Below are 57441 nucleotides of genomic sequence, written 5' to 3'. Positions count from 1 at the left end.
CGTCGAGCCCCGTCGTCGCGAGCAGGGTGCCGGGTACGCGCGCCGCGCGCTCCCGCAGTTCCTCCGCCCGCCCGGTGCACGCGACGAGCACCGAGCGCTCGTCGGACTCCGAGCGTGCCCGGCGCACCAGGCCCGCCGCCTCCAGCCGCTTCAGCAGCGGCGACACCGTGCCGTAGTCGAGGCGGAGCATGCCGGCCAGCTCCTTCACCGTGGTCTCGCCCCGCTCCCACAGCACGAGCAGCACCAGGTACTGCGGGTAGGTGAGCCCGAGGTCGTCGAGGAGCGGACGGTAGGCGGCGGTCACGGCGCGCTGCGCGGCGTACAGCGCGAAGCACAGCTGGTCGTCCAGTCGTGGCGGTGCCGTGTCCTCTTGATGCGTCACCCGCCCATTGTCACGGAGGCGGGGACGCGCCGGACGGTCGTCACGCAAACGCGTCACGCACGGCCGCGGCCGGCTGTCGCCGCGCGCGGGTCGAAGCCGAAGGGCAGTTCCAGCCGGTGTGCCCGCATCAGGGTGTCGTCGGACAGGAGTTCACCGGTGGGGCCGTCGGCGGCGATCGTGCCGTCGCTCAGGATCAGGGACCGCGGGCACAGCTCCAGGGCGTAGGGCAGGTCGTGGGTGACCATGAGGACCGTGACGTCCAGGGAGCGCAGGATGTCGGCGAGTTCGCGGCGGGAGGCCGGGTCGAGGTTGGAGGAGGGCTCGTCGAGGACGAGGATCTCCGGTTCCATGGCGAGGACGGTGGCGACGGCGACCCGGCGGCGCTGGCCGAAGGAGAGGTGGTGCGGCGGCCGTTCGGCGAAGCCGGCCATGCCGACCCGTTCCAGGGCGGTACGCACGCGTGCTTCGAGCTCGGCGCCCTTGAGGCCGGCCGCGGCCGGCCCGAACGCCACGTCCTCGCGCACGGTCGGCATGAACAACTGGTCGTCCGGGTCCTGGAAGACGATCCCGACCCGGCGCCGGATCTCCGCCATGTGCCGCTTGCCGACCGGCAGTCCGGCCACGGTCACGGTGCCCGTGCCGCCGCTCAGGATGCCGTTGAGGTGCAGCACGAGGGTGGTCTTGCCGGCACCGTTCGGCCCGAGCAGCGCGACCCGTTCGCCGCGCGTGACGGCGAAGTCCACGCCGAACAGGGCCTGGTGCCCGTCGGGATAGGCGAAGGCGAGGCCGGAGACCTCCAGGGAGGCGGGAACGTCGGTCACAGGGCCCATCCCAACACACAGACGACAAGGGCGGACAGGGGCAGCGTGAGGGCGTGGGACCACTGCGCCCGGGACGCGGTCACCTCGTCGATGACCGGCATCGAGCCGGCGTACCCGCGGCTCACCATGGCCAGGTGGACGCGCTCCCCGCGCTCGTAGGAGCGGATGAACAGGGCGCCGGCGGACTTCGCGAGCACGCCCCAGTGGCGCACGCCCCGGGCCTCGAAGCCGCGCGACTCCCGCGCGATCCGCATCCGGCGCATCTCGTCGGTGATGACGTCGCCGTAGCGGATCATGAAGGAGGCGATCTGGACGAGCAGCGGGGGCAGCCTGAGCCGCTGGAGCCCGAGGAGCAGTTCGCGCAGCTCCGTGGTGGCCGCGAGCAGGACCGAGGCGGCGACGCCGAGGGTGCCCTTGGCGAGCACGTTCCAGGCGCCCCACAGGCCGTTCACACTGAGCGAGAGGCCGAGGACGTCGACCCGCTCGCCCTCGGCCACGAACGGCATCAGCACCGCGAAGGCGACGAAGGGCACCTCGATCAGCAGCCGGCGCAGGACGAAGGCGGCGGGCACGCGCGCGTGCCCCGCGACTCCCGCGAGGAGCACGGCGTACAGGGCGAACGCCCACATCGCCGTACGCGGTGTCGAGACCACGACGACCACGAAGGCGAAGGCGGCGGCGAGCTTGGTGTGCGGGGGAAGCGCGTGCACCGGGGAGTGCGCGTGCCGGTAGAGCCGGTGGGCGTGTCCCGCGCCCATGTCAGAGTGCCTCGGACGGCGTTTGTGCCGCCGCGCCCCGGCGCCTGCGCACCGCCCAGAACACCGCGCTGCCCGCGACGACGGTCACGCCGACGCCGATGACGCCCGCGAGGCCGCCGGAGAGCCGGGCGTCGGAGACGTCCTTGACGCCGTAGTCGGCGAGCGGCGAGCCGGCGGAGGCGTGCGCCTCGGCCTTCACGTCGATGCCCTTGTCATGGGCGACCTTCTCCAGGCCGTCCGGGTTCGCCGAGGCGTAGAAGCTGACGAACCCGGCGAGGACCAGCGAGGTGACGAGTCCCGTGATCCACAGCGTGCGCCGCGAGGTGCGCGCCGCCGCGGGCACGGGCCGCGCCGGGGGTGCGTCCACCAGCACGCCGTTCACGCGCAGCTTCAGCCCCTGCCGCAGCTCGCGCGCCCCGTGGACCAGGTCCGGACGCACGGCGACGACCGCACCGACCGTCAGCGCGGTGATCGCGGCCTCGCCGACGCCGATGAGGACGTGCACACCGATCATGGCGGTGGCCACCTTGCCGATGGACACGTCGGTGGTGCCGCCGATCGCGTAGATGAGGGTGAACGCGACGGAGGCGGCCGGGACGGAGAGCAGGGCGGCGACGAAGGAGGCGGCGGTCACCGAACGCCGGGTGCGCGGCAGGACCTTCAGCAGGCCCCGGAAGACGGCGTACGCGACGACGGTCGTCACGATCGCCATGTCGGTGATGTTCACGCCGAGTGCGGTCAGGCCGCCGTCCGCGAACAGGATGCCCTGCATCAGCAGCACCACGGACACGCACAGCACGCCGGTGTACGGGCCGACGAGTATCGCGGCCAGCGCGCCGCCCAGCAGATGGCCGCTTGTTCCGGCCGCGACGGGGAAGTTGAGCATCTGTACGGCGAAGATGAACGCCGCCACCAGGCCGGCGAGCGGCGCCGTGCGCTCGTCGAGTTCCCGGCGGGCGCCGCGCAGGCTCATGGCGAGCGCGCCGGCGGCGACCACCGCGGTGACCGCCGAGGTGGGGGCGTCGATGAATCCGTCAGGTACATGCACCGTTCGATTTTAATGTGTTGTTGCGAAGCTTTTGCAAGAGCGAGGGAGTCGTTTATCGCACATCGAGGCGGTCCCCGGCCCGGGCCCAGTGGCCCCACAAGCGCATTCTGTGAAATGTGGGACATTGGAGAGGAAGCGGATGCACAGCTTTCGCGAAGGTAACGGAGCGTAAAGGGCAATCCGATGTCTGTAGTCGAGCAGTACGCGCGAGTTCACATCGTCACGGACGAGGACGAGCGGGAGGACCCGGGCGCGGTGCCCGTCATCCTGCGCTACGACCCCGAGGACGATCCCCGGTCGGTGCGGGTGGACCTGCCCGGGACGGACGAGTGGACGTTCTCGCGCGCCCTGCTGGAGCAGGGGCTCAGGGCGCCGGCGGAGAGCGGTGACGTACGGGTGTGGCCGCTCGGGCGGGTGCAGGCCGTCGTGGAGTTCCACTCCGACCACGGCACGTCGGTGGTGCAGTTCGAGTCGAAGGCGCTGCTGCGCTTCCTCAGGCGCACCTACTTGGCCACGCCCGTGGCCGGCTAGCGCCGCCTACAGCGACGACCCCAGTTTCAGCAGCGCCGCCACGATCGGCCCGGCCGTGTCGCCGCCGTGGCCGCCCGCCTGGACCACGCCCGCGCCCACCAGATCGCCCTTGTACGCCGTGAACCAGCCGTTCGGCTTCTTCTGTCCGTCGACCTCCGCCGAGCCGGTCTTGGCGCCGTAGTCCGGCCCGAGACCGGCCATCGCCTTGGCGGCCGTGCCGTACGCCGCCGTGTACTGCATGACCTCCTTCAGCTCGGACTGCGTCTTGGCGGACATGGTGCGGGAGGCCTTGGCGAGGGTCCGGTTGTCGACCGTGGGGGAGACCAGGTAGGGCTGGTGGAAGGTGCCGGCCTCGACGGTGGACGCCACCGACGCCATGTTCAGCGGGTTCATGCGCACGCCGCCCTGCCCGATCAGCGAGGCGCCCATCTGCGCGCCGCTCTGCACCGGGACCGAGCCGTCGAAGGTCGGGACGCCGATGGCCCAGTTGTTCATGCCGAGGCCGTAGACCTGCTGCGCCTCGGTCGTCAGGTCGCTGTCGGACAGCTTGGGCGCGAAGTTGATGAAGGCGTTGTTGCAGGACGCCCCGAAGGCCATCTTGAACGTGCCCTTCTTGATCTCCGAGTCGTCGTCGTTGTGGAACGTCCACCCGGCCAGCTTGTACGTCTTGGGGCAGGGATGGGAGGCGCCCGGGGTGATGAGCCCCTTCTCGAACAGCATCGTCGAGGTGACGATCTTCATCGTGGAGCCGGGGGCCAGCGAACCCTGGAAGGCCACGTTGAAGCCGTGGCTGGAGTTGGCCACGGCGTAGATCTCGCCGGTCGAGGGGCGCATCACGACGACCGAAGCGTTCTTCTGCGTGGTCACCTGCTTCTCGGCGGCCGCCTGCAGGGTCGGGCTGAGCGTCGTCTTCACCGTCCCCGGCGTGCCCTTGCTGAGCTCCAGGACGGTCTTGTCGGACAGCTTCGCCTTCTCGGACGCCGCGCCGCGCACCACGCGCAGTTCGACGCCCGCCTTGCCGCCGGCCTTCTTGCCGAACTTCTCCCGCAGTCCGTCCAGGACCGTGCCCAGCGACGGGTACTTGGCGGTGGTGATCTCGCCGCCGTCGCGGTCCAGGGCCTTGATGGGCGGGGCGCCGGACTCGCCGGTGGCCAGGGTGTCGCCGTCCGCGAGGTCGGGGTGGACGACCGCCGCGTGCCAGTTCACCACCGGCTCGCCGTCGCCGGTGCGCCGGACGACGCTGAACGAGGAGTCGTACGACAGCGGCTTGCTGACGCCCTTGTACGACACGGTCGCCTTCACCGAGAACGGGACCTTGGCGCCGGTGCGCGTGCCCTCGGTGAGCTTGACGCCGGTGATGTGGGCGTCCTTGGCGTAACCGGTGAGCAGCCTGACGCAGGCCTTGGCGTCGTCCGTGACGGCGGCGGCCTGCGGGACCTTGCCCTGCTGCCAGGAGGTCAGGAAGGTACGCGCGGTCGTCTGCACCTCGGTCGCCGACAGCGGGCCGGTCTTGACGGGCTTGGAAGCGGCCTTCGACGCCGCGTCGGCCGCCCCGCCGCCGTACAGCGCGTAGCCGCCGAGGCCGACACCGCCGACGACGACGGCGATCACCCCGCCGATGACGGCGGGTCTCTTCTTCCGGCGTTCGACGACGCGCCTTCTCTTGCCCACAGTTCCGTTCCTCCGCGCACTTCCCCAGGGTCCCCGCCGCCCCGTAGCCCTCACGCACCCCAACGACTGCAACAGCCTAGAGTCCCGCACCGGGGGAGTGACGTCAGCCACCGATCCGTAGCACGCTTGCGACAATAGGCCCGGCCGCGTCGATACCGTGACCGCCGTCCTGCGTCATGGCCGCGGCCGCGACGTCGTCGCGGTAGCCGGCGAACCAGCTGTTCGACTTGGTCTGCCCGTCGACCTCCGCCGAGCCCGTCTTGGCGCCGATGCTGCCACGCAGCCCGCTCATCACCCCGGCCGCGGTGCCGCTGGTCGCGGTGCGGTTCATCATGGCGCGCAGCTGGCCGACCGTGTTCCCCGACAGGCCCTTCGCGGTGGCCAGCTCACGGTCGTCCAGCTTCTGCGAGACGAGCACCGGCTGCCGGAACGTTCCCGTCATCGCGGTCGCCGTCACCGACGCCATATTCAGCGGGCTCATCTGCACCTGGCCCTGGCCGATGAGGTTGGCCGCGGTGTCCGGGCCGCCGGAGGCGGGGACGCGACCGTCGAAGCTCGGGATGCCGACCTTCCAGTCGTTGCGCCCGAGTCCGAAACGGTCCTCGGCCTCCTTGGTGAGCGAGTCGACCTGGACGGAGTCCGCGTACTTCACGAACGCCGTGTTGCAGGACCGCGCGAAGCTGTCCGAGAGGCTGGCCTTCAGGTCCGGCTGGAGTCCCTTGAGGTTGCTGAAGGTCTGGCTCTGCCAGGTCGCGGTCGGCGGGCAGGGCGCCGGGCCGTTCATCGAGGTGATCCCGGTGTCGATGAGGGTGGCGGCGCTGATGATCTTCATGGTGGAGCCGGGCGCCAGCTCGCCGAGGAAGGCCGCGTTGAAGCCGTCCTCGCGGTGGTTGGCGACCGCGAGCACCTCGCCGGTGCTGGGCTTGACGGCCACCACCGACGACTCGGCGTACTTGGCCACCGCGGACTCGGCGGCGGCCTGCACGCGCGCGTCGAGCGTCGTGCGCAGCTTGCCCGCCCGGCCCGCCGCGAGGGTCAGCAGCGTGGTGTCGGCGGACTCCTGGGACGCGTGCTGGATGACCAGCTCCACGCCGGGGGTGCCGCCCGCCTTGTCGCCGTAGCGGCTGCGCAGCTCGTCCAGGATCGGGCCGAGGGAGGGGTACTTGTCCTTGCTGAGGACCGTGCCGTTGCGGTCGACGGCCTCGATCGGCGGGCTCGCCGCCTCACCGGTGGACAGGGTGTCCCCGCGCTTCAGATCCGGGTGCACCACGGACGGGTCCCAGTCGACGAGCGCGCGGTGGGTGGTCTCGCCGCGCACGATCTTCAACGTGCTCCGGTAGGCGAGCGGCTTGGACTTCCCGCCGTAGGACACCGTCCCCTTCACGCTGAACGGCACGGTGGCTCCGGTCGCCCTGCCGGCCGTGATGTGCACGTCCTTGATGTGCGCGACGTCGCTGAAGGAGGTCAGCACGGGTTCGGCGTCGGCTGCGTCGTTCGTGAGCGCCGCCGCCGAGGCCGGCCGGCCGTTCTCCCAGGCCGTGAAGAACTTCCGCGTGGTGTCCTCGACCTCGTCCGCGGTGGGCGGCCCGGTCCGTACGGCAGGTGTGTCGTCACCGTGCAACGCCGACAGCACGTTGTAGGCGCCGTATCCGGCCCCGCCCACCATCACGGTGCAGACGCTGCCGATGATGGCCGCCCTGACCCCCTTGCGCATGGTGCGAATCCCCTCCCCGTGAGCTTTTGCCGCATTTTGTGAACGCGTTCAAAAGCATGCCGTGAAGCGCACTGTAGGCGGTCGTGAGGGCCCTGTGGCACATGTTGACCCATTGTTGGCTGAACAGAGATCAGGGACGTGACTCACACCCCCGGATCGAGCCACATCCGTGAACGCCAGGAGTCGATCGGGATCGCCGTGCCGGTGTACAGAGGCCAGGAGGAGGTGAGGTCACCGCGTTGGGCGTCGTCAAGGCACCTGGGCACTTCACGCCGCGGGGCGCACGATCAGCGCTCCTCTGATCGGCTTGATCATTGCGCAGTCGGTCGGGCTAGGATCCGACGGCGCTTCCAGGGGTGGGGGCTCAGTCGCATGCCGGGGAGAGGCGAACGTGGAGCGAAGGCGGACTCTGGTCGCGGGCTGGGTGGTTGTGGTGTCGCTGTCCGCGATCATGACGGGTGTGACCCACTGGCCGTCCAAGCCGGCCAGGAGCGCGCTGTCGTTCGCATATCAGCGCGAGGGGGGCGACAACTACATCGGCCAGACATTGGCCATCAAGAACGCGAACAAGGAGTCGGTCGTCCCCGAACTGGCGTTCACCGCGCTCGACCAGAACGGCGACCCCCTGCCGAGGGTGCGTGTGCGAACCGTCTACGGCAGCGACAGCGGCCGTCTGGTGGTTCCGTACGGGGCGGGTCTCGGCATCCTGCGCTTCTCGGGCGCCGGTGAACACCAGGTCCACGACGTTCGCGTCACCGTCAAGCGTCTCGTCGCCGCCAAGAGCCGGGCCGCCGCGCACCCGGTGACCGTTCAGGAGCTGGACAGCGCTGGACGCACGGTGAGCAGGTTCACACGCTTCACCGCTGTGCGCGTGACGAACATCGACCCTTATCCGGTGACGGCACGTGTGGCCTACCTCGTTCACGACCAGCCGGCGGAGGGCGAGACGCAGCAGGCGGTGTCCGTCACTCCCATCGGAGGGCTGGTCGTCGTCCCGGGCGGCGGCAGCGCGGTCGTCAAGGTCACCGGTGCCGCCGCCACTGCCGTGGCCAGGTATTCCGGCGGTCCGGCCGTGAGCGTCAAGGCGTACGACTCCCAGTGATCCGGGTGGCGGCGGGCCGTTCCCGCCGCCACCCGGATCACCTGCTGCAGCTCATCCACAGCATTCCTCGAGCCCCTTCGGGGCAGGAGGTTCAGACGACCACGAGGGCGCAGCCGACTGCCGCGCCCTCGTGACGTTTCTGCCCGGCTGGGGCTAGACCCAGGTGTCCAGCCACATCCGCGAGCGCCAGCTGTCGATGGGGATCGCCGTGCCCGTGTACAGGGGCCAGAAGTAGATGAAGTTCCAGGCGATCAGCAGGACGAGGACGCCGGCTCCCGCCGCGCCGACCAGGCGGCGGGTGTCGCTGGAGCCCGGCGGGCCGATGATCGCGCCGGCCATCATCGCCACCGCCAGGCACAGGAACGGCACGAAGACGACGGCGTAGAAGAGGAAGATCGTGCGCTCCTGGTACATGAACCAGGGCAGGTAACCGGCCGCGATGCCGCAGGCGATGGCACCGGCCCGCCAGTCGCGGCGGAATGCCCAGCGCCACAGGACGTAGACGAGGGCGAAGCAGGCCGCCCACCACAGCAGCGGCGTGCCGATCGCCAGGACCTCGCGCGCGCACTTCTCCCCGGCGTCCGACGGGCAGCCGTCCGCACCGGGGGAGGGCGACTCGTAGAAGTACGACACCGGGCGGCCCAGCACCAGCCAGGACCACGGGTTGGACATGTAGGTGTGCGGCGACGACAGGCCCACGTGGAAGAGGTACACCTCGTGCTCGTAGTGCCACAGGCTGCGCAGCCAGTCCGGCAGGAACGTCCAGTCGCCGCCCTTGCCGTCGGTGGCCGCCCAGTTGCGGAAGTAGCCGCCGCTGCCGTCGGTGGGGGAGAGGATCCAGCCGATCCAGGACGTCAGGTAGACGGCGACCGCCACCGGGACCGTCGCCAGGAACGTGATTCCCGTGTCGTACTTCAGGACCGCCTTGTACGGGTGCCGGGCGCCGGCCACCTTGCGGGCGCCGACATCCCACAACACGGCCATCAGACAGAACGCGGCCAGAATGTAGAGGCCGTTCCACTTGGTGCCGATCGCCAGGCCCAGCAGCACACCCGCCGCCCAGCGCCACGGCCGCAGGCCGAAGCGGAAGGTGTCGGCCACGCGCGCGTCGGGGCGGATCCGGCCGTCCGCGTCGGGCGGCAGCGCGGCCGCGAGTTCTTCCCGCGACCGGTCCCGGTCGATGACCAGGCAGCCGAACGCCGCCAGCACGAAGAACATCAGAACGCCGTCGAGCAGCGAGGTGCGGCTCATCACGAAGTGCAGCCCGTCCACCGCCATCAGGCCGCCCGCCAGGCAGCCGAGGAAGGTGGAACGGAACATCCGGCGCCCGATCCGGCACAGCAGCAGCACGCTCAGCGTGCCGAGCAGCGCCGTCATGAAGCGCCAGCCGAACGGGTCGAAGCCGAAGACCAGCTCCCCGAGCCCGATGACGTACTTGCCGACCGGCGGATGCACGACGTACGCCGCGTCCGCCGGGACCGTGACGTGGCCGTTCGCCTGGAGGATCAGATCGTTGGCGTTCTTCTCCCAGTTGACCTCGAAACCGCGGTGGACGAGCGCCCACGCGTCCTTCGCGTAGTACGTCTCGTCGAATATCACCGCCTTCGGGCTGCCCAGGTTCCAGAACCGCAGCACACCCGCCACCAGCGTCACCAGGAGCGGGCCGCCCCAGGCCGACCACCGCGTGATCCGCTCGGCGAGCACCGCGGGCACGCCCAGGCTCAGCCACAGCCGGGGGTTGGGCTCGGCGTACGGCGGGACCAGACGGTCAACGACATCGGCGGGCGCGCCGGCGCTTCTGCCACCGCCGGCCTGCGCCGGGCTCGCCGGGTAGCCGAATCGGCGCAGCCGCTGCTGCCACGCCGGCCGCTCGTCGAGCGCTGCCTGGCCCTGCCGGGTGTCCGTGGAGGACGCGGTACTGGTCACCGCGCCATCGTAGGGAACCGTTCTGTGTGAGTCCCGTGCAATGGGGCTTAGCGGTGGGTTCCTTTGCGATCGGCTGCCGCGCCTCCCGCGGGGACGGCACTGTCGGTGGCGGCTGCGAGGATGGAGGGGTGACTGGAACCCTTGTCCTCGCAGGCACCCCCATCGGCGACGTCGCGGACGCGCCGCCCCGGCTCGTGGCCGAGCTGACCGGCGCCGACGTGATCGCGGCCGAGGACACCCGGCGGCTGCGGTGGCTCACACAGGCGCTGGGCGTGTCGCCCAAGGGACGCGTGGTGTCGTACTTCGAGGGCAACGAGGCCGCCCGCACGCCCGAGCTGGTCGAGGAACTCGTCGGCGGCGCGCGCGTGCTGCTCGTCACCGACGCCGGGATGCCCTCCGTCTCCGACCCCGGCTACCGGCTGGTCGCGGCGGCGGTGGAGAAGGACATCCGCGTCACCGCCGTCCCGGGTCCGTCCGCCGTGCTCACGGCGCTCGCGCTGTCCGGGCTGCCCGTCGACCGGTTCTGTTTCGAGGGGTTCCTGCCGCGCAAGGCGGGCGAACGCCGCTCCCGGCTCCAGGAGGCCGCCGAGGAGCGCCGCACCCTCGTCTACTTCGAGGCACCGCACCGCCTCGACGACACCCTCGCCGCGATGGCCGAGGTCTTCGGCGCCGAGCGCCGGGCCGCCGTCTGCCGTGAGCTGACCAAGACGTACGAGGAGGTACGGCGCGGTCCGCTGGCCGAGCTCGCGGTGTGGGCGGCCGACGGGGTGCGCGGCGAGATCACCGTCGTCGTCGAGGGCGCGCCCGAGCGCGGCCCGGAGGAACTCGACGCGGCGGAACTCGTGCGGCGGGTCCGGGTGCGGGAGGAGGCCGGTGAGCGCCGCAAGGAGGCGATCGCGGCGGTGGCGGTCGCGGCGGGGATTCCCAAGCGGGTCGTCTTCGACGCGGTGGTGGCGGCCAAGCGCGCGGACGGATGAGGGCGGTTCTGGGCACGCCCTGCTGGTTGCTCCTGTGCAGTCCTGTGCGGGTCGCCGGGGGCCGAGCGCAGCTTCCCGCACCCCTGACGAAAACTCCGGGACCCACAGGCGGCCAGGGGGGCGCACCTTGATCCATGAGCGCGTCGCTCTTCTTCCGAGCGTGCACCTCTGACCTGCGATGATGTGTCCTCTGAGCGGGGCGCGGCTCTTCTGAGCGCGCGCCCCACGGCGGGGTAAAGCAAGGGCGGGAAACGCAAAGCCCAGCCCTGCCCGACCGGGCCGATTTGGCAAGCAGGCTCCAAATCGCATCCAACACTCGGCAGGTCCGTCGCATTCGCGCCGGTGAAGGCGTCCACTGGTCAGCAGGGACGTTCCCGTCCCTCGCCTCCATGGGACTCCGGGGGGAATCCCAGCAGCCGGAGGCGCTTGTCCAGCGGACAAGAGGAGCTGGCATGAGTGAGATCGCAGGGCAGACCGGCCTCCGCGGTGCGGCCACAGCCGTCGTCCACGAGTCGTATTCCTTCGCCTGCATGCGCTGCGGGCACGGCTGGGAGCAGTCGTACGAGATAGAGCACCACACGGACGCGGAGAACCACGAGTTCGTCATGTATGTGGCGAACGGCCAGGTCGTCCCGTCGCCGCTGAGCCGGCCCTCGTGCCAGAACTGCGACGGCCATGTCCTGCGGATCATGCGCGCCGGGCAGGTCTCGTCCGTGCGCAGCGCCGCACAGCAGACGTCCCAGCGGCCGGTTAAGGGCGACGGGGCCGAGGCGACCGCGGCCGGTCCCACGGCGGCGACGGAGGCCTCCGCGCAGGTCAGGGCGGCCCACCGCTGGCACCTGTCCGATCTGCTGCACCCGTTCCAGCGCAGGGCGAGCTGAGCCGGTCACGCGTCCGGCGGGGCGTGCCCCTTTCGTAGGATCGGGGCATGCCTTCGAACGCCTCCGCGAACGTCCCCGCGAACGCCTCCGCCGCGGCGGACAAGAACGCGGCCCCGCCGCTCCCGGAACCCCTCCGGGTGCCGGTCGCCGACTCCCACACCCATCTGGACATGCAGTCCGGCACGGTCGAGGAGGGCCTCGCGAAGGCCGCCTCGGTGGGCGTGACGACCGTCGTCCAGGTCGGCTGCGACCTCAAGGGCTCCCGGTGGGCGGCCGAGACGGCGGCCACGCACGCGCGCGTCCACGCGACGGTCGCCCTGCACCCGAACGAGGCCCCACGGATCGTGCACGGGGATCCTGGGGGCACCTCCCAGCCCCCTGGGGCTGGGGGAGGCCGGTCCCGGCAGGGGGCGCGGGTGGCCGGCGGGGACGCCGCGCTCGACGAGGCGCTCGCCGAGATCGACCGGCTGGCCGGGCTGCCCCAGGTCAAGGGCGTCGGCGAGACCGGCCTTGACCACTTCCGCACCGGGCCCGAGGGCAAGGGCGCCCAGGAGCGGTCGTTCCGCGCCCACATCGAGATCGCCAAGCGGCACGGCAAGGCCCTCGTCATCCACGACCGCGACGCCCACGCCGACGTGCTGCGGGTCCTCAAGGAGGAGGGCGCCCCCGAGCGGACGGTGTTCCACTGCTACTCCGGGGACGCGGCGATGGCCGAGGTGTGCGCCCGGGAGGGCTACTTCATGTCCTTCGCCGGCAACGTCACCTTCAAGAACGCCCAGAACCTCAGGGACGCGCTCGCCGTCGCCCCGCTGGAACTGGTCCTCGTGGAGACCGACGCCCCCTTCCTGACCCCGGCGCCGTACCGCGGACGGCCCAACGCCCCGTATCTCATTCCGGTCACGGTGCGTGCGATGGCGGCCGTGCGAGGCATCGACGAGGATGCGCTGGCGACGGCCCTGGGCGCCAACACGGCTCGCGCCTTCGACTACTGAGGGTGCACAGATCATAACCGGCGCGTAACGCTCACCCGGCACACCTCGGGCCCGTCCGCGACTGTGCGTAGTCGTGCCGCTTTGGAGAGTGACCGGTGCTCCGCTAGGTTCTGGCCCGATCCGGACCCCTCTGGCCCTCTGGAGCGTGTCGGCGTGAGCACATGGCAGGTGTCGGCGTGAGCACATGGCAGTACGAGATGTTTGAGGCGTACGGCCCCTACGGCCCCTCGGGTACGCCGGGGACCGCAGGCGGGTCGTACCCGCCCGCGGTCCCCGGCGTGCACGACGCCGTGACGCAGGGATACGGCGTGGCCGCCTACGGGGGTGACACGTACCGGCCGGCGTACGAGATCTCGGCGGAGGCGGGACGGCGCGGCGGGTCCGGCGAGCCGGTGCTCCCGCGACGGGGCGAGCGCGTTGCGGAGAGCGGGACGCCGGAGCCGGCAGCGGGCGCCGGGGCGGGGCGGCGCGCCGCGCGCAGGCGGAAGACGCGGTACATCCAGCGCCCGGATTCCGCCGTGCGCCGTCTGCTGCCGCAGGCGCTGGTCGTCGCCTTCCTGGCCGGCGGTACCACCGCGTTCCTGGCCAAGGACAAGGCGATCGAGCTGTCCGTCGACGGCCGGCCGCGCGTCCTGCACACGTTCGCGGACGACGTGACCGAACTGCTGTCCGACGAAGGCGTACGGGTGGGAGCGCACGACGTGGTGGCGCCCGCCGCCGGCGAGGCGCTGGCCAGCGGCGACGAGGTGGCGGTGCGCTACGGCCGCCCCGTGCGGCTCACGCTGGACGGCCGGCGGCGCGAGGTGTGGACGACGGCCCGCACCGTCGACGGGGCACTCGCCCAGCTGGGGGTGCGTGCCGAGGGCGCCTTCCTGTCGGCCTCGCGCTCCCAGAACATCGGCCGGGCCGGGCTCGCGCTCGACGTACGCACCGAGCGCACCGTCACCATCCTGGCGGACGGCCGGACCCGCACCATCCGGACCAACGCCGCGACCGTCCGCGAGGCCGTCGAGGAGGCCGGCATCACCCTGCACGGCCAGGACACCACCTCCGTGCCGCAGGCCGGCTTCCCGCGCGACGGGCAGACGGTGACCGTGCTGCGCGTCACCGCCGGCAAGGAGGTGCGCGAGGAGGCCATCCCCTTCGAGGTGCGACGGCGGCCGGACCCCACGGTGTTCAAGGGCACCGAGGTGATCGAGCGGGCCGGACGGCCCGGGCTGCGCCGGATCACCTACTACCTGCGGACCGTCAACGGGGTCCGGCAGCGGCCGCGCAGCGAGCGGTCCGAGGTGGTCCGGGAACCGCGCGCCCAGCTCGTGCAGGTCGGCACCAAGCCGCACCCGGACTCCGTGAAGGGGGTCGACGGCCTGAACTGGCACGGCCTGGCCGCCTGCGAGTCCGGCGGCCGCCCGGCCGCGGTGGACCCCTCCGGGACGTACGGCGGGCTGTACCAGTTCGACGTCCACACCTGGCACAGCCTCGGCGGCAAGGGCCGCCCGCAGGACGCGCCGGCCGAGGAGCAGACGTTCCGTGCGAAGAAGCTCTACACCAAGCGCGGCTCCACACCCTGGCCGCACTGCGGGGCGCGGCTGCACGGGTGACCGGCCGGCGGGATCCCGGCGGCCCGTACCCTTGTCCCGTGAGCAGCCCCCTCCCCGACGCCCTCCTCGGCGCGGCCGACATCCGTGAACTCGCGGCAGCGCTCGGTGTCCGCCCCACCAAGCAGCGCGGCCAGAACTTCGTGATCGACGCCAACACGGTCCGCCGTATCGTCCGCACCGCCGGGGTCCGCCCGGACGACGTCGTCGTCGAGGTCGGCCCAGGGCTCGGGTCCCTCACCCTCGCGCTCCTGGAGGCCGCCGACCGGGTGACCGCCGTGGAGATCGACGACGTCCTGGCGGGCGCGCTCCCCGCGACGATCACCGCGCGCACGCCCGCGCGCGCGGACCGGTTCGCGCTGGTCCACTCCGACGCGATGCACGTCACCGAACTGCCCGGGCCGCCGCCCACCGCGCTCGTCGCGAACCTCCCCTACAACGTCGCCGTCCCCGTCCTGCTCCACATGCTCGACACCTTCCCGAGCATCGAGCGGACGCTGGTGATGGTGCAGGCCGAGGTCGCCGACCGGCTCGCCGCCGCACCCGGTTCGAAGGTGTACGGCGTGCCCTCCGTCAAGGCCAACTGGTACGCCGAGGTCAAGCGCGCCGGATCCATCGGCCGCAACGTCTTCTGGCCCGCGCCGAACGTCGACAGCGGGCTCGTCTCCCTCGTCCGGCGCGCGGAGCCGCCGAAGACGACGGCCTCGAAGCGCGAGGTCTTCGCGGTCGTCGACGCGGCGTTCGCACAGCGGCGCAAGACCCTGCGGGCCGCGCTCGCCGGCTGGGCCGGGTCAGCGGCGGCCGCCGAGGCGGCGCTCGTCGCCGCCGGGATCTCGCCGCAGGCGCGCGGGGAGTCGCTGACGGTGGAGGAGTTCGCGAGGATCGCCGAACACAAGGAGCCCGGTAAGTGAGCGTCACGGTACGCGTCCCCGCCAAGGTCAACGTCCAGCTCGCGGTGGGCGCCGCCCGGCCCGACGGCTTCCACGACCTGGCCAACGTCTTCCTCGCCGTCGGCCTGTACGACGAGGTCACGGTCACGCCGGCCGACGAGCTGAGCGTCACCTGCGAGGGCACGGACGCCGGCCAGGTGCCGCTGGACCGCAGCAACCTCGCCGCGCGCGCCGCGCTCGCGCTCGCCGGGCGCCGGGGCATCGACCCGGCCGTGCACATCCACATCGCCAAGGACATCCCGGTCGCCGGCGGCATGGCCGGGGGAAGCGCCGACGGGGCGGGCGCGCTGCTCGCGTGCAACGAGCTCTGGCGTGCGGGCGCCTCGCGCGCCGAGCTCCTCGCCATCTGTGCCGAACTGGGCAGCGACGTGCCCTTCAGCCTGGTCGGCGGCGCCGCCCTCGGCACCGGGCGCGGCGAACGGCTCTCCGCGCGGGAGGTCGGCGGCACCTTCCACTGGGTGTTCGCGCTGGCTGGGCGCGGGCTGTCGACCCCGGCCGTCTTCCGCGAGTTCGACCGGCTGGCCGAGGGCCTCGACATCCCCGAGCCCGTCGCCTCCCGCGCACTTCTCGACGCGCTCGCCGAGGGCGACCCGGACGCGCTGGCCGCCGCCGTCTCCAACGACCTCCAGCCCGCCGCGCTCTCCCTCTTCCCGGAGCTCGCGCAGACGCTCGACGCGGGACGCACGGCCGGAGCGCTCACCGCTCTGGTCTCCGGCTCCGGGCCCACGACGGCGTTCCTGGTCCGCGACGGCGCCTCGGCGCAGAAGGTGTCCGAGGCGCTCCTCGCCTCCGGTACCTGCCGCACGGTCCGCACCGCGACCGCCCCGGCACCAGGCGCCAGGGTCCTGCCGTCGCCGCTCGGTGCCGCCGCGCACACGGACGCGTGAGCGGCGCCGACGCCGGCGTGTGAAGCCCACGGCCCACGCGCCGGCGCGCCGCCGGGGCTCCCTGGCGGGCGGGCGCAAAGCGGCTCGCGGCGGGACGGCCCCCCGGGGCGCATTACGCTGGGAGGCTGACCGTCCCCCTGCGCAGGAGTGAAATGGCCGTCAACCTGGTCAATGTCGAGAACGTCAGCAAGGTCTACGGCACCCGTGCCCTGCTGGACGGCGTCTCGCTCGGCGTGTCGGAGGGCGACCGCATCGGCGTGGTGGGCCGCAACGGCGACGGCAAGACCACCCTCATCCGGATGCTCGCCAAGCTGGAGGACGCCGACACCGGGCGCGTCACGCACTCCGGCGGACTGCGCCTCGGCGTCCTCACCCAGCACGACTCCCTCGACCCGGCCGCCACCGTCCGGCACGAGGTCATCGGCGACATGGCCGACCACGAGTGGGCGGGCAACGCGAAGGTCCGGGACGTCCTCACCGGCCTCTTCGGCGGCCTGGACCTCCCCGGCTTCCCCAAGGGCCTGGACACCGTCATCGGGCCGCTGTCCGGCGGTGAGCGGCGCCGGATCGCGCTCGCCAAGCTGCTCATCGAGGAACAGGACCTGCTCGTCCTCGACGAGCCCACCAACCACCTCGACGTCGAGGGCATCGCCTGGCTCGCCCGGCACCTGAGCACGCGCCGCTCGGCGCTGGTCTGCGTCACCCACGACCGCTGGTTCCTCGACCAGGTCTGCACCCGCATGTGGGACGTGCAGCGCGGCGCGGTCTACGAGTACGAGGGCGGCTACTCCGACTACGTCTTCGCCCGCGCGGAGCGTGAGCGGATCGCCGCCACCGAGGAGACCAAGCGGCAGAACCTCGTCCGCAAGGAACTCGCCTGGCTGCGCCGCGGCGCACCGGCCCGGACCTCCAAGCCCCGCTTCCGCGTCGAGGCCGCCAACGAGCTGATCGCCGACGTGCCGCCGCCGCGCGACACCTCCGAGCTGATGAAGTTCGCCTCCTCCCGGCTCGGCAAGACCGTGTTCGACCTGGAGGACGTCACCGTCCAGGCCGGGCCCAAGGTGCTCCTGAAGCACGTCACCTGGCAGCTCGGCCCCGGCGACCGCATCGGCCTGGTCGGCGTGAACGGCGCCGGCAAGACCTCGCTGCTGCGCGCCATGGCCGAGGCCGCGCGCACCGAGGGCGAGGAGCAGCCGGCGGCCGGCCGGGTCGCCGTCGGCAAGACCGTGAAGCTCGCCTACCTCTCCCAGGAGGTCGCCGAACTCAACCCGAACACGCGGGTCCTGGAAGCGGTCCAGCAGGTGCGCGAGCGCGTCGACCTGGGCAAGGGGCGCGAGATGACCGCCGGTCAGCTCTGCGAGACGTTCGGCTTCAGCAAGGAGAAGCAGTGGACGCCGGTCGGCGACCTCTCCGGCGGTGAGCGCCGCCGCCTGCAGCTGCTGCGCCTGCTCATGGACGAGCCGAACGTCCTCTTCCTCGACGAGCCCACCAACGACCTCGACATCGAGACCCTCACCCAGCTGGAGGACGTCCTCGACGGCTGGCCCGGCTCGATGATCGTCATCTCCCACGACCGGTTCTTCGTGGAGCGGACCACGGACCGTGTCTTCGCCCTCCTCGGCGACGCCACCCTGCGGATGCTGCCGCGCGGCATCGACGAGTACCTGGAGCGACGGCAGCGCATGGAGGAGGCCGCCGCCGCGACGGTGGTGGCCCCCAAGGCGCCCACGGCCGAACGCAGCGCCGCCGACCAGCGCGCCGCCAAGAAGGAGCTCCAGAAGATCGAACGTCAGCTGGACCGCGTCTCCGAGAAGGAGACCAAGCTGCACGACCAGATCGCCGCGAACGCCACGGACTTCGGCAAGGTCGCCGAACTCGACGCCCAGCTGCGCGACCTGGCCGGTGAGCGCGAGGAACTGGAGATGCGCTGGCTGGAGTTGGCGGAGGACGCGTAACGGGCGCATCACGGGGCGGTTCTTCCTTGGGAACGGGGGCTGACGGGGCCCGGTCGCCGGTCGGTGCCGAGTGATAGAAAGGGCCGTCTCAGAGCAGTCTGAGTACGGCCCGGGGCCCTTCGGGAGCTTCGGGGCATGGCTAAAAATCAGTAACGGGGGAAGATCGCTGATGACTCAGCCACCCAGTCAGCCACCGCAGCCGGACGGCTTCGGCACACCGCAACAGCCGCCCGGGCAGGGCAGTTTCGGGACGCCCCCGCCTCCTGCCCAGCCACCCCAGCCGGGACCGTACGCGCAGCCCGGCCCCTACGGCCAACCGCAACAGGCGGGCCCCTACGGGCAGCCCCAGCAGGCGGGGCCGTACGGGCAGCCCCAGCAGGCGGGGCCGTACGGGCAGCCCCAGCAGGCGGGGCCGTACGGTCAGCCGCCCCAGCCGGGTTACGGCTATCCGCCGCAGTACCCGGGCGCACCGGGCGTCACTCCGCCGCCCGCGGGCGGGGGCCGCGGGCCGTTCAGGGGCAGGCCCGGGCTGATCGTCGCGGCGGCCGTGGCGGGCCTGCTGGTCGTCGGCGGCACCGTGTACGCGGTGACCAGCGGCGGCGGCGGCGAGAAGCCGGTCGCCCAGCGGTCCGACGCCCCCAAGGCCTCCGGCACCGGCACTCCGGCCGACCCGGGTGACGGCACCGGCGGCGGTGCGGACCCGGAGAACCTCAACGAGGGCCGCCGGTCCGGCGAGGCCAAGGTGCTCTGGTACAAGTCGGCGCCCGACGCGCCCGCGTCCGGCGCCGACGCACCCGGCATGTGGATCACCGGGAAGACCGCGGTGAAGGCGGCGTACAAGCAGGTCTTCGGCTACCGGGTGGGCGACGGCGATCCGGCCTGGGCCCCGATCACGCTCGCGCAGAAGATCTGCGCGGTCACCTCCGGCCGGTCTGCCGACGGCAAGGTCGTCGTGGCGTACATGAACGGCAGCAGCGACCGGGCCAAGTGCAACCAGCTGCAGGAGATCGACCTCGACACGGGCCGCAAGGGCTGGACCGCGACCGTCGCCGACGGCGGCCTGTTCGACACCACGATCAGCGTCGAGCTGACGATCAGCGGCAGGACCCTGATGGTGGGCCGCTCCCAGTCGGGCACGGCGTACGACCTCGGCAGCGGCCACAAGCTGTACGACAAGAAGAAGTACGGCGCGTCCTGCTTCCCGACGGCGTTCGCGGGCGGCACGAAACGGCTGGTCGAGGTGGCCTCCTGCGGAGTCGGCGGCGGCAACGAGCACGACGAGATATCGGAGCTGGACCCGGCCACCGGCAAGGTCAGATGGACCCGGCCGGTCAAGAAGGGCTGGTCGGTCGAGCGGACGTACTCCGTCGACCCGCTCGTGGTCTACATGACCAACGAGGACAAGAAGGCCTGGAACATCTCGACCCTGGACGCCAAGGGCACGTTCCGCTCCGAGGTGAAGGTCGACGAGAAGTTCGCCCCCGAGTGCGGCTGGGCGCTCCTCGCCCGTGACCTCCAGGGCTGCCAGGGCGTCGCCGTCGACGCGAACACCCTCTACCTGCCGACGGACACGAACGGTGGCGCCAACGAGATCGTCGCGGTCAGCCTCGCCGACGGCAAGGCGAAGTGGCGTACGAAGTCCCCGACGGACGAGTCGATGTACCCGGTCGGGGTCGAGGGCGGCAAGCTCGTCGCGTACGTGAGGCCGTCCTACGACTCGGGCGGCCAGGTGGTGTCGATCCCGACCACCGGTTCCGGGCACACCACCACCAGGCTGCTGCAGAACCCGCAGCACACCGCCGACATCGAGGACGGCTTCTACGACGGCGCGGTCGCCTGGGTGGGCGGGCGCTTCTACCTCTCCTCCACGCGGCTGACCGGCAGCGACGACGCGAAGGAGAAGCTGATGATGGCGTTCGGAAACTGAGCGGACCCATCTCGCCCGTCCCCAGCCGTCTCCCGCGCCCTCCCCAGAGGTACCCGTCATGACCCAGCCGCCTCCGCCACCGCCCAACCAGCCCCCGCAGCAGCCCGGTTTCGGCCCACCGCAGCCGCCGCTGCCCCCGGCCCCCCAGCCGGGATACGGCTACCCCGGCCAGCCCCCGGCCCCGCAGCCCGGCTACGGCTACCCGCAGCAGCCCCAGCCCGCACAGCCCCCGCAGCCCGGCTACGGCCACCCCGCCCAGCCCGCGGCGGCGAACCCGTATGCCCAGCAGCCCGGTTACGGCTACCCGGGCGGCCCCGCCGCGCCCGCGTCCGCTCCCGCCGCCGGCAGGAACAACGCCGCGCTGTTCATCATCGTCGCCGCGGTCGTCGTGATCGCGCTGATCGTCGGCGGTGGCATCTGGTACTCCAAGTCCTCGTCAGGGGGCGGCAAGAAGGACGACACCACCAATTCCAGCACCGGCGGCAAGGGGGGAGGCGGCGGCAGCGAGGAGGTGCCGGCGGACCCGGCCTCCAGGGTTCTCTTCCAGGTCCCGCTGCCCACGGCCGACGACACCACGGTCACCGCCGGTTCCTGGCTGACCGACAAGGTGTACGCGAAGACCGGTGTGGCCCGGATCGTCGGCTACGACCCCGACTCGGGCGCCGAACTGTGGACCGTCCCGCTGCCCGGCCCGGTCTGCTACGCCACCGGACACGTCAGCACGGACGGCAGGACGGCCGTTGTCTTCCAGCCGAAGATGCCGCCCAAGGGCTCCTCGGCGGGCTGCACCCAGGTCGCCGCGATCGACCTGAACGCCGGCCGGAGACTCTGGACGCGGACGGTCAAGTCCGGTGACGTGCCCGTCAATTTCAACAACGTGACGGTCGCTCAGCAGACGGTCGCCGTCGGCGGCACCAGCGGCGGCGCCGCCTTCGACCTCGCCTCCGGCAAGGTTCGCTGGCAGCCGAAGCCGGCCGACACCTGCTACGACGCGGGTTACGGCGGTGGACCGAAGCTGGTCGCGGTCCGCAGGTGCGGCAGCGGCGACACCGCGCAACTGCACATCCAGACCATCGACCCGGTCTCCGGCAAGGTGATCTCCGAGTACGAGATGACCTCGGGCATCCCCTACGCCAGCGTCGTGTCGACCGACCCCCTGGTCGTGGCCGCCGACGTCAACGACAGCGCGGGCGACGGCAGCGGCTTCTCGGACGTCTTCTCCGTCGACAACACGACCGGGAAGCTGCGCACCCGTATCTCCACGCCGGGCAGCGCCTACGCGGCCCGCTGCGACGGCATCTACCAGGTGGAGAAGTGCCAGGGAGTGGTGGTCGGCAACGGCCGGCTGTACCTGGCGACCGAGGAGCACGACGGTGGCGGGGGCCTCGCGAGGACCAACGAGATCGTCGCCTTCGACCTGGCCACCGGCAGGCAGACCGGCCAGCGCGCCGACGCCGGCGACAAGTACACGATCACCCCGCTGCGCATGGACGGCCCGAACGTGATCGCGTACAAGAACCCGCCGTACGACAAGGGAGCTCAGGTCGTCAGTATCGACGGCGGTTCGTTCAAGGAGACCAAGCTGCTGGAGAACCCGGCGACCGCGGAGGTCAGGGCCGTGGAGACCGCCCTGTCCCCGACGACCGCGGAGGTCCTGTACGCGCGGGGGCACCTGTACCTGTCCGCGGTGTACGCCCACGCGGCCGGTTCGTCGCTGTCGGCCAGGGAGTACCTGGTCACCGCGTTCGGCGCGGGCGGCTGACGGCTCGTCGAGCGGGAGCGCCCGGTCACCCGGCCGGTGATTCCGGTCCCGTCGCTGATCAGGGACGGGACCGGACACGTACCGCACCACACCCGCTCTTCATCTGCGAATACCAGAAAAGCCAGAGATTCCTCCGATCCGGGGCACTTCTCATCAGTAGGGGCAGCGCAACGTCGAACAAGCGTGTAGCTTCCGGGGGCATGAAGGACGAGGTGCCGGGGGGCCCTCTGTCCATGCGGACCAGTGGGCATCCATAGTGGGGCATCCATTGGGGGGACTGGGGGGTTGCTCTATGGGAGTGCGGCTCATGGTGGTCGACGACCACCGGTTGCTCGCCGAGGCGCTGGCCTCGGCGCTGAAACTACGGGGCCACCGGGTGCTCGCCGCGGCGGCGCCGGCGGCGGGTGCGGCGGAGCTGGTGATCACTCGCGCGCCCGAGGTGTGCCTGCTGGGTACGGCCGCCCCGGCCGAGCCGGGGATCTTCGATCCGGTGGTGAAGATCAAGCGGGAGCGGCCGCAGGTCGCCGTCCTGGTCCTGGGCCCGGTGCCGTCGCCGCGGGGCATCGCGGCGGCCTTCGCGGCAGGTGCCTCCGGGTACGTGCGGCACGACGAGCGGATAGAGGGCGTCGAGCGGGCGATCATGAAGGCGCGGGCCGGTGAGGCGGCCGTGGCGCCGGCGCTGCTCCAGGGCGCGTTCGGTGAACTGCTCAACCCCGCGGCCCAGCCCGACGACGAGGGCCAGCGCCTGCTCCAGATGCTCACCCCGAGGGAGGTCGAGGTCCTGGTCCGGGTGGCCGACGGCGAGGACACCCGCCTGATCGCCGCGGGCATGGGCATCGCTCCGAGCACGGCCCGCACCCATGTGCAGAGGGTCCTCATGAAACTGGGGGTGGGGTCGAGGCTGGAGGCGGCGGCTTTGGCGGCACGGACAGGGCTCCTGGACCGGGCGGGACCTCTGAACGGCGGCACACAGGCGCCCCTTTAGGGGCGCGGGGCCGTATCGACGTGCGGCTGCCGCCGCGGGCGCGCGACCAGCCCCCACGCACCCGCAGCCGAGCAAGTACCTACTCCGTCTCCTCCTCCGTGGCAGGAACAGGCGGTGGGGTGGGCCGTAGCCACAGCCACACCAGGAAGAACACCCCCAGCAGCAGCATCCCGATCCCGGTCCACAGGTTGATGTTGATCCCCTGCGCCTTGTCGATCTCGGCCTGGGAGTCCGTGATCCCGGTGATCGTGACGATGATCCCGTAGAGCACGAACAACCCGCCGATGATCCGCCGCAGGTCGAAGATGCGGGCGGCGGTGGCCGACCTGCCCTCCAGTTCGGTGACTTCCCGCTGGATGTCGTCGGTCATGGTCTCTCCATTCTCCCGCGGCCGGGGTCAGAACGAGAACGGGATGTAACAGGCGGCGGCGAGGACCACGGCGCCCCAGCCCAGCAGCGCCGGCCGCCGGTACCAGGCCTCGTCGCCGGGCGCGGGCGGCTCGGCCAGGCCGGGGGAGCGCGTGCCGTAGACCAGGCCCGCGAGCTCCGCCTCCGACTTGGGCGCGGTGAACAGGGACACGATCACCATCACCACCGCACCGGCGACGAAGCCGGCGATCGCGGAGACGAAGTTGGCGCCCTGGTCCGAGGGGATGCCGATGATGTCCTTCTTGTAGAGGACGAAGTAGTTGACCATCGCGGTCACCGTCCCCGCCAGCAGCCCCCAGAAGCCGGACTTCGCCGAGGCGCGCTTCCAGAACATGCCCACGATGAAGACGACGAACATCGGCACGTTGAAGAAGGAGAACAGCGTCTGGAGGTAGCTCATGATGTTCGAGAACGACGACGCCAGGAACGCCGTACCGACGGAGGCGCAGACGCCGATCGCGGTGATGAGGCGTCCGAAGCGCACGTAGTAGGCGTCCTCCCGGTCCTTGACCACGTACTTCGCCCAGATGTCCGTGGTGAACACGGTGTTGAAGGACGACACGTTGGCGGCCATGCCGGCCATGAAGGCCGCGAGCAGACCGGTGACCGCGATGCCGAGGACGCCGTTGGGCAGCAGCTGGGACATCAGGTACGGGATCGCGTCGTTGTACTGGAGGTCCGACCCCGCCGTGCCGATGTCCGGTACCAGCGCGGCGGCGACCAGGCCCGGGATCATCACCAGGAAGACGATGAAGATCTTCGGGTACGCGGCGATCAGCGGGGTGCGCTGGGCGGCCGAGAGGTTCCTCGCCGACAGGGCGCGCTGGACCTCGGCGAAGTTGGTCGTCCAGTAGCCGAAGGAGAGGACGAAGCCGAGGCCGAGGACGATGGTCAGCCAGTTCGCGCCGAGCGGGTTGACGCTGCCGATGCCGGTACCGCCCCAGGCGGTGGTGAAGTTGTGGCCGTGGCCGGCGTCGAGCTTGTCGACCAGACCGTCCCAGCCGCCGGCCTTCTTCAGGCCGAGCACGGACAGCGGGATGAGCGCGGCCAGGATCACGAAGAACTGGAGCACCTCGTTGTAGATGGCCGAGGAGAGGCCGCCGAGGGTGATGTACGCCAGCACGAACGCGCCGGCCACCACGATCGCCACCCACTGCGGCCAGCCCAGCAGCGCCTCGACGACGATCGCGAGGGCGTACAGGTTGACACCCGCGATCAGGATGGCGGCGAAGGCGAACAGGATCGAACTCAGCAGGTGTGCGGCTCTGTCGAAGCGCAGCAGCAGCATCTCGGGGACCGAGCGGACCTTGCTGCCGTAGTAGAAGGGCATCATCACCAGGCCGAGGAAGACCATGGCCGGAATGGCGCCGATCCAGTACCAGTGCACGGTGTACGCGCCGTACTGCGCGCTGTTGGCGGCCATGCCGAGGATCTCCGTGGCGGCCAGGTTCGCCGAGATGAACGCGAGTCCGGTGATCCACGCGGGCAGTGAGCGCCCGGAGAGGAAGAAGTCGAGGCTCGTCCGCACCGAGCGGCGGGCCGCGAAGCCGATGCCCAGGACGACCACGAAGTAGATCGCGAGGATCGCGTAGTCGAGGCCGTTGGTGGGGAGCCGCAGCTCCTCCGCGAGGTATGTGGGGGATACATGGGCGTTCGTGGGGTTCTGCACCCAGTAATTCAACACTTTTGTTGTCTCACCTTGATTGATTGCGATGTTGACTCACCTGGTGAGTTGTGTTTTGGTGTGTTCGGTTCTGTTTGATGGTTGGCTGACTCGAACAACGCTCGATTTTCGGGAGTCCGCAGTGAAGAAGACCTCGACCCGGCTGGCCGACGGTCGCGAGCTCATCTACTACGACCTGCGGGACGACACCATGCGCGACGCGGTGGACCGCCGGCCGCTGGAGCGGACGCACACCACCTCCGAGATCCGGCGTGACCCGCTCCTCGGCGACCGGGTCGCCATCGCCTCGCACCGGCAGGGCCGCACCTACCACCCCCCGGCCGACCAGTGCCCGCTGTGTCCGACCAGGGGCGACCGGCTGAGCGAGATCCCGGACTCGTCGTACGACGTGGTGGTGTTCGAGAACCGCTTCCCCTCGCTGGCCGGCGACTCCGGGCGCTGTGAGGTGGTCTGCTTCACCTCCGACCACGACGCGTCCTTCGCGAGCCTCACCGAGGAGCAGGCGCGGCTGGTCCTCGACGCGTGGACCGACCGGACCTCGGAACTGTCCCATCTCCCCTCCGTCCAGCAGGTGTTCTGCTTCGAGAACCGCGGTGAGGAGATCGGCGTGACGCTCGGTCATCCCCATGGCCAGATCTACGGCTACCCCTTCACCACCCCTCGCACCGCACTGATGTTGCGGTCACTGGCGGCCCACAAGGAGGCGACCGGCGGGGAGAACCTCTTCGACGCCGTCCTGGAGCGTGAACTCGCCGCCGAGCGCGTCGTCCTTGAGGGTGAACACTGGGCCGCCTTCGTGCCCTACGCGGCGCACTGGCCCTACGAGATCCACCTGTACCCGAAGCGCCGGGTCCCCGACCTGCTCGGTCTCGACGAGGCGGCCCGCTCAGAGTTCCCCCAGGTTTATCTGGAACTCTTGAGGCGCTTCGACCGTATCTTCGGTGAGGGTGAACCTCCCACGCCCTACATCGCCGCCTGGCACCAGGCGCCGTTCGGGACGCTGGAGGAGTTCGAGGGGGTCACGCGCGACGACTTCGCGCTGCACCTGGAGCTTTTCACCATCCGCCGAACGTCCGGCAAGCTGAAGTTTCTCGCGGGTTCCGAGTCCGGCATGAACGTGTTCATCAACGACGTGCCGCCGGAGCGCGCGGCCGAGCGACTGCGAGAGGTAGCGAGTTGATGAAGTACCTGGTGACGGGCGGAGCGGGGTACGTCGGCAGCGTGGTGGCCCAGCACCTGCTGGAGGCGGGCCACGAGGTCACCGTCCTGGACAACCTCTCCACGGGCTTCCGGGAAGGCGTCCCGGCGGGCGCGGCCTTCGTCGAGGGCGACATCCGCGACGCCGCCAAGTGGCTCGACTCCTCCTACGACGCGGTGCTGCACTTCGCCGCGTCCTCCCAGGTCGGCGAGTCGGTCGTGAAGCCCGAGAAGTACTGGGACAACAACGTCGGCGGCACCATGGCGCTGCTCGGCGCGATGCGCGAGGCCGGCGTCCGCAGGCTCGTCTTCTCCTCCACGGCGGCCACCTACGGCGAACCGGAGCAGGTCCCGATCGTCGAGACCGCCCCGACGAAGCCCACCAACCCGTACGGCGCCACCAAGCTCGCCGTCGACCACATGATCACCGGCGAGGCCGCCGCCCACGGCCTGGGCGCGGTCTCCCTGCGCTACTTCAACGTGGCCGGGGCGTACGGCGCGCAGGGCGAGCGCCACGACCCCGAGTCGCACCTGATCCCGCTGGTCCTCCAGGTCGCCCAGGGCAGGCGGGAGGCGATCTCCGTCTTCGGCGACGACTACCCGACGCCCGACGGAACCTGCGTCCGCGACTACATCCACGTCGCCGACCTGGCCGACGCCCACCTGCTGGCCCTGACGGCCGCGCGCCCCGGCGAGCACCTGATCTGCAACCTCGGCAACGGCGAGGGCTTCTCGGTCCGCGAGGTCATCGAGACCGTCCGCCGGGTCACCGGCCACCCGATCCCCGAGGTCGTGGCCCCGCGCCGGGGCGGCGACCCGGCCGTCCTGGTCGCCTCGGCGGCCGCCGCCCGCGAGAAGCTGGGCTGGAACCCGACCCGCGCGGACCTCGCGGGGATCGTCGCGGACGCCTGGGAGTTCGCCCAGCACGTATCGAGGGAGCAGTAGATGGGGGCACAGCAGGTCCGGGACGGTTTCACGGAGCTCTACGGAACCGCGCCCGAAGGGATCTGGTCCGCACCGGGCCGGGTCAACCTGATCGGTGAGCACACCGACTACAACGACGGCTTCGTGATGCCGTTCGCGCTGCCGCACGTGACGACGGCCGCGGTCTCCCGCCGCACCGACGGCGTGCTGCGCCTGCACTCCGCCGACATCGAGGGCGGGGTCGCCGAGCTTGCCCTGGATGCCCTGGAACCCGGCACCGACCACGAGTGGACGGCGTACCCGGCGGGTGTGGTGTGGGCGCTGCGCGAGGCCGGCCACCCGGTCACCGGCGCCGACGTGCACCTGTCCTCCACGGTCCCGACCGGCGCCGGCCTGTCCTCCTCCGCGGCCCTGGAGGTGGTGATCGCCCTCGCCCTGAACGACCTGCACCAGCTGGGCCTGGCCCGCTGGCAGCTGGCCCGCCTGTGCCAGCGCGCGGAGAACGTCTACGTCGGGGCGCCGACCGGCATCATGGACCAGACGGCGTCCGCCTGCTGCGAGCACGGGCACGCCCTGTTCCTGGACACCCGGGACCTGTCGCAGAAGCAGATCCCCTTCGACCTCGCGGCCGAGGGCATGCGCCTGCTGGTGGTCGACACCCAGGTCAAGCACGCGCACAGCGGCGGCGAGTACGGCAAGCGCCGGGCGGGCTGTGAGAAGGGCGCGGCCCTGCTGGGCGTGGACGCGCTGCGGGACATCGCCTACGAGGACCTCGACGCGGCGCTCGGCCGGCTGGGCGACGAGGAGGAGGTACGGCGTCTGGTCCGGCACGTCGTCACCGAGGACCACCGCGTGGAACGCGTCGTGTCCCTGCTGGAGGCCGGCGACACCCGTGCCATCGGCCCGGTCCTCACCGAGGGCCACGCCTCGCTGCGCGACGACTTCCGGATCTCCTGCCCGGAGCTGGACCTGGTCGTGGACACGGCCCTGGCCGGCGGAGCGCTGGGCGCGCGGATGACCGGCGGCGGCTTCGGCGGCTCGGCGATCGTCCTCACGGAGGCGTCCGACGTCGACACGATCACCAAGGCGGTCGAGGAGGCGTTCGCGGCGGCCGGGTTCAAGGTGCCCCGGACGTTCGAGGCGGTGCCGTCGGCGGGCGCCCGCCGGGAGAGCTGAGACTCAGCCCAGCCGCTTCGTCAGTGTGTACTCCGTGGTCCCCGGCGGATAGTCGGGGACCACGCACACCACCTCGTAGCCCTGCTTCCGGTAGAAGTCCGGCGCCTGGAAGTCCCAGGTCTCCAGGCGCGCCGCGGTGCAGTCGCGGTCCTGCCCGGCGATGCGCTCCGCCTCGGCCAGCAGCCGGCCGCCCAGGCCCGCACCACGACGGCCCGCGTCCACCCACAGGTAGGTGACGTGCAGCCAGCTCGCCCAGGTGTGCCCCACCAGCCCGCCCGCCAGTTCGCCCGACTCCTCGTCCATCGCCCAGACGTGCAGCGGCACTTGGCGTTCGGCGGGGGTGCCGCGCAGAGCCGCCAGGACCGGGGAGGCCGCCGTGTTGGTCTCCAGCAGCCGGGTGCGGAGCAGTTCCCGCCGTTCTTTGTCGACTTCCGTCTCGATACGAAACATGCGGCACACCATAAACGCGCCGGCCGGGCAGTTCTGCAAATTGCCTTCCGCTCCCGCCCCCCTTCCGTACCCTGAAGAGCGGTACCGGTGGGGGCCGGTGCTGATCAGGGGGCGAGACAAGTCGGGTACGACACCCGCGGTGGGGGTAGCAGTTCAGGCACGGCGGCGGCCGTGCGGTCCGGCCCTCGCACGGGTGTCGTGGCCGTGTGATCCGTCGTTCTGAGCACCTTGGGGCATCCCCTGCTCGTGAAGAGCTTGGGGAAGGGGGTTTTGTGGTTCGTACCCGAGTTCTGGTCGTCGACGACCACCGTATCTTCGCCGAGTCGCTCGCCGCGGCACTGGCCGCCGAGCCCGACGTCGACGTCTCCGCGGCCGGCAGCGGTCCGGCGGCGCTGCGCTGCCTGGAGCGCGCGGTCGCCGAGGGCCGCCGCTACGACGTGCTGCTCGTCGATGCCGATCTGGGCGGCCAACTGCCCGGCGGACGCGCGGCGGTACCGGTGCAGGAGGGCAACGAGGAGGGTCTGGTCGACGGGATATCCCTGGTCTCCGGGGTCCGCTCGGCGCAGCCCGCCGTCCGTGTCGTGGTGCTCGCCGAGAAGGACGATCCGCGGCGTGCGGCCCTGGCCCTGCAGGCCGGTGCCTGCGGCTGGGTCGCCAAGGACTGCTCGCTGTCCCGGCTGCTCAACGTCATCCGGGGCGTGCTGCGCGACGAGACCCATCTGCCGCCCGCCCTGCTGACCGGGGTGCTGCGGGAGCTGACGGCCGCGCGCAAGCACCGCACCGAGAGCGAACGGCTCGTGGAGTCCCTCACGCCGAGGGAGCGGGAAGTGCTCCGGTGCATGGTGGCGGGCCTGGGGCGCAAGGCGGTCGCCGAGCGCCTTTTCCTGTCCCCGCACACCGTCCGCACCCATATGCAGAACGTCCTCGGCAAGCTGGGCGTGCACTCCACCCTGGCCGCCGTCGCCCTGGCCCGCCGCGCCGGGGTCGGGCCCGCCGAACTGGAGCCCGCCGGGCGGATCATGCCGGAGGAGAGCAGCAGCGCCTGATCAACGCGTCCCGCGATCCGCCCGGCAGATCCCTCAGCCGGGGATGTTGTCGAACGGGGCGGTCAACTGGCGCAGCAGACTGGCGAGTTCGGCGCGCTGGGCGCGGGAGAGTTCGGCGAGGATCGCCCGCTCCTGGGCGAGGAGCCCGGCCAGGGCCTGGTCCGCGCGGTCCTGGCCCTCCTCGGTCAGCCGCACCAGCACGCCCCGCCGGTCGCTCGGGTCCGGCAACCGCTCCACCAGGCCCTTCTTGGTCAGCCTGTCGATGCGGTTGGTCATCGTCCCCGAGGTGACCAGGGTCTGGGTGAGCAGCTGACCGGGGGAGAGCTGATACGGCGTCCCCGCGCGCCGTAGCGCGGTCAGCACGTCGAACTCCCAGGGTTCAAGGCTGTGCTCCGCGAAGGCCAGCCGACGTGCCCGGTCCAGGTGCCGGGCCAGTCGGCTCACCCGGCTGAGCACCTCAAGCGGTTCCACGTCGAGGTCCGGGCGCTCCCGGCGCCACGCAGCCACCAGCCGATCGACCTCGTCCTCCATGGCGATCAGTGTAGTGGTTGTGTCGACATGAAGTCTCTTGATGTCGAGCTTCTTGACATCAAGAGACCGGGGCGGGGAAGGTGGAACCCATGACGACCCCCGCCTGGGACCCCGCCCAGTACCTCCGGCATGCCGGCCACCGCGCCCGCCCCTTCACCGACCTCCTCGCCCGGATCCCCGCGCTCCCCGGCGAAACCCCCGCCGTCGCCGACCTCGGCTGCGGCCCCGGCAACATGACCGCCCTGCTCGCCCAGCGCTGGCCCACCGCCCGCATCACCGGCTACGACAACTCGCCCGAGATGCTCGACAAGGCACGCGTGGAGTACGAGGGCCCCACGGCCGGCGGCGGCCGGCTGGACTTCGCCCACGCCGACGTCCGCAGCTGGGCGCCCGAGCGCCCCTACGACCTCATCGTCAGCAACGCCACGCTCCAGTGGGTCCCCGGGCACACCGAACGGTTCGCCGAGTGGATCGCCGGCCTCGCCCCCGGCGGCACCTTCGCCTTCCAGGTCCCCGGCAACTTCACCGCCCCCAGCCACCGGCTGATGCGCACCCTCGCCGAGTCCCCCCGCTGGCGGAGCCGCCTCGCCGGGGCCCTCCGCCACGACGACGCCGTCCTGACCCCCGAGGCCTACCTGGAGCGGCTGACCGGGCTCGGCTGCGCCGCCGACGTCTGGGAGACCACCTACATCCACCTGCTGACCGGCGAGGACCCGGTCCTCGACTGGGTGAAGGGCACCGGACTGCGCCCCGTGCTCACCGCCCTCGCCGACGACCCCGGGGCCCGTGACGCCTTCCTGGCCGAGTACCGGGCCGCACTGCGCGAGGCCTACCCGGCGGGACCGCACGGCACCCCGTTCCCGTTCCGGCGCGTCTTCGCCGTCGCCCGCAAGGAGGAGGACTGATGCTCGCCGCCCTCGACCACGTCCAGCTCGCCGCCCCGCCCGGCTCCGAGGACCTGCTGCGGACGTTCTACGTGGACACCCTCGGCATGACGGAGGTCCCCAAACCGCCCGCGCTCGCGGCGCGCGGCGGCTGCTGGTTCCGGGCCGGGGAGGTCCATCTGCACCTGGGGATCGAGCAGGCCTTCCGGCCGGCCAGGCAGGCCCACCCGGGTCTGCTGGTGACGGCCATCGAGACGTACGCGGCCCGGCTCACCGCCCACGGCACCCCCGTCGCCTGGGACGGGGACCTCCCGGGCCACCGGCGCTTCTACTGCGAGGACCCCGTCGGCAACCGCCTGGAGTTCCTGGAACCGGTCCGCTGAGCAGCCGTTTGCCGGGGCCCGATCACGGTTACCCGGCGGGACGACAGCCGGGTACCGACCACGTCAGGAGTGATCGACGGTGGCACGCGAAGAGAAGGCCAGGGCCAAGAAGGAACAGCTCAAGGGCAAGGCCAAGGAGGTCGGCGGGCGGGCGACGGGCAACCTGTCGACGGAAGCCGAAGGACGCCTCGAACAGTCGAAGGGCGACGCCCGCCAGGCCAAGGAGAAGGCCAAGGACGTCTTCAAGCGCTGAGACTCCGCCGCGGTGCCGGGGACGTACCGGCACCGCGGCCGGGGGCGTCACGCCTTGCGGTGCCCTATCAGCCGGGGCTTCGGCTCCAGGCCGTCCAGACCGTGCCAGGCCAGGTTGACCAGGTGGGCGGCGACCTCCGCCTTCTTCGGGCGGCGCACGTCCAGCCACCACTGGCCGGTCAGCGCGACCATGCCCACCAGCGCCTGCGCGTACAGCGGAGCCAGCTTGGGGTCGAAGCCGCGCGACTTGAACTCGCGGCCCAGGATGTCCTCCACCTGGGTGGCGATGTCCGAGATGAGGGACGCGAAGGAACCCGTGGACTGCGGGATCGGTGAGTCCCGGACCAGGATCCGGAACCCGTCCGTGTACTCCTCGATGTAGTCGAGCAGGGCGAACGCGGCCTGCTCGCACAGCTCCCGCGGGTGCCCGGCGGTCAGGGAGCCGGTCACCATGTCCAGCAGCCGCCGCATCTCCCGGTCGACCACCACCGCGTACAGGCCCTCCTTGCCGCCGAAGTGCTCGTACACCACCGGCTTGGAGACCCCGGCCTTCGCCGCGATCTCCTCCACCGAGGTGCCCTCGAAACCCTTCGCGGCGAAGAGGGTGCGACCGATCTCCAGCAACTGCTGGCGGCGCTCCGCACCGGTCATCCGGGTGCGGCGTGCCCGCCGCGGCTTTTCGGGACTGGGGGTGCTGGAGTCGGTCGCCACGGCGTCAATCATGCCGCCTCGGCGGTCTCCGCCCCTCGCCGGGAACCGCCTTCCCCGTTGTTGCGGCGTGAATCGATACGGGAGCGTGATGGCCACCGGACGTCGTACGCCCAGCCCAGCTTCTCGCACCAGCGGATGATCCGTGCCGACGAGTCCAGCTGGCCGCGCTCCACACCGTGCCTGGCCGAGGTCGGGTCGGCGTGGTGCAGGTTGTGCCAGGACTCGCCGCAGGACAGCACCGCGAGCCACCACACGTTGCCCGACCTGTCCCGCGACTTGAACGGCCGCTTGCCCACCGCGTGGCAGATCGAGTTGATCGACCAGGTCACGTGGTGCAGCAGTGCCACCCGGACGAGTGAACCCCAGAAGAACGCGGTGAACGCGCCCCACCAGGACCAGGTCACCAGACCGCCGATCAGCGGCGGCAGCGCCAGGGAGAGCGCCGTCCAGAGGATGAACTGACGGGAGACCGCCCGGATCACCGGATCCCTGATCAGATCAGGCGCGTACTTCTCCTGCGGGGTCTGCTCCTCGTCGAACAGCCAGCCGATGTGCGCCCACCACAGGCCCTTCATCAGTGCCGGCATCGTCTCGCCGAACCGCCACGGGGAGTGCGGGTCGCCCTCCGCGTCGGAGAACTTGTGGTGCTTGCGGTGGTCGGCCACCCAGCGCACCAGGGGCCCCTCCACCGCCATCGAACCCGCGATCGCCAGCGCGATCCTGAGCGGCCGCTTGGCCTTGAACGAACCATGGGTGAAGTAGCGGTGGAAACCGATCGTCACGCCATGACAGCCCAGGTAGTAGAAGAACACCATCAGGCCCAGGTCGAGCCAGCTCACCCCCCACCCCCACGCCAGCGGCACCGCCGCCAGCAGCGCGAGGAACGGCACGACGATGAACAGCAGCAGGGCGAGCTGCTCGATCGAACCCTTCTTCTCGCCGCCCAGCGTGGCGGACACCGTCGACGCGTCGGCCGGCTTGTGGGCGTCGTCGATCACATCGGAACTAGACGAGGTCATGCGCGTCCCCTGGGGGGTCGAGGGTTGAGACAGGTGCCGATCCGCGGCGACCGAACGGGACGAGGAGGACTCTTCCCTACGGTTCCGTAACCTACGGCGACGTAAGTATGGCAGCGAGGCGTCTCGCGGCAAGAGCCCGAGACCCTGCGCGTCCTCATGGCCACCTATCCTTGGAGTCGGTCGGACAGCGCGGTCCGCTCTGTTTCCTTCCCGGATGTCCGGCCCCTATGCGGACAGGCCCCGCCTGCCGCCCGGTCGACGGACGGGTCCCCTCCAGAGAAGCTTCAACACTGCAAGGAGCCGCACCTGTGAGCAGTGCCGACGACCAGACCACCACGACCAGCAGCGAGCTGCGCGCCGACATCCGCCGGCTGGGTGACCTGCTCGGCGAGACCCTCGTCCGCCAGGAGGGCCCCGAGCTGCTGGACCTCGTCGAGAAGGTCCGCCGTCTCACCCGCGAGGACGGCGAAGCCGCCGCCGAGCTGCTGCGCGGCATCGAACTGGAGACCGCCGCCAAGCTGGTCCGCGCCTTCTCCACCTACTTCCACCTGGCCAACGTCACCGAGCAGGTCCACCGCGGCCGCGAACTGCGCACCCGCCGCGCCGCCGAGGGCGGCCTGCTGGCCCGCACCGCCGACCGGCTCAAGGACGCCGACGCCGACCACCTGCGCCAGACGGTCCAGAACCTCAACGTCCGTCCCGTGTTCACCGCGCACCCCACCGAGGCCGCGCGCCGCTCGGTCCTGAACAAGCTCCGGCGTATCGCCGCACTGCTGGACACCCCGGTCATCGAGGCGGACCGGCGCCGCACCGACATCCGCCTCGCCGAGAACATCGACCTGGTCTGGCAGACCGACGAACTGCGCGTCGTGCGGCCCGAGCCGGCCGACGAGGCCCGCAACGCCATCTACTACCTGGACGAACTGCACGCCGACGCGGTGGGCGACGTCCTGGAGGACCTGACCGCCGAGCTGGAGCGGGTCGGGGTCAAGCTCCCCGACGACACCCGCCCCCTGACCTTCGGCACCTGGATCGGCGGCGACCGCGACGGAAACCCCAACGTCACCCCCCAGGTCACCTGGGACGTCCTGATCCTCCAGCACGAGCACGGCATCAACGACGCCCTGGAGATGATCGACGAACTGCGCGGTTTCCTCTCCAACTCCATCCGCTACACCGGCGTGACCGAGGAACTCCTGGAGTCCCTGCGCGCCGACCTGGAGCTGCTGCCGGAGATCAGCCCCCGCTACAAGCGCCTCAACGCCGAGGAGCCCTACCGGCTCAAGGCCACCTGCATCCGGCAGAAGCTGGTCAACACCAAGCGGCGCCTGGCCACCGACACCCCGCACCAGCCCGGCCGCGACTACCTGGGCACCGCCGAGCTCCTCGCCGACCTGCGGCTGATCCAGGCCTCCCTGCGCGAGCACCGGGGCGGCCTGTTCGCCGACGGCCGCCTGGCCCGGACGATCCGGACCCTGGCCGCGTTCGGCCTCCAGCTCGCCACCATGGACGTCCGCGAACACGCCGACGCCCACCACCACGCCCTCGGCCAGCTCTTCGACCGCCTCGGCGAGGAATCCTGGCGCTACAGCGACATGCCCCGCGAGTACCGCGCCAAGCTCCTCGCCAAGGAACTCAGGTCACGCCGGCCGCTCGCACCCACCCCGGCGCCCGTGGACGCGGCCGGGGAGAAGACCCTCGGGGTCTTCCAGACCGTCAGGCGGGCCCTGGAGATCTTCGGCCCCGAGGTCGTCGAGTCCTACATCATCTCCATGTGCCAGGGCGCCGACGACGTCTTCGCCGCCGCCGTCCTGGCCCGCGAGGCCGGACTGATGGACCTGCACGCCGGCTGGGCCAAGATCGGCATCGTCCCCCTCCTGGAGACCACCGACGAGCTCAAGGCCGCCGACACCATCCTGGAGGACATGCTCTCCGACCCCTCCTACCGGCGTCTGGTCGCGCTGCGCGGAGACGTCCAGGAGGTCATGCTCGGCTACTCCGACTCCTCCAAGTTCGGCGGCATCACCACCAGCCAGTGGGAGATCCACCGCGCCCAGCGCCGTCTGCGCGACGTCGCCCACCGCTACGGCGTACGGCTGCGCCTCTTCCACGGCCGCGGCGGCACCGTCGGCCGCGGCGGCGGCCCCTCCCACGACGCCATCCTCGCCCAGCCCTGGGGCACCCTGGAGGGCGAGATCAAGGTCACCGAGCAGGGTGAGGTCATCTCCGACAAGTACCTCATCCCCTCCCTGGCCCGCGAGAACCTGGAACTGACGGTGGCCGCCACCCTCCAGGCCTCCGCCCTGCACACCGCACCCCGCCAGTCCGACGAGGCGCTCGCCCGCTGGGACGCGGCCATGGACGTCGTCTCCGAGGCCGCCCACGCCGCCTACCGCCGGCTGGTCGAGGACCCCGACCTGCCGACGTACTTCCTCGCCTCCACCCCGGTCGACCAGCTCGCCGACCTGCACCTGGGCTCGCGGCCGTCCCGCCGCCCCGGTTCGGGCGTCTCGCTCGACGGCCTGCGCGCCATCCCCTGGGTGTTCGGCTGGACCCAGTCCCGGCAGATCGTCCCCGGCTGGTTCGGCGTCGGCTCCGGCCTCAAGGCCCTGCGCGAGGCGGGCCTGGACACCGTCCTCGCCGAGATGCAGGAACAGTGGCACTTCTTCCGCAACTTCGTCTCCAACGTGGAGATGACCCTCGCCAAGACCGACCTGCGGATCGCCCAGCACTACGTCGACACCCTCGTCCCCGACGAGCTGAAGCACGTCTTCGACACCATCCGCGCCGAGCACGAACTGACCGTCGCCGAAGTCCTCAAGGTCACCGGCGAGAGCGAACTCCTGGACGCCACCCCGGTCCTCAAGCAGACCTTCGGCATCCGGGACGCCTACCTCGACCCGATCTCCTACCTCCAGGTCACCCTTCTCAAGCGGCAGCGCGACGCGGCCGCCGCGGGCGCCGAACCCGACCCGCTCCTCGCCCGCGCCCTGCTCCTCACCGTCAACGGCGTCGCGGCCGGCCTGCGCAACACCGGCTGACCGGGACCACCGCACACGGCTGTGCCCCCGGGGTCGTACACCCGGGGGCACAGCCGTACGCGGTCACTGCACCGCGAAGAAGGCCGCCGTCAGCAGCGCGAGACCACAACCGCCCAGCCCCCACGCCACCCGGGTCAGCCGCAGCCCGCCGGCCACCACCACCGACGCCAGCAGCAGCGCGCCGCCGAGCGGCACCCAGGCGAACAGGATGCCGGCGGGACCGGACCGGACCACACCGTCGGTACCGGGCTTCACGATCACGTCGTAGGTCTGCCCCCTGCGCACCGCCACCGACTTGTCGATGACCACCCGGGAGCGCGCGGCCGCACCCGACGAGACCGGCGTGAAGGGACCCGTGCAGGTGTCCGCACCGCACGCGGTCACCCTGACCGTGCCCCGCTCCTTGCCCTTCGTCAGCATCACGTGCTGCGCGGTGCTCCAGGACCCCCACACCCCGCCGACCAGGATCAGCACGGCGACCGCGCCCATCGACACGACCCGGCCGAACCGCAGGGCGGTGACCGGGGCCGTACGGGAGGAGGAGACCGACGCAGCAGGCATGGCCGGGATCATTGGCCATGTCCCTACGGCGGGTCAACTGCGGTAGGGGACAAGTCAGGAGTTGTAGGAGCTTTGCGCCCGCTCAAGACCCTCGGTGACCAGCGCCTCCACGGCATCGGCCGCGCGGTCCACGAAGTAGTCCAGCTCCTTGCGCTCGGCCGCCGAGAAGTCCTTCAGCACGAAGTCGGCGACCTGCATACGGCCGGGCGGCCGCCCGATCCCGAACCGCACCCGGTGGTAGTCGGCCCCCATGGCCTTCGTCATCGACTTCAGCCCGTTGTGGCCGTTGTCGCCGCCGCCGAGCTTGAGCCGCAGGACGCCGTGGTCGATGTCCAGTTCGTCGTGGACCGCGACGATGTTCGCGACCGGCACCTTGTAGAAGTCGCGCAGCGCGTTCACCGGGCCGCCCGACAGGTTCATGAACGACATCGGCTTGGCCAGGATCACCCGCTGGCTCCCCGGACCCGGCGCCCCGATCCGTCCCTCCACGACCTGTGCCTGCGCCTTGCCGGCCCGCTTGAACTTCCCCCCGATGCGCTCGGCCAGCAGGTCCGCGACCATGAAACCGACGTTGTGCCGGTTCATCGCGTACTCCGGACCGGGGTTGCCGAGGCCGACGATCAGCCAGGGGGCGTTGGCGGCTGCGGGGGTGGTCACGTCCATGTCTCCTTGATACGCGCCAGCCGCCGCTCCCGGAAGGAAGCAGCGGCTGACGAACGATGAAACGACGGTGAGGATCAGGCCTCGGTGGCTTCCTCGGCCGTCTCGCCCTCTTCGCCCGCGGGGGCCTCCTCGGCCTGCGCGGCCAGGACCTGCAGGACGACCGCGTCGTCCTCGACGGCCAGGGTCACGCCGGACGGCAGGGTGATGTCCTTGGCGAGGACGGAGGCACCGGCCTCCAGGCCCTCGACGGACACGGTGACGGCCTCGGGGATGTGGGTGGCCTCGGCCTCGACCGGAAGCGCGTTCAGCACGTGCTCCAGCAGGTTGCCGCCCGGGGCCAGCTCGCCCTCGGTGTGCACCGGGATCTCGACGGTGACCTTCTCGCCGCGCTTGACCAGCAGCAGGTCGACGTGCTCCAGGTAGCCCTTGATCGGGTCACGGACCACGGACTTCGGGATCGCCAGCTCGTTGGCCTTGCCGTCGATGTCCAGGGAGATCAGGACGTTCGGGGTACGCAGCGCCAGCAGCAGCTCGTGGCCCGGGAGGGTCAGGTGGATCGGGTCCGAACCGTGGCCGTACAGGACACCGGGGACCTTGCTGTCACGACGGATACGGCGGGCGGCACCCTTGCCGAACTCGGTACGCGACTCGGCGGCGATCTTCACCTCGGACATGGTGATCACTCCTCGTAGAGGTAGATACGGTGGGGAGGTCACCCGGCCACGAACGGCCTGCTACGAAGAGCGCGTCGATAACGGACCGCCGACACCTGCGCGAACACAGGTACGGCCTCCCTCGCCGAGCAACTCGAGCAGTCTACTCGGCGGGGAAGGCCGTACCAAAAGGATCTTCAGGGGCAGCTAACGCGGTCGCTGCAGAAACCTCACTGCTCGTCGAAGAGGCTGGTCACCGAACCGTCCTCGAACACCTCGCGCACCGCGCTCGCGATCGTCGGCGCGATCGACAGCACCGTGATCTTGTCCAGGTCCCGGCCCAGCTCACCCGGCGTCGGCAGCGTGTTGGTCAGCACGAACTCACTCACCCGCGAGTTCTTCAGGCGATCCGCCGCCGGGCCCGACAGCACACCGTGCGTCGCCGTCACGATCACGTCCTCGGCACCGTGCGCGAACAACGCGTCGGCCGCCGCACAGATCGTGCCACCCGTGTCGATCATGTCGTCGACCAGGACACACACCCGGCCCTCGACCTCACCCACGACCTCGTGGACCGTCACCTGGTTCGCCACGTCCTTGTCACGCCGCTTGTGCACGATCGCCAGCGGCGCACCCAGCCGGTCGCACCAGCGGTCCGCGACCCGCACCCGCCCGGCGTCCGGCGAGACCACCGTCAGCTTGTTCCGGTCCACCTTCCCGCCCACGTAGTCGGCCAGCAGCGGAAGGGCGAACAGGTGGTCCACCGGGCCGTCGAAGAAGCCCTGGATCTGGTCGGTGTGCAGATCGATGGTCAGGATCCGGTCCGCGCCCGCCGTCTTCATCAGATCGGCGATCAGCCGGGCCGAGATCGGCTCACGGCCCCGGTGCTTCTTGTCCTGCCGGGCGTAACCGTAGAACGGCACGATCACGGTGATGGACCGTGCCGACGCGCGCTTCAGCGCGTCGATCATGATCAGCTGCTCCATGATCCACTGATTGATCGGAGCCGTGTGGCTCTGGATCACGAAGCAGTCGGCGCCGCGCGCCGACTCCTGGTAGCGGACGTAGATCTCGCCGTTCGCGAAGTCGAAGGCCTTCGTGGGGACGACCCCGACACCCAACTGCTGGGCGACCTCCTCGGCAAGCTCGGGGTGGGCGCGGCCGGAGAAGAACATCAACTTCTTCTCGCCGGTCGTCTTGATCCCGGTCACAGCACTGTCTCCTCAGAGGTGTCTCAGCCGTACAGCTGGATGTCCAGCGACCTCTGCGCCGGGCGCCGGAGGCCGAAACAGCTGGTTAGGTGCGGGTGTGCACTTATCACGGTACGACGTCTTTGGCGCACCTGTTTCCGGTCAGTCCTCGTTCACGCCCTGCCGGGCGGCCGCCTCGGCGGCCTTCGCCGCCGGGCTCCCGGGGCGCTTCCGGGCCACCCAGCCCTCGATATTCCGCTGCTGGCCGCGGGCCACGGCCAGCGAACCGGGCGGCACGTCCTTCGTGATCACGGACCCGGCGGCGGTGTACGCACCGTCCCCGACCGTGACAGGCGCCACAAACATGTTGTCCGAACCCGTCTTGCAGTGCGATCCGACGGTCGTGTGGTGCTTGCTCTCGCCGTCGTAGTTCACGAACACGCTCGCCGCACCGATGTTCGAGTACTCGCCGATCGTCGCGTCGCCGACGTAGGAGAGGTGCGGCACCTTGGTCCCCTCCCCGATCGAGGCGTTCTTGGTCTCCACATACGTGCCGATCTTGCCCTTGGCACCCAGCCGCGTCCCCGCCCGCAGATACGCATACGGTCCCACGGACGCGTTCGCACCGACATGGGCGGAATCGGCCACCGTGTTGTCCACCCGCGCCCCCGCGTCCACCCGGGTGTCCCTCAGCCGGCTGTTCGGCCCGACCTCGGCACCCTCGCCGAGATGAGTGGAGCCCAGCAACTGGGTCCCCGGGTGAACGACGGCGTCCTGCTCGAAGGTGACCGCCACGTCGATCCACGTGGTCGCGGGGTCCATGACGGTCACCCCGGCCAGCATCGCCCGCTCCAGCAGCCGGTCGTTGAGGATCCTGCGAGCCTCCGCCAGCTGCACCCGGTTGTTGATCCCCGCGATCTCACGGTGGTCGCCGGCCACCGAGGCGCCGACCCGGTGTCCGGCCTCACGCAGAATCCCCAGCACGTCCGTCAGGTACTCCTCGCCCTGGCTGTTGTCCGTGCGCACCTTGCCCAGCGCGTCGGCGAGCAGCTGCCCGTCGAACGCGAACACACCCGAGTTGATCTCCCGGATCGCCCGCTGCGCCTCGGAGGCGTCCTTGTGCTCGACGATGGCCGTCACCGCGCCGGACGCGTCGTCCCGCACGATCCGGCCGTAACCGGTCGCGTCGGGGACCTCGGCGGTCAGCACGGTCACGGCGTTGCCGTCGCCGTGGTGCGTCTCGGTGAGGCGGGCGAGGGTCGCACCGGTGAGCAGCGGGGTGTCCCCGCAGACGACCACGACGGTCCCCTCGACCGTGCCGCCCAGCTCCTCCAGCGCCATCCGTACCGCGTGCCCCGTGCCGTTCTGCTGCTCCTGCACGGCCGTACGGGCGGCGGGGTCGATCGCACCCAGGTGCGCGGCGACGTGCTCACGCGCGTGTCCGACGACGACGACCAGGTTCTCGGGGTTCAACTCACGCGAGGCGGCGAGCACATGACCCACCAGGGAACGGCCACAGATCTCGTGCAGGACCTTGGGTGTGGCCGACTTCATACGGGTGCCCTCACCCGCTGCGAGAACGACGACGGCTGCCGGGCGAATGGCGCTCACGGATGTGCCCTTCGGCTGTGGAGAGGTGGGGACATCCGAAGGATACCGGGGCGTATCACGGGGGACATGAGAGCGGGCCCTGACGGTGCTGTCAGGGCCCGGACCGAGGTCTTGTGTGCGGTGGCTCCCCCGCCAGGACTCGAACCCGGACATATGGCACCAAAAGCCACAGTGCTGCCAATTACACCACAGGGGAACATCTCGCCTGAACCGGACGTTTAGTCAGGTCGTCGAGTGGCGCCTCCTACTATGCCGTACCAGGCGCCTTCCGTGCGACGGTACAAGTCGGCGCCCTGTCGCACGTAGATCACGAGAGATCCGCGACAGGGGCCGCCCGTGTTCTTCCGGACCGTCGTGGGGCTGTGCCTCTTCATCGCCGCTCTGCTGAACGCCGCGGCCTCAACTCCCAGGGCGACGCCCGCGACGAACGGTCCCCGGTCCGACGACTCCCCGGCGGAGGCCGGGGCCGCTCGCTTCGTCGCGGTGCGTTCGAGGTCCCGTGCGGCCCGCAATCGTGCCGGCCTGCGTTCGTATCCCTCATATCCCTGCGCGAACGGGATTGGTTCAACAGTTCGAGGGATTCCAGTGGGTTTTGGTGTTGTTCGGTTACGGAGGGTGGTGGGGGGCAGTAGACGAAACTCACCGGAAAAGCCCACCCTCGCGCCCGTAGGCTGGACGCATGACCACGACGGGGGCAGACCGCGCGACGGCCTTGGCAGGGCCGTGGTGGTGGTCGCGGTGGCGTAGTGCGGTGCTGGACGGTGGTCTGGCACTGGTGTCGGCGCTGGAGTGCGGCGCCGAGGGGATCCCCTTCGCACGGGACGCGGGCGTTCCGGTGTCGGCCGGGATCGTGTTCGGTCTGCTGGCCGGTTCGGTTCTGTTGCTGCGCAGGAAATGGCCGATCGCCGTCGTGCTCGTGTCGATCGCGATCACGCCGGCCCAGATGGGCTTCCTGATGGGCATCGTCGGCCTCTACACCCTCGCCGCGGCCGAGGTGCCGCGGCGGATCATCGTGGCGCTGTCCGGGATGACGTTCCTCGGCACCTTGATCGTGACGTTCGTGCGGGTCCGGCAGAGCATGGCGCGCGGGGACCTGACGATGGGGGACTGGTTCGTCCCCTTCGCGGCGCTGGCGACCTCGCTGGGGCTGACCGCGCCTCCGGTGTTGCTGGGTCTGTACGTGGGTGCGCGGCGGCGGCTGATGGAGAGCCTGCGGGAGCGGGCGGACAGCCTGGAGCGGGAGCTTCAGCTGCTCGCGGAGCGCGCGGAGGAGCGTGCGGAGTGGGCGCGGAGCGAGGAGCGGACCCGGATCGCACGGGAGATGCATGACGTCGTCGCGCATCGGGTGAGTCTGATGGTGGTGCACGCGGCGGCCCTGCAGGCGGTGGCGCGGAAGGACCCGGAGAAGGCGGTGAAGAACGCGGCGCTGGTGGGGGACATGGGGCGCCAGGCGCTGACGGAGCTGCGGGAGATGCTGGGGGTGCTGCGTTCCGGGGACGGTGGCCGGGGCCGTACGACATCGGTGTCGGTCTCCGCGGCGGTGCCGTTGGCCGCGGTGGGGGTGGCCGCGGCGGCGGCTGCTTCGCGGGTGGCCGAGGAGGAGGGGCCGTACCTGTCGGAGCTGGAGGAGCTGATCGGGCAGTCCGCGGCGGCCGGGATGGTGGTCGATCTGTCGGTGGAGGGGGACGTGCGGTCGTATGAGGTCGCCGTCGAGCAGACGGCGTACCGGGTGGTGCAGGAGGCGTTGACGAACGTCCACAAGCATGCGGCGGGTGCCAAGACCCACGTGCGGCTGGCGCATCGGGTGGCGGAGATCGCGATGCAGGTGGAGAACGAGCCGCCGCCGGAGCCGGCGTCGGCGGCGTCGGCGGGTCTGCCGTCGGGCGGGAACGGCCTGGTGGGGATGCGTGAGCGGGTGCTGGGGCTGGGCGGGGTGTTCGTGTCGGGGCCGACGGATGCCGGGGGTTTCCGGGTGTCGGCGGTGATTCCGGCGGTGTGAGCGGGGGCGTGTGCGGGGGCGGGGGCCGGGTGCCGGTCAGGCGTGGGTGGTGAGGCGCTGGGGTTCGAGGCCTGCGATGAGGGCGGTGAGGCCGTGGTCGATGTCGGGGCCCACGTACCAGTCGCCGGTGTGGTCGAGGGTGTAGACGCGGCCCTCGGCGTCGATGGCGAGGAGGGAGCGGGTCTCGGTCTCCTCGCCGAGGGGGCAGATCTCGGTGTCGAGGGCGCGGCCGAGGTCGCCGAGGGTGCGGGCGAGGTGCAGGCCGTGCAGGGGGTCCAGGTGGAGGGCGGCGGGGGCGATCTGGCGGCCGGGCCCGCTGGGGTTGATGCGCAGGCCGCCGAACTCGGCCCAGGCTTCCACGGCGGCGGGGAAGACAGCGTGCCGGTGCCCGCCGGGTGAGGTGTGCTCGCGGAGGGCGTCGGCCCAGACCTCGGCCTGTTTTATGTCCCAGCGTCCGGGTTGCCAGCCGGCGGCGCGCAGAGCTGCGTCGACGGGCACGGAAAAGCGCGTGGTGGAGGTGCGGTCGGGGTGCATCTGCTCTTCGTTCGTGTGTGGTGCGGGTGCGGGTGCGGGTGCGGGTGTTCTGTCTGTGTGGGTTGGGGGCCTGTCAGCCGTCGGTGGTGGCGGTGGGGTCGACGATGCGCACGCCGAAGTGGGCGGTGAGGGCGGCGCAGGCCCGGCAGGGGGCGGCGAAGCTGCCGTGCAGGGGGTCGCCGTCCTCACGTATGCGGCGGGCGGTGAGCTTGGCCTGCTTGAGGGCTTTGCGGGCTTCGCCGTTGGTCATGGGTTTGCGGGCGGCGCGTTTGCTGCGGGCGCTGTCGGCGGAGGCGATGTGCCGGGAGACGAGGATGGCCTCGGCGCAGCGGCCGGCGAAACGGTCCCGTTGACCGCTGGGCAGGGTGTCCAGGAACTCCTGGACCAGCGGGTGCAGCGGAGGCGGCTGGTCGCCACGGGCGGCGGTGCCGGTGAGGGTGGCGCCGCGGACGGAGAGCGCGGCCGCGATGGTGGGCAGGATGCCGTCACGGCGGTACAGGAGGGTGGGGGCGGGAGGTATTTCGTCGCTGCTCCAGCCGACACGGGGGTCGCCTGTGGCGGCGCCGTGAGCGGCGCCGGGCACGGCGTTGTGTGGTCCCGTCTGCGTGGTGTTCATGATCGTCTTCCCCTCCCGGGCATCCCCCCGAAAGTCACAGACTGCCAAATCCCGTGGCGTGTGCGGTAGCTGGGGCGGTGCGACACGCCCGGGTTCGGGCACGTTGTCACAGCGGGGTGACGGCTGGTCACGGAAGCGGAGGCCCGGTGACCGGGGTTCGCGTACCGCATAGGCTGTCGACACCGCGATGGGCGCGGTCGACGCGTCTGGGACGTGGGAGAGACAGCCGGTTACGGGGCGGGGCGCGCCTTTGGGGTGTGGTTCCGGTTCGTACAGAGTGCCGCAGGGGGCAACCGTCATGACGACAGGTCGGCTCGGGCTGGGGGCACCGCCCAGCCGCCAGGCCGGGGGACAGGCCGCGCCGCCGAACGCGGCCTATGCGGGGCAGGTCGTGCATTTCCCGGATCCGGTGCGGGCGGCACGTCACCCGAGAGGGGTGCGTGTCGACGAGCAGGGCTATCCCGATTTCTCGCCGTACGCGCGCGCGGCGGCGGAGATCGCGGATCCGCCGGAGGGTTTCGGCGTCGACGAGTTGCGGCTGACGGACTACGTGTCGGCGAACGCGGTGCTGTCCGCGTCGGGTCACGAACTGTGGGACACGGTTCCCGCGGTGGCGACGCCGCACGGCTGGACGTGGCATCACGTGGCGGGGTCGCGGCGGCTCGAGCTGGTCCCGGTCGAGGTGAAGGCGCTGCTGCGGCACCACGGCGGGGTGTCGACGGCGCGGGTGGACCAGGGCAAGCGGGGCACGCGGCCGTTGCAGGAGACACGCCCGGCCCATGTGGGGCTGCCCAAGTCGGGCGTGGCGGTGTCGGAGTCGCAGGTGCAGGGTGTCGAGGAGGACCTGGGCTACCGGCTGCCGGGTGCGTACCGCTCCTTCCTGAAGGCGGCGGGCGGCTGCGCGCCGGTGGGCACGGCGCTGGACGCCGACCTCGGGCTGCTGCTGGACCAGCCGTTCTTCACGGTCCGCGACGAGGCTGCGGTCAACGACCTCGTGTACGTCAACAAGTGCCTGCGCGACCATCTGACCAAGGACTACCTGGGCGTGTGCTTCGTGCAGGGCGGTCTGCTGGCGGTGAAGGTGAAGGGCGACCGGCTGGGTTCGGTGTGGTTCTGCGCGTACGACGACGTGCGCGACGTGGATCCGGCGTTGCCGCCGGCGGAGCGGGTGGAGCGGCTCCTGCTGCCCTGTGGTGAGGACTTCGACGTGTTCCTGTCGCGACTGGCGGGTTCCCCGCCGGAGCTGGAGACGGTGGCGAACCTGATGGTGGACGGCGGTTTCGCCCGTGCCGTCTCTGTTGGCTCGGGGGAGTGAGTTTCGGCATGGTGACGTTCGCGCAGGCGCAGGAGCGCGCGGAGGAGTGGATCAACGGCGACGTGCCGGCGTACCAGCACCGCGAGGTGCGGGTACGGGAGTTCGGTCTCGGGTTCGTGGTGTGGGGTGAGGACCGTGCGGAGGGCCCGCGTTCGGACGCGGGCGGGCAGCGGCTGGTCATCGCCCGGGACACCGGTGACGCGACGCTGTGGCCGGCCCTGCCGGTGGGTGAGGTGATCCGCCGGTACGAGGAGGAGTACGGCCGTGAGGCGGAGGTCGCCGACGCGGTGCCGGCGCCCGCGGCGCGGGTCGACCTGAACCAGACCTCGTTCCTGCTGAGCCCTCCCGAGTGGCTTCAGGAGGCGGCGGACAAGCTGGGGATCCCGGACCGGCGAGCGGGAGGTGACGGGCCGTCGTCCGAGGAGACGGCCGCAGCGCCCGGGGTGGGCTCGGGCGTGGGTTCCGGTGGGCCCGCGCAGACGCAGGCGGGAGTGCCGGCGGGGGCCGGCGGGGCTTCCTGGCCGGCGGCTGCCGGGGACGCGGGGGCGCAGGGAGCGCCCGGAACACCCGGTACGCCCAGCGCACCGGGTGCGCACGGTGCTCCTGGTGCACGCAGCGTTCCCGGTGCACCCCGTGTTCCCGGCGGGCCCGATGTGCCTGCGGGCGCGACTCCTTGGGCCGGTACCGACACCAACGCCGATGCCGGCGAGGACCGTTCCGTTCCGTTGCCCGCGACCGTGTTCGCCCCGCCGCTGGGCGACTCGGACAACGGTGCGCTGGGAGACGCCGAGACGGCGCTGATGGCGGGCGGCAGTCAACTGCCGCGTACGGCGGTGTCTCAGGCGCTCGATGACCCGAGCGCGCCGGGCGCGCGAGGTGACGCGCCGGGCGCGGCGACGTACGGGTACCCGCAGGGGCCGGCTCCGGGCACACCGGCACCGGGCGCGCCCGCACCGGGCACGCCGTCCGGTCCGGCGCCCGTGGCCCCGCCCGCGCCCTCCTACGGCTACCCGCAGGCGGCCGCCGCCCCGGGCTACGGCTATCCGCAGGCGCCGGGGAGTGCTCCGGGCGCGCCCCAGCCGCCGGCGGGTCCGGCCGGTCCGAGCCGTCCGCCCGCTCCGAACGCGAGTGACATAGCGGACGCCGCGACGAGCCGGGCCGCACCTCCGCCGCGCAAGGCGCGGGGCGCGGCGGGGGCGCCGCCTCCGCCGCCGGGCGCCCCTGGAACCCCGGGCGCGCGCCCCGGGGGCGCGCCTCAGCCGCCCGCGTCTCAGCCGCCCGCGCCGGGTGCACCGGCGGGCGGGTACGTGGCGACGCAGATGGTGTCGGCGCTGGGCCCCGAGGGGCCCGGGGGACCCGCGCAGGCGCCGGGCGCGCCCAACTCGCCCGGTGCACCGGGCACGCCGGGTGGTACGCCCCCCGGTGACGTCCATCGGTCGGCCACGATGCTGGCCGACCCGAGCGGGATGAACCCGGGCGGGCCTCAGCCCCCGGGCGCCCCTGGCATGCCGAATCCGCCCGGCGGACAGCCTCCGGCGTTCCTTCCGGGCGCACCGCAGGCCCCGGGCGCTCCCGGCGTGCCTCCCGCGCCCGGCGCGCAGGGAGCGGTTCACCATGCGGAGACGGTGCTGGCCGGGCCCCCGGTGGGCGCTTCCGGCGCTCCGCTGCCCCCGCCCGCCCCCGGTATGCCGCCGGGCGCCCCGCAGACGCCGCCGCAGGTGCCGCCGCCGGTGCCGGCCGGCGCGATGCCGCCGCAGATGCCGCCGCCCGGGCAGCCCGTGCCGGGGCAGCAGCCGCCCGCGTACGGCTACCCGCAGCAGGGCCGGCCGACCGTGGGCCCCGGCTACCAGGCGGTGCTGCGCTACCGTGCGCAGGACGGTTCGGAGCAGCAGCTGATCCGGCGTTCGGCGCCGGGGACGCCGCACCCGGAGTGGCAGATCTACCACGAGCTGCGGGCCATGAACGTGCCGCCGGACCAGGTGCTGGAACTGCACACGGAGCTGGAGTCGTGCGAGCTGCCCGGCGCCTACTGCGCGCGGATGATCCGGGAGCAGTGGCCGCAGGCGCGGCTCGCGAGCATCGCGCCGTACGGGACGGATCACGCGAGCCGGCAGCAGGGGATGCGGGAGTTGCTCGCGCACCAGGGCGAGTTGCATCAGGTGGCGGCGGGTCCGGCGCGGCCCGCGCCGGTGCGGGCGCCGTTGCCGCAGGTGCAGGCGGCGCCGCCGATCCCGCCGGAGGCGATCGCGCAGGAGCTGGGCGCGGCGTTCGGGCCGGGGGTGTTCCGGTTCGAGCAGGCGGCGGTGTCGCGGCAGGGCGTGCCGCCGATCGTGGCGCACACGCTGGTCGCGGCCGGGCTTCCGCTGGACATGGGGCCGTTCTTCTGGGCGCAGGCACAGCCGGGCCGTCCGGTGCCGACCCTGGCGGAGCTGGCGCAGGAGCGCGGGGTGCAGCCGGCGCCGGACGCGGGCTCGTACCTCGTGATGGGCACGGACTTCGGCAAGGCGGTCTGTGTGCAGTACGGCACCGCGAACATCGTGGCCGTGCCGGTGGAGGCGGGGCCGGGCGGGGCGTCCGTGCCGCCGCAGTTCGTCAACACCGGGCTGCCGGAGTTCGCGCGCTGCCTGGCGCTGCTGGGCCGGATGTGGCGGCTCAGGTTCGGTTTGAACCAGGAGCAGGCGGGCCGTTGGACCGTCGACTTCCAGGCCCAGCTGGCCTCCCTGGACCCGGCGGCGCTCGGTTCGCCGGAGAGCTGGTGGTCGGTGCTGCTGGAGCAGATGTGGGACGGCCTGCTGTGAAGCGGCGGCAGGAGCGGTAGGAACAGCCGTTGGGGGCCGGTCCGGTCGGGTGAACCGGACCGGCCCTCACGCGTGCGCGCACACCGTCGCCCGGGGCCCGGGCGGAGCGGCGGCGCCCGGCCGGGCGCCGAGGGCGCGCGGATGTGGGTTCACACCTTTCGGCGCTCTCGAGGGCCCGGCCGCGATGCATGGTAATGCGGCCGTGACATGTCTGCGGAGTGTCGCGTTATGAACACTTACGCCCTATCCATCAAGATGTGCGCGAAATCATCATTTCGTGCCGGTCCGGCGGAGAGGGGTTCCAGGGTGAGCTACGCATCGGTGCCGCCGTACGACTTCGAGACCGTCCGGGGGCGTGGTTACCGCCCCGAGCAGGTCGACACGTTCCTGGCGGCGCTCTCCGAGGACCGGGACGCCGCGTGGGAGCGTGCCGCCCGGCTCACCGTGCTCGCCAAGGACATGGAGGCGGAGTCCGCACGGATGCGTGCCGTCGTCGAGGAGCTCCCGCCCCAGACCTACGAGACCCTCGGGGACCGCGCGGCGCGAGTGTTCCGGCTCGTGGTGGACGAGGCGGCGGCGCTGCGCGACAACGCCCGGCGCGCTCTGACCGAGGGGGTCGCGGAGGCGGAGGCGAGCGCCGAGCACGAGCGCTGTGCGGCACGTGATGAGGCGGACGCGCTCCGCGCGAGCACCGAGGAACGCGCCCGCCAGCTGCTGCTCGCCGCGCAGGCCGAGGCCGAGGAGATCCGGATCAGCGCCCGGCTGGAGGTGAAGGAGGCGCGCGGCGAGGCTCTCGCGGCCCTGCGAGAGCTGCGGCAGCGGACCACCGGGATGCTTGCCGAGCAGGCCAAGGAGCATGCCGAACGCTGGACCGAGGCGGAGGCCGAGGAAGCCGCGCGGTGCGCCGAGGCCGACGCGCAGATGGCTGACCGCATCGCCCGCGCGGAGGCTGCCCTGTCCGAGGCGAAGCGTGCCCTGGGCGAGGCGGAGGAGTGGCAGCACCGTTCCCAGGAGGCGGCCCGGGTGCGTGCCGAGGAGATCCTCGCGGAGGCGCGGGTCCGGGAGGAGCGCATCGGGCGCGAGACCGAGCGGGTGCTGCGCGAGCACGGGGAGACCTGGGACGAGGTACAGGCGCACATGGACCACATGCGTGACAGCCTCATGACCCTGACGGGGCGCGCGACGGCGGAATAGCGCCCGGCCGTCAGTCTTCGCGCGCCCAGGCCTCAGTCTTCGCGCCCCGTCCGTCCGTCTTCGCGCCCCGGTCCGCCGCCTTTTCTGCGGTCAGGCCCCCCGGCGCCCGGCGCCCGCGAGGATCCAGCCCTCCACCGCCTCGTACTGCCGGCGCTGTTCGGCCGCCCCGCGCCGGCCGGAGGCGACCGTCCCCAGCCACCCCAGGAGGAAGCCGGCCGGGATGGAGACGATGCCGGTGGTGGTGAACGGGAACCAGTTGAAGTCGGTGTGCGGGAAGGCGGCGCCCGGTGTGCCGGAGACCAGGTTCGTGCCCGGCATCAGGAGGAGCACGGTGAGGGTGCCGCCGAGCAGCGTGCACATCAGGCCGGCCCGGGTGTAGCGGCGCCAGAAGAGCCCGTAGACCAGGGCGGGGGCGATAGCGGAGGCGCCCAGGCAGAAGGAGAGGGTGGCCAGGGGCTGCAGGCTGTGGTGCTGGACCAGGGTCGCCAGCAGGATGGTGGGGACTCCTATGGCGAGCGCGCTGAGGCGGGCGAGTTTCATCTCGCGCCTCACCGGTGTCTGCTTCGCGCGCGTGGCGAGCACGTCGTGGGCCAGGGAGTTGGCGCAGGCCAGGATCATGCCGGCGACAGAGGCGAGCAGGGTGAGGAAGAGCGCCGTGGTGACGGTGGTGAAGAGCAGGGTCCCCGCCGTGGACACGTCGGCTCCGAACGCCGCGCGCGAGCCGAGCAGATAGGCGGTGTTGCCCTGCGGGTCGGCGGCGGTGATGGCGCTGCGGCCGACCAGGGCGGTGGCGCCGAAGCCCACGATGCTGATGATCAGGACGAAGAGGGCGACGCCCGACACCGCCCAGGACATCGACCGGCGGACCTGGCGGGCGCCGGCGGCCGTGTACATGCGCATGGTGACGTGCGGCAGGCAGGCGCCGCCGAGGACTATGGTCAGTTCCGAACTGATCATGTCCAGGCGGGGGTTGGGTCCGCCGGTGAACTGGAGGCCGGAGTGCAGGTAGGCGGTTCCGGCGCCGCTGCCCCGGGCCGCCGCGGTGAGCAGGGCGCCGGGGTTCCAGTCGAAGCGGTGCAGGATCAGCAGGGCGACCACGGTGCCGGAACCGAGCAGCATCACGATCTTCAGGATCTGGATGAGGGCGGTGCCCTTCATGCCGCCGATGGCCGCGTAGCTGATCATCAGCGCGCCGAGGCCGATGACGCAGCAGGTCTGCACGGACTCGTCGGAGAAACCGAGGATGAAGGCCATCAACTGTCCGGCGCCGGCGAGTTGGACCAGCATCAGCGGCAGCAGGGCGGCGATGGTCACCGCGCAGGCCGTGATCCGTACGCACCGGCCGGGCATCCGGCGGGCCAGCGCGTCGCCCATGGTGAACCGGCCCGCGTTGCGCAGCGGTTCGGCCAGCAGGAACATCAGCAGCATCAGCGACAGGGCCGTGCTGAGAGCCAGGACGACACCGTCGTAGCCGCACAGGGCGATCACGCCGCCGGTGCCGAGGACGGTGGCCGCGGAGATGTAGTCGCCGGCGATGGCCAGGCCGTTGCGCAGCGGGGAGAGGGAGCCGTAGCCGGTGTAGAACGCGTCGAGGTCGTCGCGGTCCGGGCCGGTCAGCACGCACAGCAGGAGGGTGAGGGTGGCGACGGCGGTGAAGGCCACCAGCGACATCGAGGACATCGACTGTGCGGAGCCGCTGGAGCCGGTCACCGCACGGCTCCTCGCCTGGCGTCCAGTTCGGCCGTCCTGCGGATGCGGTCGGCGAGCGGGTCGACGCGGCGGCGCGCGGTGTGCTCGTACAGGGCTATCGCCAGCCAGGTGACGGGCAGTTGGACAAGGGCCAGGAGCAGGCCTGCGGGCACGCCGTCGGCGACCGTGCTCGTCATCACGCCCGGGGCGAACGCGGACAGCACCAGGAACAGCGTGAAGTAGCCGAGTGCGGTGAGGGTCGCGGTGCGCCGCTGGAGGCGGTAGGCACCGCGCAGCATCCGCAGGTCGCGGTGGTGGCCGACCGGGTCCCGGTGCGGCACGTGACGGTGGACCGGCGGCTTTGGCGGCAGCGGCTGCCAGGGGTAGGTGAGGTACGACGGATCGCGCGGGGAACATCCCGGTGCTCCTTGCGTGGCTCGGGTCCGTGGCGGCGGACCGCAGGGAGGGGAGGGAGCGGGGTCACGCACCCTACTCGCAGGTAGCCGGGGCGCGCGGAGTTTTTCCCCAACTGGCCGACCGGTATGCGCTTACTGGCGAAGAGCCCCTCTGACCTCGGGTGTTACCCGCGTTAACCGAGGGGTGGGGGTCGCCTTGAGGGCGCCGTGTCGACGCGCGGGCGGGGTCAGTCCGTGAGCACCGGGAAGCGTCGCGGTGCCACGAACAGCAGGACCAGGAACGCCAGCGCCGCCGCGCACGCCGCCCCCAGGTACACGGCGTGGACCGCCTCCGCGATCGCGTGCCGGGTGGACCCGGAGGCGGTCCCGTCGTCCAGCGAGCGCGTGACCGAGTCGAGGTCGCCGGCCCCGCCCAGGCGGGCCGCGAGCACCCCGTTGGCGATCGCGCCGAACACCGAGGCGCCGATCGTCTGTCCGGTCTGCCGGCAGAAGAGCACCGACGCGGTGGTCGTGCCCCGCTCCTCCCAGCCCACCGTCGACTGCACGCCGACGATCAGCGGCAGCTGGAACAGGCCGAGCGCGCCGCCCAGGACGAGCATGAGCAGCGTCGGCTGCCAGGCGGCGCCGGGGTAGGGCAGGAAGGGGAAGGCGAACAGGATCAGCGCGGCCGCGCCGATACCGAGCAGCGCGGTGTCGCGGAAGCCGATCCGCCGGTACACGTGCTGGCTGAGCGCCGCGGAGACCGGCCAGCTCAGCGTCCACACCGACAGGACGAATCCGGCGGCCACCGGCGCCAGGCCGAGGACCGACTGCGCGTAGGTGGGCAGGAACACCGTGGGGGCGACCATCAGCAGGCCCAGCGCGCCGAGCGCGAGGTTGACCGCGGCGATCGTACGGCGGCGCCACACCCAGCCCGGGATGATCGGTTCCGCGGCCCGGCGCTCGATCCACACCACGAGCCCGACCAGCGCGAGGCCGGTGGCGAACAGCGCGCAAGAGGACGCGGACCACCACGCCCACGCCACCCCGCCCTGCACGAGCGCCGTCAGCAGCACGCCCCCGCACGTGAAGACCGCCAGCGCGCCGGCCCAGTCCACTCGTGCGGGCGTGCGCGGCGCGCGCTGCGGCTCGTGCAGATGACGCACTATCAGCCAGAGCGCCGCCGCGCCGATCGGCAGATTGACGAGGAAGATCCACCGCCAGTCCGCGTAGGTGGCCAGCACCCCGCCGAGCCCCGGCCCGGCGACCGCCGACACCGCCCACACCGTGGACAGCTTGGACTGGATCTTCGGGCGCTCCTTGAGCGGGTACAGGTCGGCCGCCAGGGTCTGCACGGTGCCCTGCAACGCGCCCCCGCCGAGCCCCTGCACGATCCGGAACGCGATCAGCGCGGCCATGTTCCAGGCGGCCGCGCACAGCAGCGACCCCAGCAGGAACACCACGGCCCCGGCGACCAGCACCGGTTTGCGGCCGAAGGTGTCGGAGAGCTTGCCGTACACCGGCAGCGTCACCGTCACGGCCAGCAGATAGCCGGAGAACAGCCAGGAGAAGACCGAGAACCCGCCGAGGTCACCGACGATCTGCGGTACGGCGGTGGAGACGACGGTGGAGTCGAGCGCCGCCAGCGCCATCGCGAGCATCAGGGCGGCCACCACGGCCCCCCGCCGGCCCGTCCCGGGCTCGCGCCCGGCCGCGCGTATCGCGGGTTTCGTGTTCTCCACCCCGGATCCCCTCCCCAGTGCGTTCCTCATGCATCCATCTCGTCCGCGCCAGCTTCCCATCCGCTCCGACCTGGCGGGAGTGCGCATCGGCTCGGCCCTCACGCGAGCAGAGGGGGAGGCTGACCGCGCCGGAGGGTGGAGCCGGACCCGGAGAAGGGCTCCACCCGTCGGTGGACTTCCCCTAGGGGGTTCTCCGTACTACGGCTCGGGGAGGGTTCGTACCGCCGGAGGAGGAGACGGCGCCCCTGTCGTCCTTAACCTGGCTTTACGCCGCCGGGGGGCGGTTGACGGAACCGCCGGGGGTGGGGTTTTCCCCCGGGAAAGACGGGGCTTCGCACCAGCGCGGAGCGGCCCCGCCCACCGCGAGACTCATCGTCGTACCGAACGCTTCGCAGCAGGACGCGGCACAGAGCCGTCCGTTCGCTGACCGACTTAGGAGACATACCGTGACATCGGCTGTGACCATTCCCAGGCACGGGGGTACTGGAGGGCGTACGGCCGTTGCCGCGCGGGCGCGGCAGGTCGTCAAGGCGTACGGGTCCGGAGAGACCCGGGTCGTCGCTCTCGACCACGTCGACGTGGACATCACGCGGGGGCAGTTCACCGCGATCATGGGCCCCTCGGGGTCCGGCAAGTCCACCCTGATGCACTGCCTCGCCGGACTCGACACCGTGACGAGCGGTCAGATCTTCCTGGACGAGACGGAGATCACCGGCCTGAAGGACAAGAGGCTCACGCAGCTGCGCCGGGACCGGATCGGGTTCATCTTCCAGGCGTTCAACCTGCTGCCGACGCTGAACGCGCTGGAGAACATCACGCTGCCCATGGACATCGCCGGGCGCAGGCCCGACCAGGAGTGGCTGCGGCGCGTGGTGGAGACCGTGGGGCTCGCGGACCGCCTCAAGCACCGTCCCACGCAGCTCTCGGGCGGTCAGCAGCAGCGCGTGGCCGTGGCCCGCGCCCTCGCCGCGCGGCCCGAGATCATCTTCGGTGACGAGCCGACCGGAAACCTCGACTCCCGCGCGGGCGCGGAGGTCCTCGGCTTCCTGCGCAGCTCCGTCACCGACCTGGGGCAGACCATCGTGATGGTCACGCACGACCCGGTGGCCGCCTCCTACGCGGACCGGGTGCTGTACCTGGCCGACGGCCGGATCGTGGACGAGATGTTCAAGCCGACCGCGGACACCGTCCTGGACCGCATGAAGGACTTCGACGCGCGGGGGCGTACGTCATGACCGTCATGAAGACCTCGATGCGCAACTTCTTCGCGCACAAGGGACGCATGGCCCTGTCGGCCGTGGCCGTGCTGCTGTCGGTGGCGTTCGTGTGCGGCACGCTGGTGTTCACCGACACGATGAACACGACGTTCGACAAGCTGTTCGCGGCGACCTCGTCCGATGTGACGGTCAGCGCCAAGGGCGCCTCCGACACCGGTGAGACGACCTCGGACAACGGCAAGCCACCGGTCATGCCGGCCTCGGTGGTCACCGAGGTCCGCGCGGCGGCCGGCGTCAAGGCGGCCGAGGGGACGGTCTTCTCGACGTCCGTGACCGTCGTCGACGCCAAGAAGGACAGTCTGTCGCCGTCCAGTGGCGCACCGACCATCGTCGGCAGCTGGAACTCCAACGACGCCCGCACCATGAAGATCACCTCCGGTGCGGCGCCGGTGAACTCCGGCCAGATCATGGTGGACGCCGACACCGCCGACAAGCACCACCTCGGACTCGGCGACGAGATCGGCGTGATCAGCGCGGTCGGCACGCACACCGCGAAGATCTCCGGCATCGCCGACTTCACCGTCACCAACCCCGGTGCCGCGATCTTCTACCTGGACACGAAGACCGCGCAGCGCACGCTCGTCGGGCAGAGCGGTGTCTTCACGAACGTCAACGTGACGGCCGCCGCCGGTGTCACCGACGCCCGGCTGAAGAGGAACGTGACCGGCGCGCTCGGCGCCCGCTACCAGGTGCAGACCGCCAAGGAGACCGCCGACGCCAACCAGAAGGACGTCGAGGGCTTCATGAACGTCATGAGGTACGCGATGCTCGGCTTCGCCGGGATCGCCTTCCTCGTCGGCATCTTCCTGATCATCAACACCTTCTCGATGCTGGTCGCCCAGCGCACCCGTGAGATCGGCCTGATGCGGGCCATCGGCTCCAGCCGCGGCCAGGTCAACCGGTCCGTGCTCGTCGAGGCGCTGCTGCTCGGCGTGGTCGGCTCGGTCCTCGGGGTCGGCGCGGGGGTCGGCATCGCGGTCGGGCTGATGAAGCTCATGGGCTCGATAGGCATGCACCTGTCGACCAGCGACCTGACGGTGGCCTGGACGACCCCGGTGCTCGGCCTGGTCCTCGGCGTCGTCGTCACCGTCCTCGCCGCCTACCTGCCCGCACGGCGGGCCGGCAAGGTCTCCCCGATGGCGGCGCTGCGCGACGCGGGCGCCCCCGCCGACGCCAGGGCGGGCCTCGTACGGGCCGTGCTGGGCCTCCTGCTGACCGCGGGCGGCGGCTACGGCCTCTACCTGGCCGCGGAGGCCCACAAGGCGTCGCAGGGCGCCGCCTGGCTGGGGCTCGGCATCGTGCTCTCGCTGATCGGGTTCGTCGTCATCGGCCCGCTGCTCGCGGGAGCGGTCGTACGGGTGCTGGGTGCCGTCCTGCTGCGGATGTTCGGCCCCGTGGGTCGCATGGCCGAACGCAACGCCCTGCGCAACCCGCGCCGTACCGGTGCCACGGGCGCCGCCCTGATGATCGGCCTCGCGCTGGTCGCCTGCCTCTCGGTGGTCGGCTCCTCCATGGTCGCCTCCGCCACCGACCAGCTCGACAAGACCGTCGGCACGGACTTCATCATCCAGTCCGACAGCGGCCAGCGGCTCACCCCGCAGGCCGTCAAGGCGGTGAAGGACACCCCGGGGCTCGCGCGGGTCACCGAGTACCGGGTCACCTCGGCCGACTACACCACCCCCGACGGCGAGACGCTGAAGGACACCGACATCACGGCGGCCGACCCGACGTACGCGACCGACCTGCGGACCAAGACCGTCGCCGGAAACCTCGCGGACGCCTACCTGCCGGACTCGATGTCCGTGCACGACAAGTTCGCCAAGGCGCACGGCATCCACCTCGGCTCGAAGATCACCCTCAAGTTCAAGGAAGGGCGTACCGCCCACCTGACGGTCCGGGCGATCACCAGCAGCGACGGCCTCATCGACGCCGGCTCCAAGTACATGTCGATCGCCACGCTCGCCAAGTACGTGCCGGCCGACCGGATGCCGCTCGACGACCTGGTCTTCGCCACCGCCCGGGACGGGCGGCAGGACAGCGCGTACAAGTCGCTCAAGAGCGCCCTGCACGACTACCCGCAGTACACGGTGCGCGACCAGACCGACTACAAGCAGGCGCTGAAGGACCAGATCGGCCAGCTCCTGAACCTGATCTACGGGCTGCTCGCACTGGCGATCATCGTCGCGGTCCTCGGTGTCGTGAACACCCTGGCGCTGTCCGTGGTCGAGCGGACGAGGGAGATCGGCCTGATGCGGGCGATCGGTCTGTCGCGGCGGCAGCTGCGCCGCATGATCCGCATGGAGTCCGTGGTCATCGCCCTCTTCGGCGCCCTGCTGGGCCTGGGGCTGGGCATGGGCTGGGGCGCCACCGCCCAGAAGCTGCTCGCCCTGCAGGGCCTGAAGGTCCTGGAGATCCCCTGGCCGACGATCACCGGGGTCTTCATCGGCTCGGCTTTCGTGGGCCTGTTCGCCGCACTGGTCCCCGCGTTCCGGGCGGGCCGGATGAACGTCCTGAAGGCGATCGCGACGGACTGACGGGAGCGGCCGGAAGGCCACCGCATACGGGGGTTGCGGGGGAGGGCCCGGCGCCGCGGAGACCTGAGGTCTCCGC

49 protein-coding genes and 1 tRNA gene (1 of these 50 only partly in view) are annotated in these 57441 nt (G+C 71.5%); 26 read left to right on the top strand and 24 right to left on the bottom strand.

From position 1 onward, the window contains the following. The 4 genes in view from ACFXI4_RS00250 to ACFXI4_RS00235 are tightly spaced (at most 53 nt apart) and all read right to left on the bottom strand, a layout consistent with a single transcriptional unit that may run on beyond the window. On the bottom strand, positions 1-382 hold the 5' portion of the coding sequence (locus ACFXI4_RS00250) for a MarR family winged helix-turn-helix transcriptional regulator (RefSeq protein WP_384986758.1). The gene continues 80 nt to the left of window position 1, outside the view; the window shows 382 of its 462 coding nt (coding positions 1-382); the start codon lies at positions 380-382; its stop codon lies off the left edge, out of view. A gap of 53 nt (positions 383-435) precedes the next feature. Continuing rightward, positions 436-1212 (bottom strand): energy-coupling factor ABC transporter ATP-binding protein, encoded by a 777-nt coding sequence (locus ACFXI4_RS00245; protein WP_384986756.1) that lies wholly within the window; start codon positions 1210-1212, stop codon positions 436-438. Further along, on the bottom strand, positions 1200-1961 hold the full coding sequence (cbiQ, locus tag ACFXI4_RS00240) for a cobalt ECF transporter T component CbiQ (RefSeq protein ID WP_362714633.1): 762 nt from the start codon (positions 1959-1961) through the stop codon (positions 1200-1202). The genes ACFXI4_RS00245 and cbiQ overlap by 13 nt, the downstream gene beginning before the upstream one ends. Before the next feature lies 1 nt (position 1962). Beyond that, entirely contained in the window at positions 1963-3009 is a 1047-nt protein-coding gene (locus tag ACFXI4_RS00235; RefSeq protein ID WP_384986753.1) for an energy-coupling factor ABC transporter permease, read from the bottom strand. 183 nt (positions 3010-3192) lie between these two features. Here ACFXI4_RS00235 and ACFXI4_RS00230 point away from each other — a divergent pair, with 183 nt between their 5' ends. Continuing rightward, entirely contained in the window at positions 3193-3540 is a 348-nt protein-coding gene (locus tag ACFXI4_RS00230) for an SsgA family sporulation/cell division regulator (RefSeq protein WP_362714629.1), read from the top strand. A gap of 6 nt (positions 3541-3546) precedes the next feature. On the opposite strand, the gene ACFXI4_RS00225 is transcribed toward ACFXI4_RS00230, so the two are convergent. Then, positions 3547-5211 carry a penicillin-binding transpeptidase domain-containing protein gene (locus ACFXI4_RS00225; protein ID WP_384986751.1) on the bottom strand — a complete coding sequence of 555 codons (1665 nt, stop codon included), beginning with the start codon at positions 5209-5211 and terminating at the stop codon, positions 3547-3549. A gap of 103 nt (positions 5212-5314) precedes the next feature. Then, positions 5315-6925, bottom strand: a complete 1611-nt coding sequence (locus ACFXI4_RS00220; RefSeq protein ID WP_384986749.1) for a penicillin-binding transpeptidase domain-containing protein — start codon at positions 6923-6925, stop codon at positions 5315-5317. A 391-nt stretch (positions 6926-7316) separates the two neighbouring features. On the opposite strand from ACFXI4_RS00220, the gene ACFXI4_RS00215 reads away from it, so the two are divergent. Next, positions 7317-8027: a hypothetical protein gene (locus ACFXI4_RS00215; protein ID WP_384986747.1), complete on the top strand. Its 711-nt coding sequence runs from the start codon at positions 7317-7319 to the stop codon at positions 8025-8027. A 153-nt stretch (positions 8028-8180) separates the two neighbouring features. On the opposite strand, the gene ACFXI4_RS00210 is transcribed toward ACFXI4_RS00215, so the two are convergent. Next, positions 8181-9953 carry a dolichyl-phosphate-mannose--protein mannosyltransferase gene (locus tag ACFXI4_RS00210; RefSeq protein ID WP_384986745.1) on the bottom strand — a complete coding sequence of 591 codons (1773 nt, stop codon included), beginning with the start codon at positions 9951-9953 and terminating at the stop codon, positions 8181-8183. Between the two features lie 128 nt (positions 9954-10081). Between ACFXI4_RS00210 and rsmI the strand changes: the two genes are divergently transcribed. The 10 genes from rsmI (at position 10082) to ACFXI4_RS00160 (ending at position 22867) form a co-directional block, all read left to right on the top strand. Further along, positions 10082-10930 (top strand): 16S rRNA (cytidine(1402)-2'-O)-methyltransferase, encoded by an 849-nt coding sequence (gene rsmI, locus ACFXI4_RS00205; protein ID WP_384986743.1) that lies wholly within the window; start codon positions 10082-10084, stop codon positions 10928-10930. 452 nt (positions 10931-11382) lie between these two features. Next, positions 11383-11811 (top strand): hypothetical protein, encoded by a 429-nt coding sequence (locus ACFXI4_RS00200; protein ID WP_384986741.1) that lies wholly within the window; start codon positions 11383-11385, stop codon positions 11809-11811. 47 nt (positions 11812-11858) lie between these two features. Further along, a complete protein-coding gene (locus tag ACFXI4_RS00195; protein ID WP_384986739.1) occupies positions 11859-12803 on the top strand; it encodes a TatD family hydrolase in 945 nt (314 codons plus the stop codon). Positions 12804-12964: 161 nt separating this feature from the next. Continuing rightward, on the top strand, positions 12965-14404 hold the full coding sequence (locus ACFXI4_RS00190) for a ubiquitin-like domain-containing protein (RefSeq protein WP_384986737.1): 1440 nt from the start codon (positions 12965-12967) through the stop codon (positions 14402-14404). A 38-nt stretch (positions 14405-14442) separates the two neighbouring features. Then, a complete protein-coding gene (rsmA, locus tag ACFXI4_RS00185) occupies positions 14443-15312 on the top strand; it encodes a 16S rRNA (adenine(1518)-N(6)/adenine(1519)-N(6))-dimethyltransferase RsmA (RefSeq protein ID WP_384986736.1) in 870 nt (289 codons plus the stop codon). Next, positions 15309-16238: a 4-(cytidine 5'-diphospho)-2-C-methyl-D-erythritol kinase gene (locus ACFXI4_RS00180; protein WP_384986734.1), complete on the top strand. Its 930-nt coding sequence runs from the start codon at positions 15309-15311 to the stop codon at positions 16236-16238. Before rsmA ends, ACFXI4_RS00180 begins: the two co-directional genes overlap by 4 nt. A gap of 152 nt (positions 16239-16390) precedes the next feature. Beyond that, positions 16391-18193 carry an ABC-F family ATP-binding cassette domain-containing protein gene (locus ACFXI4_RS00175; RefSeq protein ID WP_362731334.1) on the top strand — a complete coding sequence of 601 codons (1803 nt, stop codon included), beginning with the start codon at positions 16391-16393 and terminating at the stop codon, positions 18191-18193. Positions 18194-18362: 169 nt separating this feature from the next. Then, entirely contained in the window at positions 18363-20120 is a 1758-nt protein-coding gene (locus ACFXI4_RS00170) for a PQQ-binding-like beta-propeller repeat protein (protein WP_384986732.1), read from the top strand. 58 nt (positions 20121-20178) lie between these two features. Continuing rightward, positions 20179-21882: a PQQ-binding-like beta-propeller repeat protein gene (locus ACFXI4_RS00165; RefSeq protein WP_384986730.1), complete on the top strand. Its 1704-nt coding sequence runs from the start codon at positions 20179-20181 to the stop codon at positions 21880-21882. A 292-nt stretch (positions 21883-22174) separates the two neighbouring features. Then, positions 22175-22867: a LuxR C-terminal-related transcriptional regulator gene (locus ACFXI4_RS00160; RefSeq protein ID WP_384986728.1), complete on the top strand. Its 693-nt coding sequence runs from the start codon at positions 22175-22177 to the stop codon at positions 22865-22867. A gap of 79 nt (positions 22868-22946) precedes the next feature. On the opposite strand, the gene ACFXI4_RS00155 is transcribed toward ACFXI4_RS00160, so the two are convergent. Beyond that, entirely contained in the window at positions 22947-23237 is a 291-nt protein-coding gene (locus ACFXI4_RS00155; RefSeq protein ID WP_384986726.1) for a hypothetical protein, read from the bottom strand. 27 nt (positions 23238-23264) lie between these two features. Further along, positions 23265-24965 carry a sodium:solute symporter family protein gene (locus tag ACFXI4_RS00150; protein ID WP_384986724.1) on the bottom strand — a complete coding sequence of 567 codons (1701 nt, stop codon included), beginning with the start codon at positions 24963-24965 and terminating at the stop codon, positions 23265-23267. A gap of 136 nt (positions 24966-25101) precedes the next feature. On the opposite strand from ACFXI4_RS00150, the gene galT reads away from it, so the two are divergent. Genes galT through galK form a run of 3 tightly spaced genes read left to right on the top strand, consistent with a single transcriptional unit; the run spans position 25102 to position 28277 of the window. Continuing rightward, a complete protein-coding gene (galT, locus tag ACFXI4_RS00145; RefSeq protein ID WP_384986722.1) occupies positions 25102-26160 on the top strand; it encodes a galactose-1-phosphate uridylyltransferase in 1059 nt (352 codons plus the stop codon). Beyond that, positions 26160-27122 carry a UDP-glucose 4-epimerase GalE gene (gene galE / locus ACFXI4_RS00140; RefSeq protein ID WP_384986720.1) on the top strand — a complete coding sequence of 321 codons (963 nt, stop codon included), beginning with the start codon at positions 26160-26162 and terminating at the stop codon, positions 27120-27122. The genes galT and galE overlap by 1 nt, the downstream gene beginning before the upstream one ends. Continuing rightward, a complete protein-coding gene (galK, locus tag ACFXI4_RS00135) occupies positions 27123-28277 on the top strand; it encodes a galactokinase (RefSeq protein ID WP_384986718.1) in 1155 nt (384 codons plus the stop codon). 3 nt (positions 28278-28280) lie between these two features. Here the strand turns inward: galK and ACFXI4_RS00130 are convergent, their stop codons facing one another. Beyond that, entirely contained in the window at positions 28281-28727 is a 447-nt protein-coding gene (locus ACFXI4_RS00130; RefSeq protein WP_362721940.1) for a GNAT family N-acetyltransferase, read from the bottom strand. Between the two features lie 272 nt (positions 28728-28999). On the opposite strand from ACFXI4_RS00130, the gene ACFXI4_RS00125 reads away from it, so the two are divergent. Then, positions 29000-29773: a LuxR C-terminal-related transcriptional regulator gene (locus tag ACFXI4_RS00125; protein WP_384986715.1), complete on the top strand. Its 774-nt coding sequence runs from the start codon at positions 29000-29002 to the stop codon at positions 29771-29773. Positions 29774-29806: 33 nt separating this feature from the next. Here ACFXI4_RS00125 and tamR read toward each other — a convergent pair whose 3' ends face one another. Beyond that, complete coding sequence (gene tamR, locus ACFXI4_RS00120; protein ID WP_384986713.1) at positions 29807-30304, bottom strand: MarR family transcriptional regulator TamR; 498 nt, start codon at positions 30302-30304, stop codon at positions 29807-29809. Positions 30305-30393: 89 nt separating this feature from the next. On the opposite strand from tamR, the gene ACFXI4_RS00115 reads away from it, so the two are divergent. The 3 genes from ACFXI4_RS00115 (at position 30394) to ACFXI4_RS00105 (ending at position 31824) form a co-directional block, all read left to right on the top strand. Beyond that, entirely contained in the window at positions 30394-31209 is an 816-nt protein-coding gene (locus ACFXI4_RS00115; protein WP_384986711.1) for a trans-aconitate 2-methyltransferase, read from the top strand. Further along, a complete protein-coding gene (locus tag ACFXI4_RS00110) occupies positions 31209-31571 on the top strand; it encodes a VOC family protein (protein WP_384986709.1) in 363 nt (120 codons plus the stop codon). The genes ACFXI4_RS00115 and ACFXI4_RS00110 overlap by 1 nt, the downstream gene beginning before the upstream one ends. A gap of 79 nt (positions 31572-31650) precedes the next feature. Beyond that, the gene (locus tag ACFXI4_RS00105; RefSeq protein ID WP_384986707.1) at positions 31651-31824 is read left to right on the top strand and encodes a CsbD family protein; all 174 of its coding nucleotides are present in this window, start codon (positions 31651-31653) and stop codon (positions 31822-31824) included. Between the two features lie 47 nt (positions 31825-31871). On the opposite strand, the gene ACFXI4_RS00100 is transcribed toward ACFXI4_RS00105, so the two are convergent. Together ACFXI4_RS00100 and ACFXI4_RS00095 are read right to left on the bottom strand one after the other, a co-directional pair. Continuing rightward, positions 31872-32546 (bottom strand): TetR/AcrR family transcriptional regulator, encoded by a 675-nt coding sequence (locus ACFXI4_RS00100; RefSeq protein ID WP_360489942.1) that lies wholly within the window; start codon positions 32544-32546, stop codon positions 31872-31874. Then, positions 32543-33553 (bottom strand): acyl-CoA desaturase, encoded by a 1011-nt coding sequence (locus ACFXI4_RS00095; RefSeq protein ID WP_384986705.1) that lies wholly within the window; start codon positions 33551-33553, stop codon positions 32543-32545. Before ACFXI4_RS00095 ends, ACFXI4_RS00100 begins: the two co-directional genes overlap by 4 nt. 308 nt (positions 33554-33861) lie before the next feature. Here ACFXI4_RS00095 and ppc point away from each other — a divergent pair, with 308 nt between their 5' ends. Then, positions 33862-36594, top strand: a complete 2733-nt coding sequence (gene ppc / locus ACFXI4_RS00090) for a phosphoenolpyruvate carboxylase (protein WP_384986703.1) — start codon at positions 33862-33864, stop codon at positions 36592-36594. 63 nt (positions 36595-36657) lie between these two features. Here the strand turns inward: ppc and ACFXI4_RS00085 are convergent, their stop codons facing one another. The 6 genes from ACFXI4_RS00085 to ACFXI4_RS00060 all read right to left on the bottom strand — a co-directional run bounded on the left by ACFXI4_RS00085 (position 36658) and on the right by ACFXI4_RS00060 (position 41468). Next, positions 36658-37167, bottom strand: coding sequence for a hypothetical protein (locus ACFXI4_RS00085; RefSeq protein ID WP_384986701.1), 510 nt, complete (start codon positions 37165-37167; stop codon positions 36658-36660). Between the two features lie 42 nt (positions 37168-37209). Then, a complete protein-coding gene (gene pth, locus ACFXI4_RS00080; protein WP_384986699.1) occupies positions 37210-37818 on the bottom strand; it encodes an aminoacyl-tRNA hydrolase in 609 nt (202 codons plus the stop codon). 74 nt (positions 37819-37892) lie between these two features. Then, positions 37893-38492, bottom strand: a complete 600-nt coding sequence (locus ACFXI4_RS00075) for a 50S ribosomal protein L25/general stress protein Ctc (RefSeq protein ID WP_362715314.1) — start codon at positions 38490-38492, stop codon at positions 37893-37895. 209 nt (positions 38493-38701) lie between these two features. Continuing rightward, positions 38702-39682 (bottom strand): ribose-phosphate diphosphokinase, encoded by a 981-nt coding sequence (locus ACFXI4_RS00070; RefSeq protein WP_362715318.1) that lies wholly within the window; start codon positions 39680-39682, stop codon positions 38702-38704. Positions 39683-39823: 141 nt separating this feature from the next. Beyond that, positions 39824-41272, bottom strand: a complete 1449-nt coding sequence (glmU, locus tag ACFXI4_RS00065) for a bifunctional UDP-N-acetylglucosamine diphosphorylase/glucosamine-1-phosphate N-acetyltransferase GlmU (RefSeq protein ID WP_362715320.1) — start codon at positions 41270-41272, stop codon at positions 39824-39826. 121 nt (positions 41273-41393) lie between these two features. Continuing rightward, positions 41394-41468 (bottom strand) — tRNA-Gln (locus ACFXI4_RS00060). A 483-nt stretch (positions 41469-41951) separates the two neighbouring features. On the opposite strand from ACFXI4_RS00060, the gene ACFXI4_RS00055 reads away from it, so the two are divergent. Beyond that, positions 41952-43271 carry a sensor histidine kinase gene (locus ACFXI4_RS00055; protein ID WP_384986696.1) on the top strand — a complete coding sequence of 440 codons (1320 nt, stop codon included), beginning with the start codon at positions 41952-41954 and terminating at the stop codon, positions 43269-43271. Between the two features lie 36 nt (positions 43272-43307). On the opposite strand, the gene ACFXI4_RS00050 is transcribed toward ACFXI4_RS00055, so the two are convergent. Both ACFXI4_RS00050 and ACFXI4_RS00045 read right to left on the bottom strand, forming a co-directional pair. Continuing rightward, positions 43308-43805 carry an SUKH-3 domain-containing protein gene (locus ACFXI4_RS00050; protein ID WP_384986694.1) on the bottom strand — a complete coding sequence of 166 codons (498 nt, stop codon included), beginning with the start codon at positions 43803-43805 and terminating at the stop codon, positions 43308-43310. A 73-nt stretch (positions 43806-43878) separates the two neighbouring features. Beyond that, positions 43879-44421 carry a YwqJ-related putative deaminase gene (locus ACFXI4_RS00045; RefSeq protein WP_384986692.1) on the bottom strand — a complete coding sequence of 181 codons (543 nt, stop codon included), beginning with the start codon at positions 44419-44421 and terminating at the stop codon, positions 43879-43881. Between the two features lie 298 nt (positions 44422-44719). Between ACFXI4_RS00045 and ACFXI4_RS00040 the strand changes: the two genes are divergently transcribed. The 3 genes from ACFXI4_RS00040 (at position 44720) to ACFXI4_RS00030 (ending at position 49728) form a co-directional block, all read left to right on the top strand. Further along, positions 44720-45736 (top strand): SMI1/KNR4 family protein, encoded by a 1017-nt coding sequence (locus ACFXI4_RS00040; RefSeq protein ID WP_384986690.1) that lies wholly within the window; start codon positions 44720-44722, stop codon positions 45734-45736. 8 nt (positions 45737-45744) lie between these two features. Then, positions 45745-48534 (top strand): SUKH-4 family immunity protein, encoded by a 2790-nt coding sequence (locus ACFXI4_RS00035; RefSeq protein ID WP_384986688.1) that lies wholly within the window; start codon positions 45745-45747, stop codon positions 48532-48534. 306 nt (positions 48535-48840) lie between these two features. Beyond that, positions 48841-49728 carry a cellulose-binding protein gene (locus ACFXI4_RS00030; RefSeq protein WP_384986686.1) on the top strand — a complete coding sequence of 296 codons (888 nt, stop codon included), beginning with the start codon at positions 48841-48843 and terminating at the stop codon, positions 49726-49728. Between the two features lie 90 nt (positions 49729-49818). Here ACFXI4_RS00030 and ACFXI4_RS00025 read toward each other — a convergent pair whose 3' ends face one another. The 3 genes from ACFXI4_RS00025 to ACFXI4_RS00015 form a co-directional block, all read right to left on the bottom strand. Beyond that, positions 49819-51408 (bottom strand): cation acetate symporter, encoded by a 1590-nt coding sequence (locus ACFXI4_RS00025; protein ID WP_384987395.1) that lies wholly within the window; start codon positions 51406-51408, stop codon positions 49819-49821. 26 nt (positions 51409-51434) lie between these two features. Beyond that, the gene (locus ACFXI4_RS00020; protein WP_384987393.1) at positions 51435-51788 is read right to left on the bottom strand and encodes a DUF485 domain-containing protein; all 354 of its coding nucleotides are present in this window, start codon (positions 51786-51788) and stop codon (positions 51435-51437) included. 272 nt (positions 51789-52060) lie between these two features. After that, a complete protein-coding gene (locus ACFXI4_RS00015; protein WP_384986684.1) occupies positions 52061-53554 on the bottom strand; it encodes an MFS transporter in 1494 nt (497 codons plus the stop codon). Positions 53555-54000: 446 nt separating this feature from the next. On the opposite strand from ACFXI4_RS00015, the gene ACFXI4_RS00010 reads away from it, so the two are divergent. Beyond that, the gene (locus tag ACFXI4_RS00010; protein WP_384986682.1) at positions 54001-54789 is read left to right on the top strand and encodes an ABC transporter ATP-binding protein; all 789 of its coding nucleotides are present in this window, start codon (positions 54001-54003) and stop codon (positions 54787-54789) included. Further along, positions 54786-57365, top strand: a complete 2580-nt coding sequence (locus tag ACFXI4_RS00005) for an ABC transporter permease (RefSeq protein ID WP_384986680.1) — start codon at positions 54786-54788, stop codon at positions 57363-57365. Before ACFXI4_RS00010 ends, ACFXI4_RS00005 begins: the two co-directional genes overlap by 4 nt. Positions 57366-57441 lie beyond the last annotated feature (76 nt).

The sequence above is a fragment of the Streptomyces sp. NPDC059224 genome (assembly GCF_042754285.1).
Taxonomy (GTDB): Bacteria; Actinomycetota; Actinomycetes; order Streptomycetales; family Streptomycetaceae; genus Streptomyces.
Note: the sequence above shows the minus strand (reverse complement) of the source record. Positions and strands in the feature narration are given on the sequence as shown.

Excerpts from the sequence above, each read along its gene's own strand:
- ACFXI4_RS00245 (WP_384986756.1), bottom strand. The coding sequence starts at position 1,212 with ATGGGCCCTGTGACCGACGTTCCCGCCTCCCTGGAGGTCTCCGGCCTC.
- cbiQ (WP_362714633.1), bottom strand. The coding sequence starts at position 1,961 with ATGGGCGCGGGACACGCCCACCGGCTCTACCGGCACGCGCACTCCCCG.
- ACFXI4_RS00230 (WP_362714629.1), top strand. The coding sequence starts at position 3,193 with ATGTCTGTAGTCGAGCAGTACGCGCGAGTTCACATCGTCACGGACGAG.
- ACFXI4_RS00220 (WP_384986749.1), bottom strand. The coding sequence starts at position 6,925 with ATGCGCAAGGGGGTCAGGGCGGCCATCATCGGCAGCGTCTGCACCGTG.
- ACFXI4_RS00200 (WP_384986741.1), top strand. The coding sequence starts at position 11,383 with ATGAGTGAGATCGCAGGGCAGACCGGCCTCCGCGGTGCGGCCACAGCC.
- ACFXI4_RS00195 (WP_384986739.1), top strand. The coding sequence starts at position 11,859 with ATGCCTTCGAACGCCTCCGCGAACGTCCCCGCGAACGCCTCCGCCGCG.
- ACFXI4_RS00190 (WP_384986737.1), top strand. The coding sequence starts at position 12,965 with ATGGCAGGTGTCGGCGTGAGCACATGGCAGTACGAGATGTTTGAGGCG.
- ACFXI4_RS00175 (WP_362731334.1), top strand. The coding sequence starts at position 16,391 with ATGGCCGTCAACCTGGTCAATGTCGAGAACGTCAGCAAGGTCTACGGC.
- ACFXI4_RS00170 (WP_384986732.1), top strand. The coding sequence starts at position 18,363 with ATGACTCAGCCACCCAGTCAGCCACCGCAGCCGGACGGCTTCGGCACA.
- ACFXI4_RS00165 (WP_384986730.1), top strand. The coding sequence starts at position 20,179 with ATGACCCAGCCGCCTCCGCCACCGCCCAACCAGCCCCCGCAGCAGCCC.
- ACFXI4_RS00160 (WP_384986728.1), top strand. The coding sequence starts at position 22,175 with ATGGGAGTGCGGCTCATGGTGGTCGACGACCACCGGTTGCTCGCCGAG.
- ACFXI4_RS00155 (WP_384986726.1), bottom strand. The coding sequence starts at position 23,237 with ATGACCGACGACATCCAGCGGGAAGTCACCGAACTGGAGGGCAGGTCG.
- galE (WP_384986720.1), top strand. The coding sequence starts at position 26,160 with ATGAAGTACCTGGTGACGGGCGGAGCGGGGTACGTCGGCAGCGTGGTG.
- galK (WP_384986718.1), top strand. The coding sequence starts at position 27,123 with ATGGGGGCACAGCAGGTCCGGGACGGTTTCACGGAGCTCTACGGAACC.
- ACFXI4_RS00130 (WP_362721940.1), bottom strand. The coding sequence starts at position 28,727 with ATGTTTCGTATCGAGACGGAAGTCGACAAAGAACGGCGGGAACTGCTC.
- tamR (WP_384986713.1), bottom strand. The coding sequence starts at position 30,304 with ATGGAGGACGAGGTCGATCGGCTGGTGGCTGCGTGGCGCCGGGAGCGC.
- ACFXI4_RS00115 (WP_384986711.1), top strand. The coding sequence starts at position 30,394 with ATGACGACCCCCGCCTGGGACCCCGCCCAGTACCTCCGGCATGCCGGC.
- ACFXI4_RS00110 (WP_384986709.1), top strand. The coding sequence starts at position 31,209 with ATGCTCGCCGCCCTCGACCACGTCCAGCTCGCCGCCCCGCCCGGCTCC.
- ACFXI4_RS00100 (WP_360489942.1), bottom strand. The coding sequence starts at position 32,546 with ATGATTGACGCCGTGGCGACCGACTCCAGCACCCCCAGTCCCGAAAAG.
- ACFXI4_RS00095 (WP_384986705.1), bottom strand. The coding sequence starts at position 33,553 with ATGACCTCGTCTAGTTCCGATGTGATCGACGACGCCCACAAGCCGGCC.
- ACFXI4_RS00085 (WP_384986701.1), bottom strand. The coding sequence starts at position 37,167 with ATGATCCCGGCCATGCCTGCTGCGTCGGTCTCCTCCTCCCGTACGGCC.
- pth (WP_384986699.1), bottom strand. The coding sequence starts at position 37,818 with ATGGACGTGACCACCCCCGCAGCCGCCAACGCCCCCTGGCTGATCGTC.
- ACFXI4_RS00075 (WP_362715314.1), bottom strand. The coding sequence starts at position 38,492 with ATGTCCGAGGTGAAGATCGCCGCCGAGTCGCGTACCGAGTTCGGCAAG.
- ACFXI4_RS00055 (WP_384986696.1), top strand. The coding sequence starts at position 41,952 with ATGACCACGACGGGGGCAGACCGCGCGACGGCCTTGGCAGGGCCGTGG.
- ACFXI4_RS00050 (WP_384986694.1), bottom strand. The coding sequence starts at position 43,805 with ATGCACCCCGACCGCACCTCCACCACGCGCTTTTCCGTGCCCGTCGAC.
- ACFXI4_RS00045 (WP_384986692.1), bottom strand. The coding sequence starts at position 44,421 with ATGAACACCACGCAGACGGGACCACACAACGCCGTGCCCGGCGCCGCT.
- ACFXI4_RS00040 (WP_384986690.1), top strand. The coding sequence starts at position 44,720 with ATGACGACAGGTCGGCTCGGGCTGGGGGCACCGCCCAGCCGCCAGGCC.
- ACFXI4_RS00035 (WP_384986688.1), top strand. The coding sequence starts at position 45,745 with ATGGTGACGTTCGCGCAGGCGCAGGAGCGCGCGGAGGAGTGGATCAAC.
- ACFXI4_RS00025 (WP_384987395.1), bottom strand. The coding sequence starts at position 51,408 with ATGTCCTCGATGTCGCTGGTGGCCTTCACCGCCGTCGCCACCCTCACC.
- ACFXI4_RS00005 (WP_384986680.1), top strand. The coding sequence starts at position 54,786 with ATGACCGTCATGAAGACCTCGATGCGCAACTTCTTCGCGCACAAGGGA.